General features: G+C 71.1%; 48 protein-coding genes and 1 pseudogene (2 of these 49 cut by a window edge). 26 read left to right on the plus strand and 23 right to left on the minus strand.

The window, feature by feature from the left end; translation table 11 throughout:
- Window positions 1-1,137, plus strand: the 3' portion of a protein-coding gene (gene ahcY, locus BLU27_RS14545) for an adenosylhomocysteinase (protein WP_092654150.1). 312 nt of this gene lie to the left of the window's left edge; only the last 1,137 of its 1,449 coding nucleotides appear in the window; its start codon lies beyond the left edge, outside the window; the stop codon is at window positions 1,135-1,137.
- A gap of 156 nt (window positions 1,138-1,293) precedes the next feature.
- On the opposite strand, the gene BLU27_RS14550 is transcribed toward ahcY, so the two are convergent.
- Window positions 1,294-2,154: an RDD family protein gene (locus BLU27_RS14550; protein ID WP_092654152.1), complete on the minus strand. Its 861-nt coding sequence runs from the start codon at window positions 2,152-2,154 to the stop codon at window positions 1,294-1,296.
- 38 nt (window positions 2,155-2,192) lie between these two features.
- Here BLU27_RS14550 and BLU27_RS14555 point away from each other — a divergent pair, with 38 nt between their 5' ends.
- Window positions 2,193-3,194, plus strand: coding sequence for a stage II sporulation protein M (locus BLU27_RS14555; RefSeq protein ID WP_092654154.1), 1,002 nt, complete (start codon window positions 2,193-2,195; stop codon window positions 3,192-3,194).
- Window positions 3,195-3,248: 54 nt separating this feature from the next.
- Here the strand turns inward: BLU27_RS14555 and BLU27_RS14560 are convergent, their stop codons facing one another.
- The 5 genes from BLU27_RS14560 to BLU27_RS29065 form a co-directional block, all read right to left on the minus strand.
- Window positions 3,249-4,589, minus strand: coding sequence for a DUF58 domain-containing protein (locus BLU27_RS14560; protein WP_092654156.1), 1,341 nt, complete (start codon window positions 4,587-4,589; stop codon window positions 3,249-3,251).
- 8 nt (window positions 4,590-4,597) lie between these two features.
- Window positions 4,598-5,638, minus strand: a complete 1,041-nt coding sequence (locus BLU27_RS14565) for an AAA family ATPase (protein ID WP_277869299.1) — start codon at window positions 5,636-5,638, stop codon at window positions 4,598-4,600.
- Window positions 5,635-7,008: a DUF4350 domain-containing protein gene (locus tag BLU27_RS14570; protein ID WP_092654158.1), complete on the minus strand. Its 1,374-nt coding sequence runs from the start codon at window positions 7,006-7,008 to the stop codon at window positions 5,635-5,637. The genes BLU27_RS14565 and BLU27_RS14570 overlap by 4 nt, the downstream gene beginning before the upstream one ends.
- Entirely contained in the window at window positions 7,005-7,724 is a 720-nt protein-coding gene (locus tag BLU27_RS14575) for a DUF4129 domain-containing protein (RefSeq protein WP_157728532.1), read from the minus strand. The genes BLU27_RS14570 and BLU27_RS14575 overlap by 4 nt, the downstream gene beginning before the upstream one ends.
- A gap of 64 nt (window positions 7,725-7,788) precedes the next feature.
- Window positions 7,789-9,018 (minus strand): hypothetical protein, encoded by a 1,230-nt coding sequence (locus tag BLU27_RS29065; protein WP_157728533.1) that lies wholly within the window; start codon window positions 9,016-9,018, stop codon window positions 7,789-7,791.
- A 76-nt stretch (window positions 9,019-9,094) separates the two neighbouring features.
- Here BLU27_RS29065 and mtrA point away from each other — a divergent pair, with 76 nt between their 5' ends.
- The 7 genes from mtrA to BLU27_RS14610 all read left to right on the plus strand — a co-directional run bounded on the left by mtrA (window position 9,095) and on the right by BLU27_RS14610 (window position 17,614).
- A complete protein-coding gene (gene mtrA / locus BLU27_RS14580; protein WP_092654163.1) occupies window positions 9,095-9,772 on the plus strand; it encodes an MtrAB system response regulator MtrA in 678 nt (225 codons plus the stop codon).
- Between the two features lie 212 nt (window positions 9,773-9,984).
- On the plus strand, window positions 9,985-11,778 hold the full coding sequence (gene mtrB / locus BLU27_RS14585) for an MtrAB system histidine kinase MtrB (protein WP_241827427.1): 1,794 nt from the start codon (window positions 9,985-9,987) through the stop codon (window positions 11,776-11,778).
- Complete coding sequence (locus BLU27_RS14590) at window positions 11,775-13,568, plus strand: LpqB family beta-propeller domain-containing protein (protein WP_092654165.1); 1,794 nt, start codon at window positions 11,775-11,777, stop codon at window positions 13,566-13,568. Before mtrB ends, BLU27_RS14590 begins: the two co-directional genes overlap by 4 nt.
- Window positions 13,565-14,314 (plus strand): ComF family protein, encoded by a 750-nt coding sequence (locus BLU27_RS14595; protein WP_092654167.1) that lies wholly within the window; start codon window positions 13,565-13,567, stop codon window positions 14,312-14,314. Before BLU27_RS14590 ends, BLU27_RS14595 begins: the two co-directional genes overlap by 4 nt.
- A gap of 589 nt (window positions 14,315-14,903) precedes the next feature.
- Window positions 14,904-15,638 carry a ribosome hibernation-promoting factor, HPF/YfiA family gene (hpf, locus tag BLU27_RS14600; RefSeq protein WP_338417605.1) on the plus strand — a complete coding sequence of 245 codons (735 nt, stop codon included), beginning with the start codon at window positions 14,904-14,906 and terminating at the stop codon, window positions 15,636-15,638.
- Window positions 15,639-15,839: 201 nt separating this feature from the next.
- Window positions 15,840-16,268 (plus strand): response regulator, encoded by a 429-nt coding sequence (locus BLU27_RS14605; protein ID WP_157728534.1) that lies wholly within the window; start codon window positions 15,840-15,842, stop codon window positions 16,266-16,268.
- Window positions 16,269-16,411: 143 nt separating this feature from the next.
- Window positions 16,412-17,614, plus strand: a complete 1,203-nt coding sequence (locus BLU27_RS14610; RefSeq protein ID WP_092654173.1) for a winged helix-turn-helix domain-containing protein — start codon at window positions 16,412-16,414, stop codon at window positions 17,612-17,614.
- 262 nt (window positions 17,615-17,876) lie between these two features.
- On the opposite strand, the gene BLU27_RS14615 is transcribed toward BLU27_RS14610, so the two are convergent.
- Window positions 17,877-18,998: a GNAT family N-acetyltransferase gene (locus BLU27_RS14615; protein ID WP_092654175.1), complete on the minus strand. Its 1,122-nt coding sequence runs from the start codon at window positions 18,996-18,998 to the stop codon at window positions 17,877-17,879.
- Between the two features lie 230 nt (window positions 18,999-19,228).
- Here BLU27_RS14615 and secA point away from each other — a divergent pair, with 230 nt between their 5' ends.
- Entirely contained in the window at window positions 19,229-22,057 is a 2,829-nt protein-coding gene (gene secA, locus BLU27_RS14620; protein ID WP_092654177.1) for a preprotein translocase subunit SecA, read from the plus strand.
- Between the two features lie 256 nt (window positions 22,058-22,313).
- On the opposite strand, the gene BLU27_RS14625 is transcribed toward secA, so the two are convergent.
- Both BLU27_RS14625 and BLU27_RS14630 read right to left on the minus strand, forming a co-directional pair.
- Window positions 22,314-22,922 carry an Rv3235 family protein gene (locus BLU27_RS14625; RefSeq protein ID WP_092654179.1) on the minus strand — a complete coding sequence of 203 codons (609 nt, stop codon included), beginning with the start codon at window positions 22,920-22,922 and terminating at the stop codon, window positions 22,314-22,316.
- A 48-nt stretch (window positions 22,923-22,970) separates the two neighbouring features.
- Window positions 22,971-23,786, minus strand: coding sequence for a LysM peptidoglycan-binding domain-containing protein (locus BLU27_RS14630; protein WP_092654181.1), 816 nt, complete (start codon window positions 23,784-23,786; stop codon window positions 22,971-22,973).
- Between the two features lie 388 nt (window positions 23,787-24,174).
- Here BLU27_RS14630 and BLU27_RS14635 point away from each other — a divergent pair, with 388 nt between their 5' ends.
- The gene (locus tag BLU27_RS14635) at window positions 24,175-24,729 is read left to right on the plus strand and encodes a hypothetical protein (RefSeq protein ID WP_092654183.1); all 555 of its coding nucleotides are present in this window, start codon (window positions 24,175-24,177) and stop codon (window positions 24,727-24,729) included.
- 77 nt (window positions 24,730-24,806) lie between these two features.
- Here BLU27_RS14635 and BLU27_RS14640 read toward each other — a convergent pair whose 3' ends face one another.
- Window positions 24,807-25,040: a helix-turn-helix domain-containing protein gene (locus tag BLU27_RS14640; RefSeq protein WP_241827428.1), complete on the minus strand. Its 234-nt coding sequence runs from the start codon at window positions 25,038-25,040 to the stop codon at window positions 24,807-24,809.
- Window positions 25,041-25,425: 385 nt separating this feature from the next.
- Here BLU27_RS14640 and BLU27_RS14645 point away from each other — a divergent pair, with 385 nt between their 5' ends.
- From BLU27_RS14645 to BLU27_RS14665, 5 genes are all read left to right on the plus strand, one after another.
- Window positions 25,426-26,097: a hypothetical protein gene (locus tag BLU27_RS14645; RefSeq protein WP_157728535.1), complete on the plus strand. Its 672-nt coding sequence runs from the start codon at window positions 25,426-25,428 to the stop codon at window positions 26,095-26,097.
- A 4-nt stretch (window positions 26,098-26,101) separates the two neighbouring features.
- Window positions 26,102-27,406, plus strand: a complete 1,305-nt coding sequence (locus tag BLU27_RS14650; protein WP_092654189.1) for a CpaE/TadZ family protein — start codon at window positions 26,102-26,104, stop codon at window positions 27,404-27,406.
- Window positions 27,407-27,570: 164 nt separating this feature from the next.
- Window positions 27,571-29,013 (plus strand): WS/DGAT/MGAT family O-acyltransferase, encoded by a 1,443-nt coding sequence (locus tag BLU27_RS14655; protein WP_092654191.1) that lies wholly within the window; start codon window positions 27,571-27,573, stop codon window positions 29,011-29,013.
- Window positions 29,014-29,055: 42 nt separating this feature from the next.
- On the plus strand, window positions 29,056-30,090 hold the full coding sequence (locus BLU27_RS14660; protein WP_157728536.1) for a patatin-like phospholipase family protein: 1,035 nt from the start codon (window positions 29,056-29,058) through the stop codon (window positions 30,088-30,090).
- Between the two features lie 90 nt (window positions 30,091-30,180).
- Window positions 30,181-30,675 (plus strand): DUF6912 family protein, encoded by a 495-nt coding sequence (locus tag BLU27_RS14665; RefSeq protein WP_092654195.1) that lies wholly within the window; start codon window positions 30,181-30,183, stop codon window positions 30,673-30,675.
- An 80-nt stretch (window positions 30,676-30,755) separates the two neighbouring features.
- On the opposite strand, the gene BLU27_RS14670 is transcribed toward BLU27_RS14665, so the two are convergent.
- The 7 genes and pseudogenes from BLU27_RS14670 to BLU27_RS31245 form a co-directional block, all read right to left on the minus strand.
- Window positions 30,756-31,460 carry a response regulator gene (locus BLU27_RS14670; protein ID WP_092654197.1) on the minus strand — a complete coding sequence of 235 codons (705 nt, stop codon included), beginning with the start codon at window positions 31,458-31,460 and terminating at the stop codon, window positions 30,756-30,758.
- 67 nt (window positions 31,461-31,527) lie between these two features.
- Complete coding sequence (locus tag BLU27_RS14675; protein WP_092654199.1) at window positions 31,528-33,441, minus strand: PAS domain S-box protein; 1,914 nt, start codon at window positions 33,439-33,441, stop codon at window positions 31,528-31,530.
- Entirely contained in the window at window positions 33,434-33,877 is a 444-nt protein-coding gene (locus BLU27_RS14680) for a hypothetical protein (protein ID WP_092654201.1), read from the minus strand. Before BLU27_RS14680 ends, BLU27_RS14675 begins: the two co-directional genes overlap by 8 nt.
- Before the next feature lie 68 nt (window positions 33,878-33,945).
- Entirely contained in the window at window positions 33,946-35,376 is a 1,431-nt protein-coding gene (locus BLU27_RS14685) for a hypothetical protein (protein WP_157728537.1), read from the minus strand.
- A 45-nt stretch (window positions 35,377-35,421) separates the two neighbouring features.
- Window positions 35,422-37,023, minus strand: coding sequence for an ArnT family glycosyltransferase (locus tag BLU27_RS14690; protein WP_241827429.1), 1,602 nt, complete (start codon window positions 37,021-37,023; stop codon window positions 35,422-35,424).
- Window positions 37,010-38,431: a glycosyltransferase gene (locus tag BLU27_RS14695; RefSeq protein ID WP_241827430.1), complete on the minus strand. Its 1,422-nt coding sequence runs from the start codon at window positions 38,429-38,431 to the stop codon at window positions 37,010-37,012. Before BLU27_RS14695 ends, BLU27_RS14690 begins: the two co-directional genes overlap by 14 nt.
- A gap of 13 nt (window positions 38,432-38,444) precedes the next feature.
- Window positions 38,445-38,945: pseudogene (locus BLU27_RS31245) on the minus strand (GtrA family protein); the annotation flags it as partial.
- A 267-nt stretch (window positions 38,946-39,212) separates the two neighbouring features.
- Between BLU27_RS31245 and BLU27_RS14705 the strand changes: the two are divergent.
- Window positions 39,213-39,860, plus strand: coding sequence for a response regulator (locus tag BLU27_RS14705; protein WP_092654211.1), 648 nt, complete (start codon window positions 39,213-39,215; stop codon window positions 39,858-39,860).
- 71 nt (window positions 39,861-39,931) lie between these two features.
- A complete protein-coding gene (locus BLU27_RS14710; protein ID WP_157728539.1) occupies window positions 39,932-41,584 on the plus strand; it encodes a GAF domain-containing sensor histidine kinase in 1,653 nt (550 codons plus the stop codon).
- A 132-nt stretch (window positions 41,585-41,716) separates the two neighbouring features.
- Here BLU27_RS14710 and BLU27_RS14715 read toward each other — a convergent pair whose 3' ends face one another.
- Together BLU27_RS14715 and BLU27_RS14720 are read right to left on the minus strand one after the other, a co-directional pair.
- Complete coding sequence (locus tag BLU27_RS14715; RefSeq protein ID WP_092654215.1) at window positions 41,717-42,883, minus strand: glycoside hydrolase family 5 protein; 1,167 nt, start codon at window positions 42,881-42,883, stop codon at window positions 41,717-41,719.
- Window positions 42,884-42,938: 55 nt separating this feature from the next.
- Window positions 42,939-43,328: a response regulator gene (locus tag BLU27_RS14720; protein WP_157728540.1), complete on the minus strand. Its 390-nt coding sequence runs from the start codon at window positions 43,326-43,328 to the stop codon at window positions 42,939-42,941.
- Window positions 43,329-43,820: 492 nt separating this feature from the next.
- Here BLU27_RS14720 and BLU27_RS29905 point away from each other — a divergent pair, with 492 nt between their 5' ends.
- The 6 genes from BLU27_RS29905 to ku all read left to right on the plus strand — a co-directional run bounded on the left by BLU27_RS29905 (window position 43,821) and on the right by ku (window position 50,676).
- A complete protein-coding gene (locus BLU27_RS29905) occupies window positions 43,821-44,135 on the plus strand; it encodes a hypothetical protein (RefSeq protein ID WP_092654219.1) in 315 nt (104 codons plus the stop codon).
- A 133-nt stretch (window positions 44,136-44,268) separates the two neighbouring features.
- Window positions 44,269-45,660, plus strand: coding sequence for an exo-beta-N-acetylmuramidase NamZ family protein (locus BLU27_RS14730; protein ID WP_092654221.1), 1,392 nt, complete (start codon window positions 44,269-44,271; stop codon window positions 45,658-45,660).
- Between the two features lie 251 nt (window positions 45,661-45,911).
- Window positions 45,912-47,459: a serine hydrolase domain-containing protein gene (locus BLU27_RS14735; RefSeq protein WP_241827431.1), complete on the plus strand. Its 1,548-nt coding sequence runs from the start codon at window positions 45,912-45,914 to the stop codon at window positions 47,457-47,459.
- Between the two features lie 233 nt (window positions 47,460-47,692).
- Window positions 47,693-48,616: a MurR/RpiR family transcriptional regulator gene (locus tag BLU27_RS14740; protein WP_092654223.1), complete on the plus strand. Its 924-nt coding sequence runs from the start codon at window positions 47,693-47,695 to the stop codon at window positions 48,614-48,616.
- Window positions 48,616-49,578: an N-acetylmuramic acid 6-phosphate etherase gene (gene murQ, locus BLU27_RS14745; RefSeq protein WP_092654225.1), complete on the plus strand. Its 963-nt coding sequence runs from the start codon at window positions 48,616-48,618 to the stop codon at window positions 49,576-49,578. The genes BLU27_RS14740 and murQ overlap by 1 nt, the downstream gene beginning before the upstream one ends.
- Before the next feature lie 93 nt (window positions 49,579-49,671).
- Complete coding sequence (gene ku / locus BLU27_RS14750; RefSeq protein ID WP_241827432.1) at window positions 49,672-50,676, plus strand: non-homologous end joining protein Ku; 1,005 nt, start codon at window positions 49,672-49,674, stop codon at window positions 50,674-50,676.
- Between the two features lie 52 nt (window positions 50,677-50,728).
- Here the strand turns inward: ku and BLU27_RS14755 are convergent, their stop codons facing one another.
- Complete coding sequence (locus BLU27_RS14755) at window positions 50,729-52,009, minus strand: APC family permease (RefSeq protein ID WP_092654229.1); 1,281 nt, start codon at window positions 52,007-52,009, stop codon at window positions 50,729-50,731.
- Window positions 52,010-52,201: 192 nt separating this feature from the next.
- Between BLU27_RS14755 and pruA the strand changes: the two genes are divergently transcribed.
- Complete coding sequence (pruA, locus tag BLU27_RS14760; RefSeq protein WP_092654231.1) at window positions 52,202-53,827, plus strand: L-glutamate gamma-semialdehyde dehydrogenase; 1,626 nt, start codon at window positions 52,202-52,204, stop codon at window positions 53,825-53,827.
- Between the two features lie 74 nt (window positions 53,828-53,901).
- Here pruA and BLU27_RS14765 read toward each other — a convergent pair whose 3' ends face one another.
- From BLU27_RS14765 to BLU27_RS14775, 3 genes are all read right to left on the minus strand, one after another.
- On the minus strand, window positions 53,902-54,114 hold the full coding sequence (locus tag BLU27_RS14765; RefSeq protein ID WP_092654233.1) for a hypothetical protein: 213 nt from the start codon (window positions 54,112-54,114) through the stop codon (window positions 53,902-53,904).
- A gap of 184 nt (window positions 54,115-54,298) precedes the next feature.
- Window positions 54,299-54,862: a DUF402 domain-containing protein gene (locus tag BLU27_RS14770; protein WP_092654235.1), complete on the minus strand. Its 564-nt coding sequence runs from the start codon at window positions 54,860-54,862 to the stop codon at window positions 54,299-54,301.
- Entirely contained in the window at window positions 54,859-55,362 is a 504-nt protein-coding gene (locus tag BLU27_RS14775; protein ID WP_157728541.1) for a DUF2505 domain-containing protein, read from the minus strand. Before BLU27_RS14775 ends, BLU27_RS14770 begins: the two co-directional genes overlap by 4 nt.
- Window positions 55,363-55,585: 223 nt before the next feature.
- Between BLU27_RS14775 and BLU27_RS14780 the strand changes: the two genes are divergently transcribed.
- A protein-coding gene (locus BLU27_RS14780; RefSeq protein ID WP_197681432.1) for an NAD-glutamate dehydrogenase crosses the window boundary here: on the plus strand, window positions 55,586-57,671 show its 5' portion. Its footprint extends 2,831 nt past the window's final position; only the first 2,086 of its 4,917 coding nucleotides appear in the window; the start codon lies at window positions 55,586-55,588; its stop codon lies beyond the right edge, outside the window.

Below are 57,671 nucleotides of genomic sequence, written 5' to 3' on the forward strand. Positions count from 1 at the left end.
CCGGTGTTCGCCTGGAAGGGCGAGACGCTGGAGGAGTACTGGTGGTGCACCGAGCAGGCGCTCACCTGGCCGGCCGGTTCGGACGGTGCAGCCGGGCCGAACATGATCCTCGACGACGGCGGCGACGCGACCCTGCTCGTGCACAAGGGCGCGGAGTACGAGACGAACGGCGCCGTGCCCGACCCCTCGACGGCCGACACCGAGGAGTTCGCGATCGTCCTCGGCCTGCTGAAGAGGTCGTTCGAGGCCGACCCGAAGAAGTGGTCCACCATCGCCGACCGCATCCAGGGCGTCAGCGAGGAGACCACCACCGGCGTCCACCGGCTGTACGAGATGCACCGCGCGGGCACCCTGCGCTTCCCGGCGATCAACGTCAACGACTCGGTCACCAAGTCGAAGTTCGACAACAAGTACGGCATCCGCCACTCCCTCGTGGACGGCATCAACCGCGGCACCGACGTCCTGATCGGCGGCAAGGTCGCAGTCGTCGCGGGCTACGGCGACGTCGGCAAGGGCGCGGCGGAGTCTCTGCGCGGCCAGGGCGCCCGGGTGATCGTCACCGAGATCGACCCGATCTGCGCACTGCAGGCGGCGATGGACGGCTACCAGGTCCTCACCCTCGAGGACGTGGTGGAGACCGCCGACATCTTCGTCACCACCACCGGCAACTTCAACATCATCACCGCCGACCACATGAGCCGGATGAAGCACCAGGCCATCGTCGGCAACATCGGCCACTTCGACAACGAGATCGACATGGCGGGCCTCGCGAAGGTGCCCGGCATCGAGAAGATCGAGATCAAGCCGCAGGTGCACGAGTGGCGCTTCCCCGACGGCCACACGATCATCGTGTTGTCGGAGGGCCGGCTGCTCAACCTCGGCAACGCCACCGGTCACCCGAGCTTCGTGATGTCGAACAGCTTCGCCAACCAGGTGATCGCGCAGATCGAGCTGTTCACCAAGAAGGACGAGTACCCGATCGGCGTGTACGTCCTGCCCAAGCACCTGGACGAGAAGGTCGCCCGGCTGCACCTCGACGCCCTCGGCGTCAAGCTCACCGAGCTGACCAAGGAGCAGGCGGCCTACATCGGTGTCGACGTGGCCGGGCCGTACAAGTCCGACCACTACCGCTACTGAGCCGATCCCGGGTCAGCACGCGTTCGCGCCGGGCTCCTCGCCCGGTCGGCCACGCCCGGCAGGCGGGCTCCATCGTGAGGCCGCCCGCCGGGCGTTTCGCGTCCCCGGTGAACGCCCGCCCGCGTGGCAGGACAGAGTGCGGCAGGTTTCGCGCGGTCAGCGGGGCGGTGTGAAGCCGCCGGTGGCGGGCGGCTCCTCGGCCGAAGGAGCGGCCGGCTGTGGGGCGTACGGCTGTGGGGCGTACGGCTGTTGGGCGTACGGCTGCTGCGGATGCGGCTGTTCCCCGAAGGCCCGGCGACGGCGTTCGGCGAGCACGGCCGCGAGGTAGGCCCACGGCGGCAGCCCGGCCGGCGGGGCGGGTGCGACGTACCGCGCTACCGACGCCGCCAGTTGCCCTCCCAGCTCCTCCCGGGCGGCGGGGGTGAGCTCGTGGTAGCGGCCGAGGAAGGACCGGGCCGACAGCGCCAGCTGGTCGGGCAGCGTGGACAGCTCGAGCCGCGCCGACCAGGCTTCCAGCCCGGGTGGCGGCTCCGGCACGGCCGAGGGTGCCGCCGGCGCCCGGTCGCGCAGGACGAGGGTGCCGGCCAGCATGTCGCCGACCCGTTTGCCGCCCGGTGAGAGCATCGCGGTGAGGAACCCCACGCAGCCGGACGTGACGAAGAAGTCGACGAACACCCCGCACAGGGCGCGCACGAACGCGTGCCGGAACCGCACCGGCCCGCCGTCGTCGCGCACCACCCGCAACCCCAGGGCGTACTTTCCGACGCTCTTGCCGCGGGTGAGCGTCTCGACCGTCGTGGTGTAGCCGACGAACGTGAGCACGGCGCAGGCGATGATCAGTCCGGCGACCAGCGACTCGCTCGCGTCGTCGCCGGTGACCAGCGCGACCGGGATCATCAGCAGGCCGAAGAGCAGGACCTCAAGGAGCAGGTCGATGCCCAGGGCCAGCGCCCTGGTCGCCGGCCGGGCCAGCCGCAGGTCGAGGACCACGGCCTCGCCGGTGACGGGTTCGCTCACGTGTGGTCCCTTCGAATCGGTGCCATTAGTGTGCCAGCGTGGACGTGGACGCGTACGCCGCCGCACATCAGGCGGAGTGGGACCGGCTGGAGGCCCTGGTCCGCCGCCGCGGCCGGCTCACCGGCGCGGAGGCCGACGAACTGGTCACGCTCTACCAGCGGGTGGCGAGCCACCTGTCCGTCGTCCGGTCGAGTGCTCCCGACGTCGTGCTCGTCGGCCGGCTGTCCGCGCTGGTCGGCCGGGCGCGGGCCGCGGTGACCGGCGCCCACACTCCGGCCTGGCGCGAGGTGGGGCGGTTCTTCACCGTGTCGTTCCCGGCGGCGCTCTACCGCTGCGCGCCCTGGTGGCTGGGCACGGCCGCGGCGTTCCTCGCCGTCTGCGCGGGCATCGGCTGGTGGGTCGCGACGCACCCGCTGGTACGCACGGCGCTGCTGCCTCCGGCCGCGGTCGACCAGCTCGTCGAGCACGACTTCGCCGACTACTACAGCTCCGCACCGGCCGCGGAGTTCGCGTTCGGGGTGTGGACCAACAACGCCTGGGTGGCGGCGGGCAGCCTGGCCCTGGGAGTCCTGCTCGGCGTCCCGGTGGTCTACATCCTGTGGCAGAACGCCGCGAACGTCGGCGTGGCCGCCGGGCTGATGGTGGCCGGCGACCGGGGTGACGTGTTCTTCGGCCTGATCCTGCCGCACGGGCTGCTGGAGATCACGGCCGTCCTCGTGGCCGGCGGAGCGGGCATCCGGCTCGGCTGGACCGTCGTCGCGCCCGGCGCGCGTACCCGGTTGCGCGCGCTGGCCGAGACCGGGCGGGAGACGGTCGGGATGGCTCTCGGGCTGGCCGCGGTGCTGCTGGTGTCCGGGGTGATCGAGGGGTTCGTCACGCCGTCCGGCCTGCCCACCTGGGCGCGCGTGGGCATCGGGGTGCTGGCCGAGGTGGCGTTCCTGACGTACGTCTTCTGGCTCGGCCGGCGGGCGGTGCGTGCCGGGGAGACCGGCGACGTCGCGGCGGACGAGCGCGGCGACCTGCTGCCCACCGCCGCCTGAGGTCCTCGTTGCGGACGCTCCGGATCCCTACTTCGTCAGTGCCTCGTCAGTGCCTCAGAGCCGGCCGGCCTTCTTGAGGGCGAGGTAGGTGTCGGCCAGCGCGGGGGCGATCTCGTCCGGAGGCCGGTCGACGACGGTGACGCCGAGGCGTTCCAAGGTGGAGGTGACCTGCCGGCGTTCGGCCCTGGCCTGCTCGGCGGCGGCCGCGGCGTACACCTCCCGCGCGTCTGCCCGGCCCCGCGCGAGCTCCTCCACCCGCGGGTCGGCCACGGCGGCGAGCAGGACCTCGTGCCGACGGGTCAGGGCGCCGAGCACCGGGAGCCAGCCCTCCTCGACGACGGCGGTGTCCAGCCCGGTGAGCAGCACCACCAGCGACCGCTGGGTGGCCCGCAGTGCGATCGCGGCGGCGAGGCCGCGGTGGTCGGCCTCGACGAGCTCGCTGGAAAGCGGCGCCATCGCGGCGGTGAACCGCTGCAGGACCTCGCGCGGCGCGGCCCGGCGTACGTCCGCGCGGACCGTCCGGTCGTACGCCAGCAGGTCGACCCGGTCACCGGCCCTGGTCGCCAGCGCGGCCAGCAGCAGGCCCGCGTCCATCGCGTGGTCCAGCCGGGGCGCGTCGCCGACCCGGCCGGCGGAGGTGCGGCCGGTGTCCAGGACGACGAGGACGTGCCGGTCGCGTTCGGGGCGCCAGGTGCGCACCACCACGCCGCCGCGCCGGGCGGTGGCCCGCCAGTCGACGGAGCGTACGTCGTCACCCACCACGTAGTCGCGCAGCGAGTCGAACTCCGTCCCCTGGCCGCGCACCAGCACGCTGGCCCGCCCGTCGAGCTCGCGCAGCCGGGCCAGCCGGGACGGAAGGTGCTTGCGGCTGTCGAACGCCGGCAACGCCCGCACCGTCCAGGGAACCTCGTGCGAACCCTGGCGGCCGGCCAGGCCGAGCGGCCCGAGCGAGCGCACGGTCACCCGGTGGGCGTGCTTGTCTCCCCGCCGGGTGGGGCGGAGGACCGTGGTGACGCGGCGGCGTTCGCCCGGCGAGAGCTCGAGCGGATGCCGCTGGCCGGCCGCTCCCGCCGAGGGCGGCCAGGCGTCGCGCAGGGTGCCGCGTACCGGCCGCCGGCCCGGGTTGGCGACGAGCAGGGACACCTGCGTCGTCTCGCCCAGCCGGACGCCGCTGACCGTACCGAACGCCCCGGCCCCCGCTCGCCCGGCGGTGTCGCCGGTGACCTCCCGCCGGAACGTCAGCGGCCGCACCGCTCCCGCCAGCGCGACGTCGACCAGGGCGAGCAGCACGACAGCGGCGGTGACCAGTGCGATGCCGGACCGGGAGGGTACGGCGAACGCCACGACGACCACCCCGGCGGCGGCCAGCAGTGCGGCGCGGTAGGTCAGGGTCATCGGCGGACCTACCGGGGGACGGGTACGGCGGCCAGAATCCCGTCCAGCACACCGTCCGCGGACACACCCTCCAGCTCCGCCTCCGGCCGCAGTTCCACCCGGTGGCGAAGCGTCGGCAGCGCCAGCGCCTTCACGTCGTCGGGCGTCACGTAGTCACGGCCGGAAAGCCACGCCCAGGCGCGGGCCGCCCGCATCAGGGCGGTGGCGCCTCGCGGGGAGACGCCGAGCCGCAGCGACGGCGACTCGCGCGTGGCCCGGCACACGTCGACGACGTACCCCAGCACCTCCTCACCGAGGGACACCTCGGCGACGGCCCTGCGCGCGGCGGCCAGGTCGTCCACCCCGGCCACCGCAGAGAGCCCGGCGCCGGCGAGGTCGCGCGGGTCGAACCCGTGCGCGTGCCGGCCGACCACCGCCACCTCCTCCTCCCGCGAGGGCAGGGTGAGGTGCAGCTTGAGCAGGAAGCGGTCCAACTGGGCCTCGGGCAGCGGATAGGTGCCTTCGTACTCGATCGGGTTCTGCGTCGCCGCCACCAGGAACGGCTCGGGCAGCGGCCGGGCGGCGCCCTCCACCGAGACCTGGTTCTCCTCCATCGCCTCCAGCAGGGCTGCCTGCGTCTTGGGTGGGGTGCGGTTGATCTCGTCGGCCAGCAGCAGGTGGGTGAAGACCGGTCCCTCCCGGAACTCGAACGCTGCCGTTCGCGCGTCGTAGACCAGGGAGCCCAGCACGTCGCCGGGCATCAGGTCGGGCGTGAACTGCACGCGCTTGCTGTCCAGCCGCAACGCGGCGGCGAGAGATCGCACCAGCAGCGTCTTGGCGACGCCCGGCACCCCTTCCAGCAGCACGTGCCCGCGGCACAGCAACGCGATCAGCAGTCCGGTGACGGCCGAGTCCTGGCCGACCACGGCCTTGGCCACCTCGGCGCGGACGGCGAGGAGCGCCGCCCGGGCGTCCCCGGCCGGTGATCCGGCGGGGCGGGCCGGTGCTCCGGCGTGGTTGCCGTCGGCGGTGTGGTCGGCGTCGTCGGTCACGGTCGCCTGGTCGGTCACGATCGGCGTACCTCCTGCTCCAGCGTGTCGAGTTCGGCGGCCAGCCGAACGAGGGCCGCGTCGTCCTCGGGGGTCTGCCCGCCCGCGGCGCACTCGGCGAGCAGCCGGCGCAGCTGCCCGGCGTCGCGCCCGGTGCGGCCGGCGACGGCCGCGACCAGTGTCTCCGGTCCCTGGCCGAGGACGCGACCCGTGTCCCGGCCGGAGCCCGGACTCCCCGGGTGAGGCAGGCCGAGCAGCGGCGCCAGCCGGGCGGCGGTGGCCGCGCGCAGCGCGTCGGCGGCCCGGGCTCGGGCCCGGGCGCGGTGGTAGAGCCGGGCTCGTCCCTCGACCGCCTCCGACGCGCGGACGACGACGGGAAGGGGCTCGGGTACGACCGGGCCGAGCCGCCGGGCGGCGGCCAGCATCAGCAGGGCTACGGCGACCGCGGCCTGGCCCGCGCCGAACCGTACGCCGTCGGGGAGCAGCGAGGTCAGGCTCCGCGGCTCGCGTCCACCGGGCGTGCCGGGCGGTGCGGCCGACGGATCGGACAGCGAAGGGACGTACCAGACCAGTTCGCGTTCGCTGCCGAGCAGGTTCAGTGCCAGCGCGGCGTTGCCGTGCTCGGCCAGCCGGGAGTTGGCGAACGACGTGGCCGGGCCCACCACGTCGACGGTCCGGCCGCCGCCGATCCTGGCCGTCGAGCCGGGATCGGCGCCGCCACCGGGATGCGCGGTCGGCTGGTGCGCGAGCCGGAGCAGGCCGAAGCTGCTCCCGTCGCCGTAGCAGCCGACGGCGTTCGCACCGGGCAGCGCGCGGTACATCGGTCCGTCGACGCGTACGGGTCCGGCTCGGCGGGCGGCCCGCAGGGCGCATCGAGGCGTCCGCGTGGCCGGGGTGAAGGTGTCCCCGGCGCGCACGGCGTCCGGTGCCAGCACCCGCAGGGCCTCGTCACCGGGCGCGAAGAGGACCAGATGGCCCGAGCCGGCCCGCACCAGCCGGTCCAGTTGTACGGGCACCAGCAGGTCGGGCTGGGCCACCACGAGGGTGCTGCCGCGGGTCGCCAGCCGGAGCGCTCCGTCGAGGTTGTCCACCCGGCGCACTCCGACACCGCGGTCGCCGAGCAGGACCGCCAGCGCGCGGCCACCGGACTGGCGTGCGGACGCCGGGTCGAGGGGGCTGCCCTCGGTGCGGCCGAGCAGCACCGCCGAGACCAGGCCGCCGAGGACGAGTACGGCGACGATCGCCAGGGTCCCCCGCGAGCGACGCCACCCCTGCCGGGCGTTCGGCTCGACGGACCGGCTGGCCGGGGTGCCGGGGTCCGGACTCGTCCCGGCGTCCGGACTCGTCCCGGCGTACGCCGAGGCGGCCGGGTATCTCGTGGGCGCGCTCACCGAGGTGCTCCGCCCAGCGGCACGGTGCCGGCGGCACTGCCCAGGGCACGCAGCCCGGGCTGGTCTGCCGGTCGGCGGATCCGGCGTACGGCATCGTCCGCGGCCCGGATCTCGTCGTACGCCCGGGCCGTCGCGGCCCGCCCGCCGTAGCAGACCTCGTCGAACTCCCGGGCGGCCGTCCGCAGCGGCGCAGCGGCCTCCGGTGCGACCACCGAACCCTCCCGGGCCACCTCGTCGGCGGTCCGGCCCGGCCGCTCGTCGAGGAAGGTGCGTTCCTCCAGCTCCCGTACCAACGCCCGGAAGCCGTCCCGGACCGCGGCCTCGTGGTCGCCACGAGCGGCGGCCGCCCGCGCCGCCTCGCGGTACTCGGCCGCCGACCGAACCGTCCCGCCGAAGACCACGCCGCCGGCCCGGGCGCGGGTCCTGGCCGGCGCACCCACCCTCCAGCGGACCACGACCACCGCGAGCACGACGACCGCGGCCAGGGCGACCAGTCCCGACCAGCCACCGGGGGACACCGCGGCGATCCGGGCGAACACGTCGGCCAGCCAGTCCCGAGCCCAGACGAGGAAGCGGGACACCAGGCCGGGTTCGTCGCGGTGGTAGATGCCCTTCGTCAGTTCGTCCCGCGCCGCGCGGGCAGCGTCTGCGCCCCCGATGTCGACCGGCGGCTCTCCCGGCAACCACCCGGCCAGGACGCTCCCCGAAACGATCACCGAAGCGATCACCGAACCGCCGCCCGCAGAACCGCTCGCCGGAGAACTCTCCGTGGTGGACCCGTCATCGGGCCCCCCACGGGGACGGCGGCTCGGCGCCCGGTATCGGCGGCAACGTGGTGCCGCCTGCGCCGACCGGGCCGCCGACCGGGCCGCCGACCGGGTCCGCGGCGGCGTACTGCGCGAGGGTGATGTCCAGCCCCTCGCCGCGCATCCTGGCGTCGACGTAGACCAGCGCGGTGACCGCGGCGAGGAAGGCGATCTGGAGCACCGACGCCGCGAGGCCGCCGATGCCCGCGACCACGAGAGTGAGGAACTCGCCTCCCCTGAAGGAGTCACCGAGTCCGAGCCCCAGGCCGGTGGCCAGCAGGGTGAACGCCGTCTGGATCACCGACGACACCACCGAGCCGACCACGTTGGCGACGGCCAGGATCCCGAACGTGCGGAAGGTCCGCCCGCGGACGAGGCCCCACGAACGCCGGATCGCCGACACCACGGAGATCGGCCGCTGGCCGGCGTACGGCTGCGTCGCGTCCACCGGCTCGATCTCCAGCACCAGTGCCGCCGAGGAGAGTGCGGTCCGGGTGCCGAACACGACCGCGGCGAAGATCAGCCCGAGGCCGAGGATGACGGCGGCGACGATCCCGAGTGCGGTGCTGGTGACGAACGCCAGCACCACGACCAGAACCACCACCGCGAGCGTGACGACGTAGGCCAGGGCGAGCAGGAAGGTCACCGCGAGCAGGCGGAGAACGTGCGGCCTGGTCACTCTCCACACCTCGCCGACGCTCGCCGGCTGGCCGAGGACGCCGCGGGCGACCGTGACCGTGATCATGCCGGTCAGCACCGACTGGGCGACCCAGTAGGCCAGCGCGAGAGCGGCTCCGCTGGCGGCCAGGCCGACCCATGTCGCGTCGCTGATCCGGGTGAGCTCGTCCGCCGTCGGCGCGACCATCCCTCCGAATCCCACGAAGAGGGTCAGGAAGTACGCGGTGGTGAGGACGGCCATCACCGCCGTGGACAGCCCGAGCATGATCTTCGGGTAGCGCTGCACGGTGGTGAAGGCGCCGTCCAGGACCTCCCCGAAACCCAACGGGCGCAGGGGAACGACACCCGGCTTGGGTGCCTGCGGACGCGCGGCGCCCCACGGTGCACCACCCCAGCGCGGCGGGGCGGCACCCCAGCCGGGAGCGGCCGGAGGCGGGCCCGGGTCACCCCAGCCGTCGCCCCATCCGGGGCGGCCGGCCGGCGTCTCGCCGGGGGGTCCACCAGGCGGCGTCCCGGTGTCGGTCATCTGGCGCACCTCACGTCTGGGGTATCCCGCGGGTCGTGTCGAGCCATCGTGCCACGCGCAGTGGGACCATGGACTCATGAAAGGTCGCATTCTGGTCGTCGACGACGACATGGCACTCGCCGAGATGCTCGGGATCGTGCTGCGCGCGGAGGGCCTCGAGGCGGTGTTCTGCGAGTCCGGCGAAGGGGCGATGGCGAAGGTGCGGGAGACCAAACCCGACGTCGTGCTGCTGGACCTGATGCTGCCCGGCAAGGATGGGATCGAGGTGTGCCGGGAGATCCGAGCAGAGTCCGACGTGCCCATCGTGATGCTCACCGCCAAGACCGACACGGTCGATGTGGTCCTCGGCCTGGAGTCCGGCGCCGACGACTATGTCGTCAAGCCCTTCAAGCCCAAGGAACTCGTGGCCCGGATCCGTGCCCGCCTTCGCCGGTCGGACCGGGCCGTGCCGGAGACGCTGCACATCGGCGACCTGGTGATCGACGTACCCGGCCACTCGGTCAAGCGGGGCAACGAGTCGCTCGCCCTGACCCCGTTGGAGTTCGACCTCCTGGTGTGCCTGGCCCGCAAACCCTGGCAGGTGTTCGGCCGGGAGGAACTCCTGGAGCAGGTGTGGGGCTACCGCCACGCCGCCGACACCCGGCTGGTCAACGTCCACGTGCAACGGCTGCGCAGCAAGATCGAGCAGGACCCGGAGCACCCGGAGATCGTGGTGACCGTCCGCGGCGTCGGCTACAAGGCGGGTCCCTCGTAGGCGCCTCCGCGGGGGAGGCCCTCGCCGAAGGCGCGTGCCGACGGGCCTGTCGGCGTTCGGACGTACGATCGGAGCGGTTCGCCGGCGGCCGACGACCCGGTGCCGGGTGGACCACCTGTCACCACAGCGCGCCCCTGTGTCACCGGTGACCCTCCCTCCGCCTGCCCGGCACCCGCACGGCGCAGCCCTCCGAGCCTCCCTGGACGCACCGCATGCAGACCCTGGCCAGCATCCTCCGACCGGCGGCACGCCTCGCCCGCCGGCCGGCTGGTGTGTGGCGCCGGTCCCTGCACCTGCGGGTGGTCACCGGCACGCTGGTCCTGTCTGCGCTGGTCACCGTGTTCGTCGGGTGGATCCTGCTGCGCCAGGTGACCGACGGCGTGGTGCACGCCAAGGTGGTCGCCTCGGTGGGTGAGGCCTCGGCGGGTTTCCGGTCCGCCCAGGCCGCGATCGACGCCGCCGAGCCGAGCGGGGACCCGAGCGAACTCACCACCCAGCTGGCCCAGGACATCGCGCTGCGCGGCGCGTCCGGCGGGTTGTACGACGTGGTGCTCGACGTCCTGCCCGCCGAGGGCGGCTCACAGACGGTGGCGCGTTCGACCCGGGCGACGGTCCTGCCCGCCAGCGTCCCGGCCGACCTGCGCGCCCAGGTCCAGCGCGACAAGGTGGCCTACCGTTACACCCTGATCCGGCGAGCGAACGAGCCGGACAGCCCCGGCATCGCGGTCGGTTCCCAGCTGGTGGAGCCGCGCAGCGGCGCCACTCTCGACATCTACTACCTCTTCGACCTCCAGCAGCAACAGGACACCCTGAACCTCCTGCGGCGGTCGCTGGTCGCGGTCGGCGTGCTCATCGTCGTCCTGCTGGGCTGTGTGGCGTGGTTCGTCACCCGCCAGGTGGTCACGCCGGTCCGGATGGCCCGCCAGGTCGCCGAACGCCTCGCCGCCGGCCTGCTCGACCAGCGGATGCGGGTGCGCGGCGAGGACGACCTCGCCCGCCTCGCCGGCTCGTTCAACCAGATGGCGACCAGCCTCCAGCGGCAGATCCGCCAACTGGAGGAGCTGTCCCGCGTGCAGCGCCGGTTCGTCTCCGACGTGTCCCACGAGTTGCGGACGCCGCTCACCACGGTGCGGATGGCCGCCGACGTGCTGTACGAAGCGAGGAAGGAGTTCGACCCCAGCGTGGCCCGGGCCAGCGAGCTGCTGCAGGCCGAGCTGGACCGGTTCGAGGCGCTGCTCGGCGACCTGCTGGAGATCAGCAGGTTCGACGCCGGAGCGGCCGCGCTTCTTCTGGAGGATGCCGACCTGCGCGAGATCGCCCGCCGGGTGGTCGAGGCAGCCCAGCCCATTGCCAACCGCAAGGGCAGTGGGCTCGACCTGCATCTGCCGCACACGCCGGTCGTGGCGGAGATGGACTCCCGCCGTATCGAGCGCGTGCTCCGCAACCTCGTCATCAACGCGATCGAGTACGGCGAGGGCCGCGACGTCGTCGTACGCGTCGCCGGTGACGGAGAGGCGGCCGCGGTGTCCGTGCGTGACCACGGCATCGGCCTCAAACCGGGGGAGTCGGCGATGGTCTTCGAACGCTTCTGGCGGGCCGACCCCGCCCGGGCGCGCACCACCGGGGGCACCGGCCTGGGTCTCGCCATCGCGCTGGAGGACGTCCTGTTGCACGGCGGCTGGCTGCAGGCCTGGGGGGAGCCGGGGCGCGGCGCCCACTTCCGCCTCACGCTTCCGCGCACGGTCGGGGACACCCTCGACCACTCACCGATCGCGCTGGTTCCCGGTGAGGGCGGTACGCCGCGGCTCGCGCGTGCCGACATCCCCAGGGCGCTGGGCCCGGGTACGTCCCCGCCGTCTCCCTCGATCTCGGCCACCTCTTCCACGTCGACCTCGAGCACGTCCACGATGTCACCGTCCTCGCCGTCCTCGACGCCACCGTCCTCGCCGTCCTCGTCCGCACCGTCCTCCACCCAGTCCGGCGGCGCCGCGGGAGGTGCCCGGTGACGGCCGAAGCGCGCCGGCCGAGCCGGCCGAGCCACGGTCTCTGCCTGGTCGGGGCGGTCGCGCTGGCGGTGTCGCTGGTCGCTCTGGTCGCAGGTTGCTCGACGGTTCCGAGCAGCGGCCCGGTGATGTTCGAGCCGATGGGCACCCAGGCAGCCACGGAGACCTCGCTGCCGGTTCTGGTCAACGGCCCCGAGCCGGGCGACAGCCCCCAGCAGGTCGCCCGCGGCTTCCTCGACGCGATGGCGAGTTACCAGGCCGGCCAGCCCGTCGCCCGCAAGTACCTCACGCCCGCGATGAGCGAACGCTGGCAGCCCAACCAGGTGTTCATCTACGACAGCACCCCAGTGCCCCTCGCCGAGCCGAAGTCCGGGAAGGTGTTCATCGACGTACGCAAGGTCGGCGGCCTCGGCGTCAACGGCGACTGGACGTCGGCGCGCCCCGGTGAGCGACTGCGGCTCGACCTCGGGATGACGAAGGTGGCCGGACAGTGGCGGGTCGGCCGCCCGCCGGCCGCCCTGGTGATGTCGATCTACAACTTCCAGCGGGAGTACGAGTCCTACAACCTGTACTTCTTCGACCCCAACTTCGAGATCCTCGTCCCCGACCCGATCTACCTGCCGATCCGCAGCCATGTGGAGACGCTGCTGGTCAACGCCTTGCTGCGCGGGCCTTCCGCCTGGTTGAAGCCGACGGTGCGGACGGCCTTCCCCGAGCGCACGACGCTCGCCGCCCCCTCGGTGACCGTCGAGGGGAACGTCGCCACCGTCGACCTGGACCCGCGAGTCGACAGTCTGTACGAGCCGCAGCGGCGGTATCTCCTCGCCCAGCTGAGCTGGACCCTCGACCAGATTCCCAAGGTCAAGAAGATCCAGGTGACGGCCGGCCGGGCGCCGTTCAGCGTCGGCGGCAACGGCGGCTCCAACACCACCAGCGCCGACCAGTGGGCAACCTACGACCCCCGGGTCGCCGGTGCGGCCACGGGCGCGTACGCCCTCAACGACCGCAAGGTCGTCCTCGTCGGCTCCGACCGGACGGTTCCGGTGAGCAGCCTGGCCGGCCGCCCGGTGGAGGCCCGCTCGATCGCGGTGGGGATCTTCGGCGAGCGCAGCTCTCCGGGACGCCTCGGGCCGGAGGATCCGCGCGGATCGGCCGACTGGCTGGCCGCGGTGTCAACCGACGGCAGGAAGGTCAACCTCTACGGCGCCAACCGCTCGTCTCCGCACATCGTCTGGCAGGGCCGGGACATCCTGGAGCCGTCCTGGGACCGCACCGGCAAGTTGTGGATGGTCGACCGCAACCGGGGCCGCGCGCGGATCGAGGTCCTCGACGAACGCGACCGTCTCGGCACGGTCGACGCGCCCGGGCTCAACGGCAAGGACGTCCGCGGGCTGAAGATCTCCCGGGAGGGCTCCCGGGCGGCCGTGCTCGTCCGGCAGGGCAACCGCACCGTCTTGATGGTCGGCCGGGTGGAGCGCGGCGAGGGGCTGGCCATCCGCGGCCTGCGCGAGCTTCCGCTCGACCTCACGAGGATGACCGACCTCGCGTGGTCCCAGCTCGACGAGGTGACCGTGATCGGGTCGGAGGGCCAGGCCGCCGCCTCGCGCGCGGTCAAAGTGAGCGTGGACGGCTACTCCATGACCCCGCTCACCGGCCCCGACTCCACGTCACTGGCGGCCGCGCCCGGCCAGCCGGTGCTGCTCGGCGGGAGCGACGGGGTGCTGCAACGCGAGGACAAGACGTACATGTGGAGCAACCAGGGGGCGGGCCGTTGCCCGGCCTACCCCGGATGACCGGTCACCCGCCGCCCGCCGCGCGCCTTCTGGCGTACGCCGACCGGTTGGTCCGCGACGATCTCGCCGATCTGGTGCTCGGTTGCCGGTGCGTGGGCTGCGGCCGGCCCGGCCGTGCCCTGTGCGGGCGGTGCGCGCCTGCTCTGCGTGCGCCCGCGTTCCGGACCGAGCCCGACCCCGTACCGCCCGGCCTTCCACCGGTCTGGGCCGTCGCGCCGTACGCCGGAGTGCCCAGGGCCGCGCTGCTCGCGCACAAGGAACGCGGCCGGACCAGTCTCGCGGGCCCGCTCGGAGCGGCCCTGGCGACCGCGGTGGCCGCCGCCACGTCACGACGGCCGGTGGTGCTGGTCCCGATCCCGTCCAGCACCGCCGTCACCCGTCGCCGCGGCCACGACCCGCTGTCGCGCATCGTGGTCCGCGCCGCCCGTGCGGCCCGGCGGGCGGGGCTACCGGTGACGGTGCGGTCCGCGCTGGCCGTCCGCCGCCGGGTGGCCGACCAGGCCGGACTGGACGCCCGCGCCCGCCGCGCCAACCTTGCCGGCGCGTTCGCCGTCCGGTCCCGGTCCCGTGAGCTGCTGGCCGGCCGGGCGGTCCTGCTGGTCGACGACGTACTCACCACCGGCGCGACCCTGGCGGAGGCGACCAGGGTGCTGCGGGCGGCCGGTGTGCACGTCCGCGCGGCGGCCGTGGTGGCCGCGACCAGACGCCGGCATCCGGCCACGGCGCCCGGACCAGGCCCGGGCTGACTGAGCGCGTGTACCGCGGCGTGTTTCGGGCGGGTTCCCGGGCGTGTCGGGTGCTGGGTCCCAGGGCCTGTCGTGGTCGCACTCCGCACCTCGTGACATATCCGTGATTTCCCGGGTTCCGGGAAGCGGCCCGGGGCGCTAGCGTTTCGACATGGCACCCGCCCGGGTCCGTGGTTGCGCCGGACGACAGGTCGACTCTTCGGCCGCGTTCCGGCAAGCCGATGCCAGCCGCAGGCGAAACGGCCCACGTAAGGCGACTTCTCGTCGACCGATCACGGTGCGGCTTAGAAGTAAGCCCTGCCCCGCCGGAGGGTCAGATGCCCTCCGACCCGGGAGAAGGGGAGTAGTGGCATCCAGCAACCTTGCCGCCGCGAAACCCTCCGCAGGCGGATGTGGGGACGAAGACCAGGTCGGCCGGGCGGGTGCCTTCCGCACAACCACCTTTATCCCATCCAGATCCCATCCATCGTCATATTCGCAACCTGGAGCGGGTATGACCTGAGCACGCCTTACCGGTCCTCCCACGGTAGGCCGGTGAGGTGCGAAACCCCGGAGTAGTACGACAGTTGGGGAGGTTCACGTGGACGTTGTGGTCGTTGGTCGGCACTGCGCGGTGACCGATCGATTCCGTCGTCACGTCGAGGAGAAGCTGACGCGCCTGGAGCGGTTCACCGCCCGGGCCAGTCGGATCGAGATCGAGGTCTGCAAGGAGCGCACCCGCTCGGCGGGGGACTCCGAACGCGTCGAGCTGACCGTCTACTCGCGAGGCCCTCTGGTGCGCGCCGAGGCGTCCGCCGCGGACCGGTTCGCCGCTCTCGATCTGGCCCTCGACAAGTTGCTCGCCAGACTACGAAAGGCGGCCGACCGACGACGTGTCCACCACGGTTCCCGTACCCCCATGTCGGTCGCGGAGGCGACCCTGGCGGAGACGGCGGCGGTACACGACCTCAACGGCCGGCGGTCGGGCCGCAACTCCGGCGCCGACGGCGCGGACGAATCCGACGACGACTTCACCCGCTATGCCGAGCCCAACGGCGTGGGGGAGGCCGACGGCCGCCCCGACACCGAGGTCGTCGCCGGGATCGAGGTGACCGGCGACGGACCGCTCGTCGTCCGGGTGAAGGAACACGCGGCCGCGCCGATGACCCTCGACCAGGCGCTGTACGAGATGGAGCTGGTCGGCCACGACTTCTACCTCTTCATCGACGCCGACAGCCAGCGCCCGAGCGTCGTCTACCGTCGCCGGGGTTACGACTACGGAGTGATCCGACTGGAGGAGGAGCAAGCCGCCGCGGCCGTCGCCGCGGCCGAACGCCGATCCTGAGGGCGCCGTAGTCGCCCACGCGGATCTTGGCCGGCCCCGGATCGCCCGGGGCCGGCCGGGCGCGAGACAAGTGCCGCCGACGCAGCACGCGCCGCGCTCTTGGCCCAGACCCAGCCGAGACACATGCGGAGTCCTGTGATGGACGCAACGTTCGTAGCAAAAGGTGCTGAAAGCGGCGAGATGCCATGTCATCATGCCTCGGTGGCCACCGCTGCAAGCTTGGGCGCCGGAGCGGGGGTCCCGACCCCACTTCGGGTGCTCCTCGTGGACGGTCAGGAGTTGCTCAGCAGGGGTCTACGACTACTGCTGGACCAGGAACACGACATCGAGGTCGTCGGTGAGGCCGGCGACGGCCGGACAGCGGAACGAGTCGTCGCCGAACGCCTGCCCGACGTCGTACTTCTGCGACGCGGGCACGCGTCGCGGGCGGTCGGCGAGGTGTGCCGCCGCCTGAAGTCCCTCCTTCCCACCACCCGCATCGTCCTGCTCACCGAGGGTGCGGAGTTGTCCGCGTCGGAGCTCGCCGAGGTCACGGGATCGGCCGGAGCCGACGGCCAGGTGCCCCGCGACAGCCCGGTCGACGACGTGGCCGCGGTGATCCGGGCGGTGGCCAACCGCGCCGCCGCCTGAGCCGGTCCGGTACGCCGCCCGAACCGGTCAGGCCCACGTGGCCGGTCTTCGGTCCGGTCGTTAGGGCTGGCCCTTCGGTCCGGTCGTTCGGGCTGGCCCTCGGTCTGGTCGGTTGTCGGTGGTGCGTGTCAGCATGTGCTGCCGTGGAACACCTCACCGTCGCCCAGGCCCGCCGGGTGGCTCTGGCCGCCCAGGGCTTCGCCGACCCCAGACCCCGCGGCGTTCCCGACGCCCGCTCCCTCGACCGCGTACTGGGCCGGGTCGGCCTGCTCCAGATCGACTCCGTCAACGTCGTGAGCAGGGCCCACTACCTCCCGCTGTGGAGCCGCCTCGGTGCCTACCCCACCAGCCTGCTCGACCGGGCGAGCGGCCGGGCGCCGCGCCGGCTGTTCGAGTACTGGGCGCACGTGGCGTCGCTGGTCCCGGTCTCCACCCAGCCCGCGCTGCGGTTCCGGATGGACCGCGCGAGCACCCAGGCCTGGGGATCGGTGCGGCGCATCGCCGACGAGCAGCCCGACTTCGTGCAGTGGGTCCACTCCGAGGTCCGCGACCGGGGCCCGCTCACCGCGCGGGAGATCGAGCACGACGTGCCCCGCCGCAAGGACCACTGGGGCTGGAACTGGAGCGCGGTCAAGACGGCGCTGGAGTGGTTGTTCTACTGCGGCGAGATCACCTCGGCGCGCCGCAACTCCGCGTTCGAGCGGGTGTACGACCTGCCAGAGCGGGTCCTTCCGGCGTCGGTGATCGCAACGCCGACGCCGTCGGTGGAGGAGGCACACCGGGAACTCGTCCGGATCGCCGCCCGTGCGTACGGCGTCGCCACCCTGCAGTGCCTGCGCGACTACTTCCGGCTGTCCGCGGCCGAGGCAGGGGTCGCGGTCGGTCAGCTCGTGGACGCCGGCGAACTGGTGCCGGCCCGCGTGGAGGGCTGGAACCGCCCCGCCTACCTCCACGCGGAGGCGCGGCTGCCCCGCCGGGTCCGTGCCCGCGCTCTCGTCGGCCCGTTCGACTCGCTGGTCTTCGAACGCACCCGCACCGAGCAGTTGTTCGGCTTCCGCTACCGCATCGAGATCTACGTCCCGGCACCGCAGCGCGTCTACGGCTACTACGTCCTGCCGTTCCTGCTCGGTGACCGGTTGGTGGCCCGGGTCGACCTCAAGGCAGACCGGGCGGCCGGCGTGCTGCGGGTGCGTTCCGCGCACGCCGAGGACCACGCGCCGCCGGACACCGCGCCGGAGCTGGCCGCCGAGCTGATCGCGATGGCTGCGTGGCTTGGGCTTTCGGACGTCGACGTACACGAGCAGGGCGACCTGGCCACACCGCTGCGCAAGGCGCTGCTTGCCTGACCGACCGTTGCAGGCCGCGAGGGGCGTTCGCCGCGGCGGCCGTTTTCAGTCGCGGAATCTTCCCCCCGACTTCCCCAACGCGTCGGTGTGGTGGCATGCTCGGACACGCACTCGGCGGGGCCACGTCGCGTGGCCGACCTCACGAGGGGGTGCCGGCGACGAAGGCCACCGGGATCACTTGGGGCGGCCGTCCGGCGTGGGTGACGGCCGCCCCTCGCATCTCCTCGGTCCGCCCGGGGCCTCGGGTCGCTCGGTGGTTGACTCAGGGAGTCACCTCGGCGGTGAGCCGGTCGTAGCCCACCAGGTCGTCGAAGCTGCCGTCGCCAAGTCGTTCGGCTGCCCGCCACACTCCTGCCCGGCGAAAGCCCGCGCGTTCGGCGACCCGTTGCGAGGCGGTGTTGCCGGTGGCGGCGCGCAACGTCACCAGCCGCAGTCCGAGTCCACCGTCCTCGGCAGGCACGGCCGCGTGGCGCACGATCAGCCGGGTCGCCTCGGTGGCCACTCCGCGTCCCCGCGCGTCGGGGTGGACCCAGTAGCCGATCTCGCCGCTGCCGGTGGTCTGGTCGATGTCCATCAGCCCGAACGAGCCCACGCACTCGTCGGTGTCCGGGTCGGCGGCCGCCCAGTAGATGCCGCGCCCGCCCGCGTGCTCCTCCTCCCGGCTCTGGATGTAGCCGAGGGCCGCCGCCACGGTGTAGGGGCGGGGGAGCGCGCCCAGCCAGTGCTGGGTCACCGGGTCCGAGCACGCCGTGAGGACGGCGGGCACGTCGGTGTCCCGGAAACGCCGCAGCACGCAGCGTTCGCCGCGCAGGGTGGGTACGGGATACCACGGAGTGCCCGGCTCCCGCGGGTCGCCCGAGCGAAGCGAGCCGATCCAGCCGTCGTACCTGCGTCCCCGGGCCACGCACAGCCCGCGGACCGTCCCCTCGACCCGGAAGCCGCACCGCCAGGCGACCTTGCGGGACGGCCAGTTGCCGACCTGGGCCCGCCAGTGAACGACGTCGAGGTCCAGTCCGGCGGACGCGAACGCCCACTCCAGTACTGCCCGTACGGCGGTCGTCATCACCCCTCGGCCGCGCACGGACCGGCGCAACCCGAAGCCCACCTCCGCACCGCCGGCCTCGTCCAGGCGCAGGTCGACGGTCCCCAGGAAGTCGTCGGAGCGCGCGTCGGCCACCGCGAGAGCGAGGTAGGACTCCTCCCGCCATCCGGCGGGCACCGCGTCGCGGACGTACTGCGCGGCGTGTGCCGCCGTGTAGGGGGAGGGCACGGTGGTCCACGCCTGGGTCTCGGGGTCGGTGCACTGGTCGAGGACGCCGGCGATGTCGTCGTCGCGGTGCGGACGGAGGACGACCGGGCCGGCGGGGAGACGCACGGGATCCATGGCTGACGATCCTGGTGTAAGAAGGCCTGGGCGGGCAAAGTGGGGTAAGTCGGGGAAATGCCGTGTGGCGCGATCGCGGGCGGGTGCGGCGCGGCGGTGGCCGTCGCCTACCGTGGCCGTGAGCGTCGCCTACGATGGCCGAAGGCGCGTCGCGGGTGTTGGATGCACACTTGTGACACAACCTCTGACGGAATGTAGTCGACACCGCAACGACGAGGAGTCAAGAGTCCGTGCCTGCCCTGCTCGACAAGATCCTGCGCGCCGGTGAGGGGAAGACCCTCCGGAAGCTGCAGTCGATCGCAAAACAGGTCAACTCCATCGAAGCGGACTTCCACTCGATGACGGACGCCGAGCTGCGCGGCATGACCGACGAGTTCCGCAGCCGGCTCGCGGACGGCGAAACGCTCGACGACATCCTGCCGGAGGCGTTCGCCGCCGTACGCGAGGCCGCGCAGCGCACCATCAAGCAACGTCACTTCGACGTGCAGATCATGGGTGGCGCGGCGCTGCACCTGGGCAACATCGCCGAGATGAAGACCGGCGAGGGCAAGACGCTGGTCTCCACGCTGGCCGCCTACCTCAACGCGCTGCCCGGCAAGGGCGTGCACATCATCACCGTCAACGACTACCTCGCCCAGTACCAGGGCGAGATGATGGGCCGTATCCACCACTTCCTCGGACTGTCCGTGGGCGTGATCCTGACGCACATGACCCCGGCCGAGCGCCGCGAGGCCTACGCCTGCGACATCACCTACGGCACCAACAACGAGTTCGGGTTCGACTACCTGCGCGACAACATGGCCTGGAGCCTGGACGAGTGCGTCCAGCGCGGCCACCACTTCGCGATCGTGGACGAGGTCGACTCCATCCTCATCGACGAGGCTCGCACGCCGCTGATCATCTCCGGCCCGGCCGAGCAGAGCTCGAAGTGGTACGAGGAGTTCGCCCGGCTGGTCAACCGGATGCGGGTCGACGTCGACTACGAGGTCGACATCAAGAAGCGCACGGTCGGCGTGCTGGAGCCCGGCATCGACAAGGTCGAGGACTACCTCGGCATCGACAACCTCTACGAGGCGGCCAACACCCCGCTGGTGCAGTTCCTCAACAACGCGATCCGTGCGAAGGAACTCTTCACCCGGGACAAGGACTACGTCGTCGTCGACGGCGAGGTGCTGATCGTCGACGAGCACACCGGCCGTATGCTGCACGGCCGCCGATACAACGAGGGCCTGCACCAGGCGATCGAGGCCAAGGAGGGCGCGCCGATCAAGGATGAGAACCAAACTCTCGCCACGATCACGCTGCAGAACTTCTTCCGCCTCTACGACAAGCTCTCCGGCATGACGGGTACCGCCATGACGGAGGCGTCGGAGTTCAACAAGATCTACAACCTGGGCGTCGTGCCCATCCCGACCAACAAGCCGATGATCCGGGCCGACCAGGGCGACCTCGTCTACCGCACACAGGAGGCGAAGTTCACCGCGGTCGTGGACGACATCACCGAACGCCACGCCAAGGGGCAGCCGGTCCTCGTCGGCACCACCAGCGTCGAGCAGTCGGAGCTGTTGTCGTCGCTGCTGAAGCGGCGGGGCGTCCCGCACGAGGTGCTGAACGCGAAGCACCACGCCCGGGAGGCGGCGATCGTGGCCCAGGCGGGGCGCAAGGGCGCGGTCACCGTCGCCACCAACATGGCCGGCCGCGGCACCGACATCATGCTCGGCGGCAACGCGGAGTTCCTGGCCGACGCCGAGTTGCGCGACCTCGACATCGACCCGGTGGAGCACGCCGAGCAGTACGAGAAGGCGTGGGGCCCGACCCTGGAGCGGCACCGCAAGCTGGTGCAGGCCGAGCACGACGAGGTGACCAAGGTCGGCGGACTGTACGTCCTCGGCACCGAGCGGCACGAGTCCCGCCGTATCGACAACCAGCTGCGCGGCCGGTCCGGCCGTCAGGGCGACCCGGGGGAGAGCCGCTTCTACCTCTCGCTCGAGGACGAGCTGATGCGGCGGTTCAAGTCGGACTGGGTCGACTGGGTTCTCACCAGCCTGAAGATCCCCGACGACATGCCGATCGAGAACAAGCGGGTCACCGGCGCGATCGCCTCCGCCCAGGCGCAGGTCGAGTCGATGAACTTCGAGATCCGCAAGGACGTCCTGAAGTACGACGACGTGCTCAACCGCCAGCGGCACGTGATCTATGACGAGCGCCGGCGGGTGCTCGAGGGCGAGGACGTCCACGACCAGGTGGGCCCGATGCTCGACGACACGGTCGAGTCCTACGTCACCGGCGCCACCGAGGGGTACGCCGAGGACTGGGACCTCGACCAGCTGTGGACCGACCTGAAGCAGATCTACCCGGTCGGGGTCAGCGTGGCCGACATCGAGGAGGACTGCGGCGGTCGCGGTGGAGTCACCCGCGAGTTCCTGATCGAGCGGCTGCGCGAGGACATCCACGAGGCCTACGCCCGCCGGGAGAGCGAGCTCGGCGCCGAGGTGCTGCGCGAGCTCGAACGCCGGGTCATCCTCTCGGTCCTGGACCGCAAGTGGCGTGAGCACCTCTACGAGATGGACTACCTCCGCGAGGGCATCGGGCTGCGGGCGATGGCCCAGCGCGACCCGCTGGTGGAGTACCAACGCGAGGGCTACGACCTTTTCATGGCCATGATGGACGCCATCAAGGAGGAGTCCGTCGGCTACCTGTTCAACCTCGAGGTGCAGGTCGCCGAGCCCACCGCCCCCACTGCCGAGGAAGCCGCCACGGAGGAGGCGGCGGCCGCGGAGGTCGAGGAGCACCCGCACGTGGTGGCCCGCGGCCTGTCCGCACCGCAGCGGCCGACCCGGCTCAACTACACCGCACCGACGGTGGACGGCGAGGGCGGCGTGGAGTTGCGCAGCGAGTCGGGCGGGAAGGTTGCCGGCAACGGCGCGGCCGGCAACGGCTCCGGCGCCGACCTCAACTACGCGGGTACGCCGCGCAACGCGATGTGCCCCTGCGGGTCCGGCCGAAAGTACAAGCGCTGCCACGGCGACCCGAAGGCCCGCGCCCGGATGAACGGCTGAGCTGAACGGCTGAGCTGAACGGCTGAGCTGATCTGCTGAGCTGACCCTGACCCGCAGGTCCGCGCGCTGACCGACGCCGCGTACCCACGCACTCCCGTCCGGAGTGCGGGTACGCGGCGTTTGGCGGTCGAGTGGCTGAGACGACCCGGTGCGCGGACCCGGCCCTGTGCGGACGTGGAACCGCCGGCCCCGATGCCTTTGGTTGGTTCCCCCGCGCATCGGAGCCGGCGGGCTCATGGGGTGGTGCTCCGGTGGGTCAGCCCAGCTGGAGTGCGGTGCACCGCCAGCGCCCGTCGAGCCCCTCCAGCCGAACGGCCACCGCACGCGACCGTCCGCCGTGGTTGACGTGCACCGCCACCTCGGCGACTCCGTCCCGGGGTTCGCAGACGTGCACCGAACGGACCATCGCCCGGCCGCGGTCGCCGCGTTGGGCCGAACCGGACGGCCCCAGCGCCCGCACGCGGTTGAGGACGTCGTTGTAGACCCGGTGGTCGGTCCACCGCAGCAGCTGGGCGGCCGGCCGGTCACCGGCCAGAACCTCCACCAGCGCCTGGACGAACCGTCCCGACCACGATCGGGGATCGGGCAGCGCCACCCGCGGGGTCTGCTGGGGAGCGAAGAACGGGTCGTCGCGGTCGCGGAGGGCGTTGCGGCCTCCGACGACACTGAGGTGACGCGTCGCGGCAGCCGCCCGGTCGGCGACGGCCAGGTCCAGCGCGAGGGCCCCACGGGTCAGCGTCCGGCCGCCCCGGTCGGCTGGGCGCTCGTCGTCGTAGGCGGGCTCGGTGGAGGGAGTCGGTATCCGGCGGGGCAACGGCCGGATGGTCTCCCTCGCGACCGGCAGCGGCTGCTGGGTTGCGATCATCGTGGGTCCCCCGATCGATGTGAGCGGTGTGGTGGTCGTCGGCCGCGGTCAGGACTGAGGTGGGGTGAGGATCTGACCGGGCTGGATCAGGTCGGGGTTGTCCCCGATGACCTGCCGGTTGGCGTCGTACCACCGGTGCCACTCGCGGTTGATCTCTGCGTTGCTGGCGTTTTCGGGCAGGTGCTGCTTGGCGATGTTCCAGAGGTTGTCCCCGCGCTTGACGACGATCTGCTGCTGGGAGTCGGCGCCGCGCACCGGTGCCCGGGTGATCGGGTCGGCGCTCGCCGGCCGGTCCGGATTGGGCAGGCCGGCCCGGTCGAAACCGATCCGGCCGGAGGTGGGCCGGTCGGGCATGGGGAGCTGGGAGTCGCGGATGTCCGTGCCGCCGGGGCGGTCGAGGTCGGGCAACTGGATGCCGCCGGGAAGCTGGCTGTCGATGGTGCCGGGGCGGTCGAGACCGGGCAGCATCTGCGCGGCCGCGGCGGCCTGGGTGGGCTGGTCGACCGTGGCGGCGTTGGCGGGCAGCGACCCGAGCACGGGCCCGGCGGCCACGGACAGGCCGAGCGCGACCCGGGCCGCCCGCCGGTAGAAGGCCGGAGTGACGCGTTCGGCCAGTGAGCCGCAGGCGGCGCCGATGGCTCCGGGCAGTGCGGACAGCGCCATCAGCACGGTGCCGAGTGCCAGCCAGGCGAAGCAGGCCCAGGCGAGCACCGCCACGACGAAGACCAGGAGCGCGTCGAAGGTCAGGGCACCGTCTCGCACCGCCGTCAGACTGCCGGCGGTGAGCCAGCGAAGGGCCCAGGCGCCGGCGAGGAAGGCGAGCAGCACGCCGATGGGCGAGACGACCCGGCGGACGATCCGCATGACTTGGCCTCCGAAGCATTCGTTTGCTTGCGTTTGCCTTCATACTCTGCCGTTCGCTGAGCTGTCAACACACTTGCCGGCGACGGAGTGGCCGCCGCGGAGCGGCCATGGACGCTCAAAAGAGCTCTGACCTGCGCTTTCGATCGCCGGCGCGGCTGGACGTTGGGTCAGGTCGGCCAGTGGACAGATCGGAAAATCTCCCGGACTGGTGTATCCGGACCTCCTTCTGCGGCCTGCACCTGCCTCGGCTCCACTGCACTGATACGTGTTTAGCATCGTTTGCTTGTGTTTGCTTGTGCTGACATCTGCTTGAACGTCGTAGGAGGGCGGGCGAGGCACCCCGTCGGGTCGTGATCACCACCCGTGGGTGAGGAAGTACGGTGGGCGCGTGCGCTGGGAAAGCCTCTTCGCCGACCTCGACTCCCAGATGGCGGAGCTGGAGGCGGCCGAACTCGCGTCGGAGGTTGCCGACCGGACCCGACGAGAGGTCGCGTTGTTCCGCCTGGTCGACCGGCTACGGCCCGCGTTCGGTCACCCCGTGACGGTCTTCACCCTCGGCGGCGGCAAGGTCACCGGGCACGTCTCCGGGGTGGGCGCGGACTGGCTGCTGGTCGCCGAGGACTTCCGCTTCGAGGTGCTGTTGCCGCTGGACTCCATCACGGGCATCACCGGACTCGGCAACCTCACCGCCGCACCGGGAAGTGAGGGGAAGGTCGCGGCGCGGCTGACGCTCGGCCACGCACTGCGCGGTGTGGCGCGCGACCGGTCGTCGGTGGCGGTGGCGTTACGCGATTCCACGACGGTCACCGGAACGATCGACCGGGTGGGTGCGGACTTCTTCGAGATGGCCGAGCACGGCCCGGCCGAGATCCGCCGTGCCCGCGACGTCAGAGGCGTGCGCACGGTGCCGTTCGGTGGGGTCGCGTTCGTTCGTCGTTCGTGAGGAGCTGAACGCCGACCGTCCGGTCAGGTTGACAGGCGGCCCGGAGAGTGGGGCACTGCCCGGAGAACTGGCCCGGCCTACAACTCGTCGGCCTTGCCGTAGGGGTGAGTGGTGATGAAGTCGCGGGTCTCGGAGTACATCCGCTCGATGTAGGTCTCCAGGGCGGACGCCTCGACCCGCCACTGGCCCCGGCCGCCGATCTTGATCGCCGGAAGCTCGCCGCTGCGCACCAACGCGTAGGCCTGCGCTGACGAGATGTTGAGCACTTCGGCAACATCGGCCAGCTGCAGGAACCTTGTCGTGCCAGGCAACGCGTTCTCCTTCCGGGCTTGGTGCCTTGTCAGTCTGCCACGTGTTTGCTTGCGGTTGCGTTCGGTTGTCCACAGGTCCATGGGAGCGTTCCCACGTCCCATACCCCACTCCGTGGCGTACTGATCACGCCTGCGCCGGGTTCCGCCGGTTTCCGCCGGTTTCCGCCGTGTTCTGCCCGGTTCAGGCCACCCCGCGGTTCTCCGGGCCCGACCGGGTTGTCCACAGGCGTGCCCGGTTTGGGAGCAGGTGTGCCCGTCCTTCCGTGACAATCGGTGTCGTACTGTTCTGTCGGCAATCCGATCGGCAGATCCGATCGTCGGCCGGCACCCGTTCCAGCGTCTGCGTCCACCTGACGTCGCGGCACCCATGAACCCGGAGGAACCCTTGTCGGATGCGCCGTCGCCCAAGGCCACTCGGCAGTCGCGGCCCAGGTGGCTCGACCCCAAGCTGTTTCTCGGCATCCTGCTGGTCCTCGCGTCCATGGCGCTCGGCGCACGGGTGATCTCGCAGTCGGACAAGACCGCCGAGATCTGGGCGGTGAAGGACGACGTGACGCTCGCGCCGACGGCCACGCTCACCCAGAGCCAGCTGGTGGCCCGGAAGGTGCGCTTCACCAGCCAGAAGGACGCCGACCGCTACGTCTCGGCGACCGCGCAGATCCCGGAGGGTGCCCGGATGGTCCGCGAGGTCGGGCCCGGTGAGTTCCTTCCCCGGGACGCCTGGACCGACCAGGCCGACGACCAGCTGCTCGACACACCGATCCCCGTGACCGCGGCCGGCCTGCCCAAGTCGATCCACAAGGGCGACCGCGTCGACATCTACGTCGTGCGGGCCAACGACGACAAGTTCCGACCGGACAGGGGCATCCTCGCCGCCAGCAACGTCATCGTCGTCGACCTGCCCACCGGCGGCGGCTTCGGCGGTGGCGGCGACACCAGTGCGACCGTGCGGGTGGCGCTCGACCAGATGAGCAAGGGGTTCTCCCTCGACCAGCTCGTCGGCGACGTCTCCGGCGGCAGGGCCGTCATCGTCAAGCACGTCGCACCGAAGAGGTGACACCGTGAGCCTTCCCGTCCTCACCGCCGTCACCGGCGCACAGTGGGAGTCCGATCTCGTCTCGGCGCTGGAACGCAGTTCCCTGGGGCTGGACGTCGTCCGGCGCTGCGTCGACCTGCCCGACGTGCTCGCCACCGCCCAGTCCGGGCAGGCCCGCGCCGTGCTGTTGTCGGCCGACCTGCGCCGACTCGACCGCGACGCGGTGGCCCGGCTGATGGCCGGAGGGGTCGCGGTGGTGGGCGTGGTGACCCCGGGCGACCTGGCGGGGGAGGACCGGTTGCGCCGGCTCGGCATCAGCCGGGTCGTTCCGGCGGACGCACCGGCCGACGTGCTCGCCGGAGCGGTGGCCGAGGCGGTGGAGGTCGCGCAGACCGCGGGGCCGGTGCCGGTGGCGGAGTTCGCGATGTCGGACCCGCACCGGTCGATGCCGACGCTGCCTCCGGCGGAGGAGGTGCCGGCGTACGAAACCGGTACGGGCACGGGCCAGCTGCTGGCGGTCTGGGGCCCCACCGGCGCGCCGGGCCGGACCTCCGTGGCGGTCACTCTCGCCACCGAGCTCTCGCTGTTCGGCGTACCCACCCTGCTCGCCGACGCCGACGTCTACGGCGGCGTGGTGGCCCAGACCCTCGGCCTGCTCGACGAGGCACCCGGCCTCGCTGCCGCGTGCCGGTCCGCCAACAACGGCACCCTCGACCTGCCCGCGCTCGCCCGGCACGCCCGGGAGGTGCTGCCCAGGCTGCGGGTGCTGACCGGCATCCAACGTGCCGACCGGTGGCCGGAGCTTCGGGCCAGCGCACTGGAGCAGGTCTGGGACCTGTCCCGCCAGCTCGCCGCGGCCATCGTGGTCGACTGCGGGTTCAGCCTCGAACAGGACGAGGAGATCTCCTTCGACACCGCGGCTCCCCGCCGAAACGGCGCGACTCTCACCACTCTGGAGCTCAGCGACACCGTGGTCGCCGTCGGCGCCGCCGACCCGATCGGACTGCAGCGACTGATCCGGGGGATCGAGGAGCTGCGGGAGGTCGTACCGGGCGCGGTGATCCGGGTGGTCGTCAACGGCGTACGCAAGGGGCCGGTGGGCGGTGACGCGGAGAGCCAGATCCGGGACGCGCTGCGGCGCTACGTCGGCGTCGACTCGGTGGTGTGCGTTCCGTACGACCGGGTCTCCTTCGACACCGCACTGGCCCAGGGCCGCACCCTGTCGGAGGTAGCCGCCAAGTCGCCCGCCCGCGCTCCGCTGCGCGCGCTGGCCGCGGACCTGATGGGAATCACGATGCCCAAGCAGCGCCGGCGGGCACGTAGGCGGTAGGGCTCGTCCTGGCCGGGCCCGGTGCGTGAGCCCCCGGGACAGAACCCCGGCAGCGTTGCGGGGCGGAGTTCCCGGTGTCGTCGCCGCGTGCCGCGGCGTCCGGCCCCCGATCGGGTCGGCCGGCGTGTCACGATGAGGGGCTTGACGAATCGGGAGGTACGCCGATGCCTGACCGGCTGAGCGCGCTCGACCTGTCGTTCCTCTACCTCGAGGAACCGACCACGCCGATGCACGTGGGCAGTGTCAGCGTGTTCGACACACCCGAGGACGGGTTCGGGTACGACACCCTGCTCTCGCTCGTCCGCGAACGCCTCGCCTACGTACCCCGTTACCGGCAGCGGATCCGTCGGGTTCCCGGCAACCTCGCCAACCCGGTGTGGGTGGACGACGAGGACTTCGACCTCACCTACCACGTCCGCCGGTCCGCCGTGCCCCGGCCGGGTACGCCGGACCGGCTGCACGAGCTGGTCGCCCGGCTGATGAGCCGGCCGCTGGACCGCGAGCGCCCGCTGTGGGAGATGTACCTCGTCGAGGGCCTGGAGCACGGCAGGTTCGCGCTGGTGTCCAAGACCCACCAGGCGGTCATCGACGGGATCAGTGCCGTCGACATCGGCCAGGTGGTCCTGGACCCGCATCCGCAGGCGCCGGAGGCGCCGGCCGACAACTGGGTCCCGAGCCCGGAGCCGACGTCCCTGGAACTCCTCGCCGGTGCGGTGGCCTCCGCGGTCTCCCGGCCGAGCGACCTGCTGGAGACCGCCCGGCACACCGTCGCCGAACTGCCGTTCACCGGCGGGCGGCTGGTGCGCGGGCTCGGCAGCGCCGCGGGCAGCCTGGTCACTGCCCTCAGCACCGCCGCGTGGCCGGCGCCGGGCAGCCCGCTCAACGTGCCGATCAGCTCCCAGCGGCGGTTCACCACCGTGGACACCTCGCTGGACGACTACCGCGCCGTACGCTCCCGGCTCGGCGGCGACGTCAACGACGTGGTCCTCGCCACCATCGCCGGTGCACTGCGGTCGTGGCTGTTCACCCGAGGGGTGCGGGTGCCGCCAGCCACGTCGGTGCGTGCCCTGGTGCCGATGAGCGTGCTCACCGGCGAGGGGCAGAGCAGGGTGGCCGAGTACATCGTGGACCTTCCGGTCGGCGAGGGCAGTCCGGCCATGCGGTTGCACCAGGTGTCGTACGCCATGAAGGCGCACCAGGAGACCGGACGGGCCGTGCGGGCCCGGGCGCTGGCAGGCATGGCGGGCTTTGCGCCGCCGACGCTGCACGCCATGGGCGCCCGGGTGGCGAGTTCGCTGTCCCGGCGTATTTTCAACCTGGTGGTCACGAACGTCCCCGGTCCACAGAGTCCGCTGTACGTCGCGGGGACGCCGATGACCGGGACGTATCCGGTCGTTCCGCTTGCCAAGGGGCAGGCGCTGGCCATCGGCCTGACCTCGTACAACGGCATTGTGTGCTTCGGCCTGAACGCCGACCGGGACGCGATGTCCGATCTCGACGTGCTCGCGCAGTGCATCCCCGATGCCCTGGCCGAGTTGGTTGAGACCGTTGACCCGGTTGAGCCCCGACCAAGTCGGCCCGAGCGTCGGCGGGGAAAGGCACACTGAAAGATAAAGATGAGGACGCAGAGCCAAGGTGAGGAGGTCGCCATGAGTGGCCCACGACGGGGCCTGGTTCTCGGGGCCGGCGGCGTCCTCGGCGCGGCCTGGACGATCGGCGCACTCTGTGCGCTGGAGGAAGAGACCGGGATCAGGGCGACGAAGGTCGACTTCCTGCTCGGCACGTCCGCCGGTTCCGTGGTCGCGGCCCTGCTGGCCGCCGGCGTGACCCCGGAGGAGCAGCGGGCGCACCAGCGCGGTGAGGTGCTCGACGGGAGCCTGCTGAACGACGTCGACTTCGACTACGCGTTCGGCGGCCGCCCGCCCACGCCCTGGCCCGGGGTCGGTTCGGCCAGGCTGCTCGCCTCGGTGGTCCGCGACCGCCGGCTGCTCAGCGCACCTGTGGTCCTGGCCGGCCTGGTACCGCGCGGCCGGGGCTCGGTGGAGGAACTCCTCCGGCTGGTCGGGGGAATCGTCCCCGAGTGGCCCCGGAAGCCCGAGCTGAAGGTGGTCGCCATGGACTACCACGCCGGCGCCCGGGTCGCCCTGGGCGTCGACTCCGAATTCGCCACCACCCCCTCGGAGGCGGTGGCCGCTTCCTGTGCGATCCCCGGGTGGTTCGCCCCCGTGGAGATCGGCGGCCGGGTGTACGTCGACGGCGGCACGTCCTCCATCGCCTCGGTCGACCTTGCCGCGGGACACCGGCTCGACGAGGTGTTCGTCCTCGCGCCGCTGGCCTGGATGGCGTCCCCCGAGTCGATGGGTCCGTCGATGTGGATGCTGCAGCACTGGCGGCGTTCGCTCACCCGGCAGCTCAACCGCGAGGTCGAGGCGCTCCGCGCCGACGGCACCAAGGTCACGGTGATCGCGCCGTCCGCGGAGGACCTCACCAAGCTGGGCACCAACCCGATGGACGAGCACCGCCGCCTGGACGTGCTCGAGACCTCGATGCGCACCAGCCGGGTCGCGGTGCAGGGCATGCGCCGCCGGCGGACCAGCCGAGCCAACGGCCGGCCCGTCCGCAAGCACCGGGATCTGCAGCGCCACGCCGACGCGTCGGAGGCCAAGCGCCGCGACCGGTCCTGAACCGCTACGTTCGTCCGGACAGCCCGGAGTGGCAGCCGGGAAAACCGGACAGGCGGCCCGGGCGGACGGCGCACAGGAAGGACGCAGCGCATGCGGGTGTATCTCGGAGTGACGCTCACCGAGTTGGCGGGCGCCGTCGCCCAGGGCGGTTTCGGCCCGCCGCCACTGGCCGCCGCGGCGGTCACCCCCGAGCTTCGGGAGTGGTACGCCGAAGGCGACCTGGAGGAGCTCGAGTACGCCGCGACGATGGAGGCCGCCCGGGAGTCGCTGCGCCGCCTGTACCGCGACCCGGACACGCCGCGTCGCCGGGTGGTGGTGGCCGCCGACGCGGCGGACGGGCTGGTGCTTCCCGACCGGGCCGCCGGCCGCGCGGCGGTCGTGGTGCAGGCACCGATTCCGATGGACAAGGTGGCCGCCGTGCACGTCGACGAGGTGGAGGCCGCGGAGGTCGTGGCCGCGGCGGCGGAGGCGGTCGCCAAGGCCGACGCCGGTGACGAGGACGCCGGGTTCGCGGTGGACGAGGCCGAGGGCCGCGAGCTGTTGTGGTACGCCCGGCAGGAGATCGCCGACCTGTTGCGGGAGTGACGTCAGGAAACCTCGGCGCCAGTTGACCCCGCCGTACGCCGGTACGTGCGCGCCGCGACGTCCGTACTGCACCGGGTACGTCAGCCGGCGGGCGACTCGTCCTCGACGTGCGAGCCCTCGGGCTCCTCGGCCGCGGCGGCCTTCACCACCGCCTCCAGCTTCGACCGGGCGCCGAGCTTCTCCAGGACCTTCCGCACGTGGCTGCGCACCGTGGGGTAGGCGATGTTGAGCCGGGCGGAGATCTCGCGGTTGTCCAGGCCCTTGGACATCATGGCGAGGATCTCGCGTTCGCGGGTGGTGAGGCTGGCCAGCGCCTGCGCCCGGTCACTGCGTTCGCGGGTGGCCTCCCGGCTGCGGGTGAGGAGCTCGTGCAGCCTCGACGCGGGAATGAGCATCTCCCCGGCCGCCGCACGCAGGATCGCGTCCACGATCTCCTCACCGCTCGCGGTCTTGATGAGGTAGCCGGACGCCCCGGCCTCGATCGCGGCGATCATCGCCTGGTCGCTGTCGTCGGCGCTGACGAAGACCACGGCTGCCTCGGGGCGGTGCCGACGGATCCCTGCGGCGGCGTCCACGCCGCTGCCGTCGGGTAGCCAGAAGTCGAGGACGGCGACGTCGACGCGCTCCTGCTCGGCCGAGCGGGTGGCGTCGGCGACCGTCGGTGCCCAGCCCTGTACGTGCAGGCCGGGGTGGTCGTCGAGCAACGCGCAAAGGCCCTCCGCCACGACCTGGTGGTCTTCGACGATGAGGACCTGAACGGGCCCGGAGTTCGGCTCGGTGGTCACCGGCCGTCCCCGGGCTGTTCACGCTCGTGGGTGCCCTCCTGGGCACGCCTTGTCGCGGGCTTCGCGGTCACTGGTCGCCTCCGGTCATTCCCGCTTCCCGCGGGACCCAGAACTCCACGGTAGTCCCGGCCCCGGGCGCGCTCTCCACCCGGCACCACCCACCGGCGATCTCGGCGCGGTCGCGCATCAGCGTCAGTCCCAGATGCCCCGGTTTGGCCTCGGTTTCGAGTGGGTTGTAGCCCACGCCGTTGTCGATGATCTCCACGAGCACTCCGTCCTCGACGTCGGACAGCCGGACCCGCAGCTCGGTCGCCTCGGCGTGCACGCGGACGTTCATCAACGCCTCCTGGGCGATCCGGTAGATCAGCACCCGGGTCTCCTGCGGCGGCTCCACCTCCATCCGGCTCTCCAGTACGCACCGCAGGCTGGTCTCGGCATGCAACTGCTCGAGGTAGACGTTCATGGCCGCCATCAGGCCCTCCTGTTCGAGGGCGGGCGGGCGGAAGTCGAAGATCATGCGGCGGAGCCGGTCCGCGGCCAGCCGGATGGTCTCCTCCAGCTTGGCCAGCACCCGCAGGTCCTCCGGGTCGCGCAGCCGGCGCCGAAGCTGCTGCAGGCGCAGGGCCGCCGCGGTGATCACCTGCAGGCTGTCGTCGTGGATGCCGGCGGCGATCCGCAGCCGTTCGCGTTCCTGCGCGCCCACCAGGTCGACCAGGACGTGCCGGTGTTCCTGCCCGGCCGCGCGGAGGGCCTCCACGCTGCGTTCGAGGACCGCGCGCGAGCCGGCCGACTCGGTCATGTCCCGTACGGAGAGGATCACCCGAGGGCCGTCCTCGGTACGGATCCAGGCGAAGCTGACGTCGGCAGGGAAGTCGGTGCCGTCCCGCCGGCGGCCGGTCAGCTCCATGCCCTCCGGCGCCGTCGGCTCACCGGCCCGGTGCGGGGTCTCGTCGGTCTCCCGCCGGTAGATCGTCACCGGGTGGTCGGGGAGGAGCACGTCCACCGACTGGTTCACCAGGTCCTCGCGGGCGAAGCCGAACATCTGCTCCGCCGCCGCGCTCACCAGCCGGATCACTCCGGAGCTGTCCACGATCAGGGTGGCGTCCGGTGAGGACTCGAACAGCTGCTGGTACTGCGCCTCGGCCAGGCTGAGGTCGGTGATGTCGCGCAGGAACACCGCGACGCCGCGATGTCCGTGCGCCATCGGGCTGGCCGACACCTCCACCCGGAAGGTGTTGCCGTCCTTGCGGCGCCCGGACGCGGTGAAGTGCACCTCCGCCTGCTCCTCGCCCCCGCCGCGGCCGAGCAACCGGTGGATCACCTCGTCGGCCGGCTCGCCGTACCCCGACGCCGGGACGAGCTTGGTGATCGGCTCGCCGATCACCTCCATCCGGCGGTAGCCGAAGAGTTCCTGGACGCGTGCGTTGACCGTTTCGATGGTGCCGTCCGGGCCGACCAGGACCGCTGCCGCACCCACCCTGTCCAGGAGCTGGCGGAGAGTGTTGGCGTTCTGCAGGGTCGCCGCGCCGGTACGGCGTTCGTTCTCCAGGTTGCGGCGCAGCACCTGGATGCACTCGCGTGCCAGTGGGACGGAGATGCTCAGCTGGCCGCGGGCGGACCGGGTGATGGCCTCCAGGATCTCCTCGTCGGGGATGCCCTTGACGAGGTAGCCGCTGGCGCCGGCGGCCAGCACGTCCACCGCGCTGCCGGGATCCTCGTACGCCGACAGCACCAGCACCGCCGTGGTCGGGCTTCCGTCCAGGATCGAGCGCACGCTGGCCTGTGCGGTGCCGCCGGGCATCCGGACGTCGAGCACCACGACCCGCGGCCGGTCCCGCAGGGCGAGGCGTACGGCGTCGGGATGGCTGACCGCCTGCCCCACCAACTCCAGGTTGGGCTGCATCGCGATCAGATCGGCCAGCGCGTCGCGCAGTGCGCGGTCGTCGTCGGCGATGACGACCCGGACGGACTGTTCAGGCATCGCGGCCCCCGAGGGAGGCGATCGTGGCCTGCAGGCCGTCCCGGCTCAGCCGGGTGGGTGTCCGGTCGCGCAGCCACGGCAGCGTGGCGGCCAGGGGTTCGACCAGGACGCGGAAGTTCTCCTCCTCCATCCGGTCACCCGCCGCGACCGCGGCGGCGGCGTCCCACGCGGCGGCCCAGAACGCCCACTCGGTGCGCTGATGGCGCTGGGCCGCCGCCATCGCGTCCCGGCGGGCCTGGACCGCGGCGTCCAGGATCGCCCGGCGTTCTGCCGGGGTCGTCCCGTGCCCGAGCGAGGCCCATGCCAGCGCCCGCTCGGACCGGGACTGCCGCCGCCAGGCGGCCACCACCTCGTCGATCTGCGCACCGGTGACGCGGTTGAGGTGCGAGATCAGATGGAGTACCCCGCGTGTGTTGGGCCCGAAGACGTCGGTCATGCCGACGCACCTCCCTCATGCCCGGTTCCTGCTCGGATCCAGGTACCTGCCCGGCAACTGCGTCCGGGTCAGTACCTCAGGTCGGCAGGAAGCCGGTACTTCTTCTGCGGAGGCAACTGCACCTTGCCCTCGGACTTGTCGACGGTGACGGTCGCGGTGCCCACGCCCTGGCTTCGCGCCCCGACGAGCTTGAAGACCACCTTGTTCTGGGCGTCCGCCGGGATCGTGTACGTGCCGGCGGCGAGCGCGGAACCCTTCTCGTTGACGCGGAACGCCGCGACGAGCTCGCCCTGCACGAAGACGTGGACCGCCTCGTTCGGTGCGAAACCCTTCGCGTAGAAGTTCAGCATCGTCCCCGGCAGCCCGCCCCAGGTGCTGGTGCGAACGCTCGGCATGTACTTCTGGGCAAGGAACCCGGCCTTGGTGGAGGCGCGGGACTGCTCACCCACGAAGACCAGCGACTGCCGGCCGAACAGTCCGTACGGCACCTTGAACCCGATACCGCCGATGGTGCCATTGCCGGCAGCCCGCATCGTCATCACCGGTGTGCCCTGCGGGCTGTTGAAGTAGCCGAGCACCCGCTCGTTCGGCGCGAAACCCTTGCCGGTCAGGTTGATCGTCTGGTTGGCTCTGGCCGCGAACGGCTTGGTGAGCACCATGGGGTACTGCCGCAGCAGCTGGAACGGCGCCAGCGCGGTGGTCTTGCTCCTCGCGCCCATCAGGATGACGGTGTTCGGGCCGACCGCGCCTACGCCGACCCGCAGCGAAGCGTGCGACAGCCGGCCCGCCGGGTCGGCACGCAGCATGGAGCTGGGAACGCCGCTGATCCGGCCCCAGTAGACCTTGATGGGCTCGTTGGGTGCGAAGCCCTCGGCGTCAACCTCGAGTTGCGTTCCCGGCGTTCCCACCTCGTCGCTGAGCGACATCAGCCCGACGCCGGACTGCGCGCTGAGCTGTGCCTTGGCCACCTTGGTCGTGCTGCCGACCTGCGCCAGGGTGACGGTCTGCATGCCGCCTTGGTTGGCGACGCCGACCGGGTAGGTGAAGTTGGCGTTGACCACTCCGTCACGGTTGGCCCGCGCCGAGGCCACCACCCTGCCCTTGTCCGCGGCAGGGGCCTTGACCTTGGCCTTGCCCTTGCCGGTGGCCTTGGCCTTGCTCGGACCGGTGGACAGCATCACGTCGACGCGGGCGCCCTTGTCGAAACCCGAGCCGTTGACGCCCACCTGTCCGCCCGGCTTAGCCAGCGCCGGGTTGAGGACCGCGACCGGCCCGGCGCCGACGGGCACCTTGTGACCGTTGAAACGCACGATCTTCGTCGGCTGGCGTACCTCGGGCACCTTCACCTCGGTGGTCCTGCCCGAGCCGTGGCCGGTGAGGTCGACGGCGTCTCCCTTGCCGCCGGACGAAGGGAGGATCGACCGCGCGATCGAGATGACGGCCAACGCGACGACCGTCACGATCAGGATCTGTTTCCAGGTCCATTTCGACATGTTCATCGTTCACTCCCGTTTCACCCCAGCGCCCCCCAGCAGGGCGAGTGGTCACTTGATGATCCGGTAGACGGAGAGGTGGATGTTGCCCTTGTTCAGGTCCCAGACGCGTTCGCCGTGCTGGTCGATCGCGTCGAGCATCCACTGCTCCTGGCCACCGGTGTTGTTGCGTTCCATGGCCTGTCGCATCTTGTTGGACATCACGACGTAGTCGATGTTCGCCCAGTTCTTGCGGAACAACTTGTCGCGGACGGCCGGGTCCGAGGCCGCCTTGAAGTGTGAGTGCGCGCGCGGGAAGTACGGCGGCGCGTCATGCAGTTGCGTCCAGGTGTCGTCGTCGATGATGATCCGGGCGTTCGACGGGATGTTGGCCCGCACCCAGGCCACCTGCTGGCTCTGCAGCGGCGTGACCTTCAGGTGGTACAGGTCGTGCACCTGGACCTGTCCCTGGGTGTTGTGGGACAGGAAGTACCCGCCCGGGATGACCAGCGCCGCGCCCACGATCGCGGTGGTGGTGGCCACCTGTAGCGGACGTGGTACGGCCTTCATGAAGGTGCCGAACACCAGGCCGGCGTTCATCGCCAGCACCGGGATCATGGGCACGATGTAGAAGTCCAGCAGCACGCTCCCGCGCGCCATGTAGACGCCGTAGCCGAGCGCCATCAGTGCCGCGACCAGATAGCCGGTCCGGGACTTGTCCTGCGACCACAGGAGGAGCACGACCGCGACGGAGATCAGCCCGCCGATGAGGATGATCGAGTCCCGCGACATCCAGGAGTTCTCCAGCAGCCGCACGAACAACTCCCGGCCGGAGATGCCGGTCCGGTTGGACTGCCACCAGATCGTGTAGAGCAGGGACACGTGCTTGGCCTGCGGCGCGTTCAGGTCGAAGTTCATCCCGCTCGGCAGCAGTTCGTTGCGCAGCGCGGAGAACAGCAGGTAGAACCCGACCGGGATGCCGGCACCGAACCACCAGAAGCTGGTCTGGAACCTCCGGCTCCGGCTGTCCTTGGAGTACTTGTGTGCCATGTAGGCCAGTGCCGGGAGGAAGAAGACCGCGTTCTCCTTGGTGACCATCGCCAGGCCGAACGCCAGTCCCGCCGAGATCGCGGTGACCACTCTGTCGCCGTTGCGGGCGATGAGGTAGACCGCCAGCAGCAGCCAGACCACCATCAGGTTGTCCAGCAGGACCTGACGCTGGTAGTAGACCGCGAGCGGGGAGAAGTTGAAGATGAAGCAGGCGAGGAACGCCCCGGCCGAGCTGTTGCAGAACCTCCGGACGATCCCGAACAGCAGGCCGGTGCTGATCACGTGCGCGATCACCATCAGCACCCGCATCGTGTTGATCGGGTTGCCGAACGCCTCGAACTGGTTGGGCAGTACGTTGGCCCAGGCCGCCATCACCAGCCAGCCGAAGGGTGCGTGGTCGTAGAAGTAGGTGTACGGCGACAGGGCGTGCTCGCGCAGGACCGCCCACGCCTGCTGGGTGTAGATGCCCTCGTCGGTGATGTACAGCGGATAGAGGAACGTGTGGTACGCATGCGTGATCGCCCCACTCACCAGGGAGATCAGCAGCAACAGGTTGGGCCGCTGCCGCATCCGTTCCCCGAGCGCGGGTTTGGGGGTCGCCGTAGCGACGTCAGCTGCTGCCACTGCGCATCGCCTTCCTCGGGGTCTCGACGGCCGGCAGGTCGGCGGTCCTGGCGGTGCCCGGGTCACGCGAGCGCCGGACCGCGCCGGGGTTGCCGAACGCGTCCGCGGTCCCGGCGGGCCGGGACCGTTCCGGAGCGGCGCCGCGGTGGGCGCCGACGTGCTGGGTCTTCTCCCAGTCCCCGCGGCCGGCGAGCTGCCGGCGCAGGGCTCGCACCGAGGCGTAGGCCATCACGAACTGGTACGGAATCCAGGTGAGCGCCATCTTCACCGTCAGCGCCGGGCTCGGCTTCAGGCCGTGTGCCTCGGTGAACTCGTGCAGACCGATCACGGCCGTGAGGAAGTGCGCGGCCAGCAACAACACCGGCAGGAAGGACAGCAGCGCAACCCCGACCGGTGCGTGCAGGAAGAGCATCATCCCGACCGCGAGCGGGGTGTAGACGCCGAGCATGGCCTGGGCGTACGGGAAGGCCAGGGTGTAGCAGGCAAGGAAGCGTTGACGCCGGGTCGGCAGCTTCTTCCAGGTGCCCTTGCGCAGCGTCTGCATGAACCCCTGGTTCCAGCGGGTGCGCTGGCGTACGAAGCTGCCGAGCGTGGGGGGAGTCTCCTCCTTGGTGACGTACCGGTCGTCGTAGATCACCCGGATCGGCTCACCCATCGCGCAGACCCGCAGGCCGACGTCGGCGTCCTCGGTGAGGTTGGTCTCGTCCCACCCGCCGAGGTACACCATCAGCTTCCGGTTGAAGAAGCAGGTGTTGCCGCCGAGCGGGATCGAGCCGTGCTTCGCGTGGTGGTGCAGGCGGCTCTTGAACCAGAAGAAGTACTCCAGCACGTTGAACGTCGAGTACCAGTTCGTGCTGTAGTTCATCAACTGCACACCGGACTGCACGACGTTGACCCGCTCGCGCACCATCACGGTGTTGACCACCCGCAGGATGTCCGGGTGCATCTCGTCCTCGGCGTCGAAGATCGTCACCACGTCCCCACGTGCCTGCCGCAGCGCGCAGTTGAGACCGTGCGGCTTGTTGATCGGCTGGTCGTCGAAGACCACGAGTGCGGCGTTGTCGATGCCCTCGTAGCGCAGTTCCTCGATCTTGGCGCGGACCGCCGCGATGGTCCCGGTGTCATCGGCCGAGCACACGACCAGCACCTGCAGCAGGTGCATGGGGTAGTTACTGTGCACGATCCGGTCGACGGTGGTCGCGATGACCTCTTCTTCGTGCCGGGCCGGAAGAATCGCGGTGAACGACAGGGCCGGCGCGGCGAAATGCTCGGGGGCCGCGTTGCTCTCGTTCGGCGGCTGGTCCCAGGTGTAGATCATCAGGTACAAGGTGTGCGCCGCCTGGATGCTCAGCAGGAGAGAGATCCCCACCAGGCCCGCGAAGATGAACGACTCCATCCTTCTTGCCACCCCATATCCATGTCGCACTGACGGCGAGGTTGATGCCCATCGCGGCCGCGATGCCGAAAGCGTTTCCGACCAGGTAGAAAATGCCGAGTCTGTCCAGTGCCCACACGACCGTGACGTTCACCGAGAGGGCGACCAGAGCGGTGGCGTTGAACTTCGTGAAGCGGAGGAGAGACGCCTGCCTGGAGCCGAACGTCCAGACCTCGTTGAGTACGTAGTTGTTGGCGATGGCAAGTTCGGTCGCCATCACCGACGCCAGGACGAGCGGCAGGCGGAGGACGCCGTGGATCAGCTGAAGGGCCAGCGTGTTGACGCCCGCACCCACCAGCCCGACGACGGAGAACCGCCATACCCTCGGGTCGAGGATCAGCCTGGCGGCGCGTCGCCAGCATCGCTGGTACGCACGCGTAAGAGAAAGCCCGTGGGCGCACATGTGGCGCCGCCCCCCATGACGGTCCGCTTCGTTCGTCCATCGCAATCCTCCGTTGACGCAGCGGCACACGCCTCCCCCGGCCATCCGCGATCGCCACCCCCCTTCGGGGGAGTCCACGCCTCCCTCCTCCCGGTGACGGGTGCCGCGAACGCCAACCAGGTCAGGAGAAGTCCGGACAAGAACGCCCTCGGGGCAACGTCGGCACAGAGGGCGCCCGGCCGCGAGGCGCCGGGCGTACGCTGTCGATCCGGCAACCGGGCGGACGGGGGACTACGGCGGCAGGGTTCGCTTCACCCCGGACGGCCGTACCGTGGAGGTAGGAGCGGCATCGCCTGGGGGTGGGAGGGGCCGATGACTGTCCGACTGCTGATCGCGGAGGACCACGCCGTCGTGCGGCAGGGACTGATGATGTTCCTGAAGCTGGACGACGGCATCGAAGTGGTGGGGGAGGCGCGAAACGGACGTGAGGCCGTCGAGCTGGCACACAAGGTCACACCGGACGTCGTGCTGATGGACCTGCTCATGCCGGTGATGGACGGCATCAGCGCCACCGCGGCGATCCGGCGTGAACTACCCGACGTCGAGGTGGTCGCGCTGACCAGTTTCCTCGAGGACCACCTCGTTGTGGATGCCCTGCGCTCCGGCGCGATCGGTTACCTGCTCAAGGACACCGACGCCGACGGACTGCGGCGCGCCGTGCGCGCTGCGGCCGCCGGGCAGGTTCACCTGTCGCCGGCCGCGGCGGCCCGGCTGGTGCGCGACATGCGGGTGACCAACGCGCCCGGCCCGCTGACCCGGCGCGAGGTGGAGGTGCTGATCCTGCTGGCCCGCGGCAGGTCCAACAAGGAGGTCGCACGCGAGCTGTCCATCGGCCAGCAGACGGTCAAGACGTACGTCAGCAGCATTCTTCGCAAGCTGGACGTGCAGAGCAGGACACAGGCCGCGTTGTACGCGGTGCAGACCGGCCTGGTGTCCACGCACGAGCTGGCGCAGGCGTGACCGGTCCCACGGCGGTCGGCGGAGTCACCGGTGCCACGCCGGGGGCGCCGCGGACGGATCCGGCCCACGGGGTGCCGGATAGAACGGCGGCCGACGTCGCCGATGTCAACGACGCCTTGCTGCAAGGGCTGGACCGCGACTCGGTCCTGCGGTTGGTGGCGCGCGGTGTGCACCGCGGCCTGGACGCCATGGCCTGCGCGGTCTCGACCCTGGAACGTGACGGCACCCTGGTGGTCCGCGCGGCGGACGGCCGGGTGCGCCCGGATCTTGTCGGCACTCGCGTGCCGGTGGCGAACTCGCCGGCGGGTGAGGCGCTGCGCCGGCGGGAGCCTGTCGTCACCGACTCGGGCCAGGCGGGCGTCTGGTCGGGTTCGGTACTCGGTCCGGTGCTGGTGGTGCCGATACCGGGGCTGGAACGCCCGGGCGGTGTGATCGAGGTTGCCGACGTCGCGAGTGCCGACAGCTCCGAGAGCCGCCGGTTCGGGGCCGGTGACGTGTGCACGGCCGGTCTGTTCGCCGCCGCGGCGGGAATGGCCGTCGAGCACGATCGGGTCAACACCGACCTGGAATTGTCGGCGGCGGTGCTCGGCGCGCCGGGCGGTGAACCGTTGCCCGAGACGCTGCGCCGGCTGAGCGCGGCCGCCCTCACCGGTACCGGCGGGCCGGCAGCGGCGATCTACCTGCTCGACGACAACCTCACGTTGCGCCGGGCCGCCGGTACCGGGCCGACGGAGTTGCTGGAGGACGGCGCCGCGGGTGCGGCGCCGAACGTCGCCCAGGCCGCCGTCGCCTCCAGGGCACCGATCGTGCACCAGCACGTCCATCCCGAAGGTGGTCGCTCCGGCACCACATCGCCGGGCGCGGCTCAGTCCTCGGACGGTCCCGGGCACGGCACCGAGAACGGAGCCGGGCCGGGCGCGGACCGCCGGACGACGGCGCTGGTGTGTGTGCCCCTGATGTCGCGCGGTGTCGTACTCGGTGTGCTGTGCTGCCTGTGCCCGGCCGGGTCCTATCCGGGTCGCCGGGAGCTCGCGTACCTGTCCATGGTGGCGGGCAAGGCCGCGATGACGGTGGACAGTTCGCACCTGGTCGCGTCGGCGCAGGAGAAGGCCGCGCAGGAGGAGCGGCAACGGTTGGCACGGGAGCTTCACGACTCGGTCTCGCAGGCCTTGTACGGCATCGCACTCGGTGCCCGCACCGCACGGGAGTCGATCGGCCAGGCACCCGATCGGATCGACCAGCCGCTCGCCTATGTCCTGCAGCTGGCCGAGGCGGCCCTGGCCGACATGCGGGCACTGATCTTCGAGTTGCGCCCACAGGCACTCGCCGAGGAGGGTCTGGTGGCCGCACTCGGCAAGCAGCTCGCGGCGTTCCGGGTACGCCACGGTGTGCGGACGCGAGCCGTACTGGGCAACGAGCCGGCCGGGGCGTTCAAGGTGAAACAGACGTTGTACCGCATCGCGCAGGAGGCGTTGCAGAACGCCGCGAAACACGCGCAGGCGCACAACGTGCTGGTACGCCTGGACGCCAGCCCCACCGCGCTCACCCTCGAGGTGGCCGACGACGGCGTGGGGTTCGACCCGGGCGCCTCGTATCCGGGACACCTCGGTCTGCGGTCGATGCGGGAGCGGGTCGGCGAGCTGGGCGGCACGCTGGAGATCCACAGTGCGCCGGGGAAGGGCACCCGGATCGTGGCCCGGGCGCCGACCGGCCTGTGGCCGTGAGCCGCACGCACAGAATCGGCGGTCCCGGACGTGGTGTACGTCCGGGACCGCCGTCCTGTTTCCTACTTCGCGTACCTACTGAGCCTGGCTGGCCCTACCGTTGACCGGTTCGGCCGTTCGGTACCGCGGAGGTCACCGCTTGTCGGCGGTGGGCACCTCCGCGAGCGGCGCCTGGTACTGCCGCAGCATCTGGAGCTTGGCCTTGTCCACGGTCTTCCAGTCGTCCTTCAGAACACCGCCGGTGTCACCGGAGTTGGCGTTCCACGACCAGTAGGTGTAGTTCAGGCCGTGCTTCTTGGCGAAGGCGACCGTGGCGTGCTGCCACTTGCCCTCGGCGGTCTTCGGGCTGACCGACTTGCCGCCGAACTCACCCAGCAGCAGCGGGGTCTTGTCCTTCAGGTACGCCCAGTGCTTCTCCCAGACACCCGGAAGGTTGTTCGGGTAGTTGGGCGCCTGGAACCACTTCTGCTGGTAGACACCGGGGCCGTAGTCGTGCGGCGCGTAGACCAGCTTGTCGTTCTTCACCAGCCGGACGGGGTACTGCTCGGCACCCATCAGGTTGCCGCCCCACCAGTAGTAGTTGTTCTTGTAGGACTCGATGCCCTCGACGGCGATCAGCCAGTTGGGGTTGGCCTTGAGGACCGCGTTACCGGCCCGCTCGGCCGCGAGACGCCAGTCGGTGCTCTTCTCCCCGGTGCCCCAGGTGGCCTGGCCACGCGGCTCGTTGTGGAGGTCGGCACCGATGACCAGCGGGTCGCTCTTGTAGTGCTTGGCGAGCATGGTCCAGTCGTCGATCCAGCGCTTCTCGCTGACGTCGGAGGTGTACCACAGCTCGCTCTGCGCCTGCGCCGTCGGACGGTGCCGGTCGAGCAGGACCATGAGGCCGCGGTCGGTCGCGCCCTTCACGATCTTGTCCATCAGCGGAAGGCCCTTCAGCCCCTTGAGGTCCGGGTTCAGCTTGTAGTTGATCCCGGTGGGCTTGCTTTCCTTGTCGAACATCTGGTTGGTGTACGGCAACCGGATGGTGTTGAAGCCGGTGGACCGGATCTGGTCGAGCATGCTCTCCCAGTTGCGGGCCCACAGACCGTGCGGCGCGAACGTCTCCGTCTCGAAGCCGAACCAGTTGACGCCGGTCAGGTTGACCTTCTTGCCACTGGCGTCGACGATGTTCGGTCCGTCCGTGTGCAACGGAGTCTGGATCTTGGCGTTACCGCCGGCGGTAGCCTTGTCATCGCCCGGAGCAGTTCCGGGCTTGGGCGCGAACGCCGCGACCACACCCACGATCAACGCCACGACCACGGGGACCAACAATACGGCGACCCGACCACGCTTGGTGGTCTTTCGGTAACGAGAACTAACCCAGGTTAGCATGCTCCTCCTTCAAAATTGCTGCCAGATCCTGCTCGACGAACCGCTTACTCACGTGTCGGTGGAATCCGGCTTCGAGGGTCTGTCCAACGGCGGCGATGTCGTCGTAGTTCGACAGCGCAACTAATCGGGTATTCGGTAGACGGCGGCTTAGGTCGTTGACGACCGGAGCGTCTTTGCTGCCGGTCGACTCGATGCTCGACTGGATGTACGAATCGATGTCGAACAGAAGTACGTCGGGCGCGCGTGGTGCCTGCACCAGTGCGAGAACCTCCTCGCTCTTGCCGGCAACCCCGAGCAGTTCGAGGTCTGGCTCGTCTGTCAGCAGGTCGACAAGTGCATCGACCAGTTCCGGATGATTGCCGACGACGACCACACGAGTTCTTCGAATGACTCCTCCCGGCAATGGCGATCCGAACGCCGAAAAACCTAGTGAGCCGAAGCGGGTGAGTCGTCGTACGCGCGGTCGAACTTCAGGTCGCTCAAATGCGGCCGGCGTCTAGTCCAGATGAATGTCGGCCAATTGCACGCGGCACCTGATTCGTTTGGCCGAGGCGGGAGTAGTTCGTTTGGATGACGCTGGCGCTCGGGTCGCGGACACCGGCCGATTCGCCGCCGTGCCCGCTCGTCGGCCCGCCCGGAGCCCGGCGTTCCACAACCGGCCCGGTGGAAACCCGCCGTGACCCGTTGACCTCACCGGGCTACGTAGGTAGCTTCCGCACATGGCCCCCGCCGACGTAGGAAGTTTTCGTCCCTCGTCCCGCCCCGCCCGCCGGTCCGTCCTGCTGGGCACCGCCGGCGCCGTCGCCGCGTTCGGCTCGCTCGGTGGCAGGCCCGCCCCCGCGCACAGGCGTGGATCCGCCGGGTCGTGGCCCGGATGTCGGTGGAGGAGAAGGTCGGCCAGCTACTCGTCACGCATGTATATGGAGCGGCCGCGGACAGTGCCGGCGCCCGCAACACCGCGGAGTACGGCGTGGCCACCCCTGCGGAGGTGGTGGCGAAATACCACCATGGCGGCGTCTGCTACTCCACCTGGTCGGGCAACGTCGGGGCCGCTGCCGGGGGTGCACTCGCCCGGATCCTGTGCGGCGAGGTCGGCCCGCACGGCCGGCTGCCGGTGGAGATCCCCACCGCCGACGGCGCGGGTGTGCTGTATCCGTACGGCCACGGCCTCACCTGGTGACCCGCTCGCCGTCGCACGACCCGAAACGCGCGAACACCGAGCCGGCGAACACCGAGCCCGCGAACCAGCGAACCCCGAAAGCCTCGACACCAAACGCCCGAACACCAGATCCGCGAAACGAACGGAGTACGCGATGACCCGCACAGGTTCGCCGTCCCGGCGCACCCTCCTCGGTTCCGCACTGGCCTCCGGCGCCGTGGTGACAACGGGGCTGCAGCTGTCCGGCTCGGCCTCCGCCGCCACCGAGCGCCCGGGCGACCAGCAGGCCGCCGCCGATGGTGACGACCAGCCGGCCACCGACCAGCCGGCCACCGCCTCGGCGCAGCCGCGAAGCGGTAGCCGGGTGCTCACCGGCGCCGAGGTCGCGGCGGCGAACGACTGGGCGGTGCTGCGAGGCACCAGGCTGGGCATCTTCAGCAACCCGACCGGCATCCTGCCCGACGCCCGCCACATCGTGGACGACCTCGCCGAGCACGACGACCTGACGATCGTCGGTGCGTTCGGACCCGAGCACGGCTTCCGCGGCAGCGCACAGGCGGGCGGCTCGGAGGGCGACAGCCGTGACCCGCGGACCGGCATACCGGTCTACGACGCGTACGGCGCCAACCAGACGAAGCTCGGTCAGTTGTTCACCAAGGCCGGCGTGGAGACGCTGGTCTTCGACATCCAGGACGTCGGCGCGCGCTTCTACACCTACATCTGGACGATGTACAACTCGATGGCCGCTGCCGCCCGGCTCGGCATCAGGTACGTCGTACTGGACCGGCCGAACCCGATCGGCGGCCGGGTGGACGGCGCGATGATGACGCCGGACTACACCTCCGGCGTCGGCGCCAAGGAGATCGTGCAGCAGCACGGGCTGACGGTGGGAGAGCTCGCGCGCTTCTTCAACGGCGAGTTGCTGCCTGCGGAGGCGGGCCGCCCGGTCGACCTCGAGGTCGTGGAGGTCCGGGGCTGGCGGCCGGACTCGCGCGCACAGGAGTACGACCCGGTGTGGCCGCCGCCCTCGCCGAACGTCCCCACTCCGGACACCGCCCTCGCCTACGTCGGCACCTGTTTCTTCGAGGGCACCAACCTCTCCGAGGGCCGCGGCACGACCCGGCCGTTCGAGCTCGTCGGCGCGCCCTACCTCGACTACCACTGGGGCGACCGGCTGAACTCCCACGGGCTTGCGGGTGTGGAGTTCCGCGAGGCGTACTTCGTACCTACGTTCAACAAGTACGTCGGGGAGACCTGCGCGGGTGTGCAGGTGCACGTCACCGACGTACGCGCGTTCCAGCCGATCCCGGCCGCGGTGGCGATGCTGGTGGAGGCCCGCAGGTACGCGGACTTCCAGTGGCGCTACGACACCTACGACGCGAACCGGCCGTACTGGATCGACAAGCTGTCCGGTTCACCACGGCTGCGCACGATGATCGACGCGGGCGCGACGGTGACCGAGGTGGTGGGTGCGTGGAGTGAGGAGGTGAAGGAGTTCGACGCGCGCCGTCGGCAGTACCTCCTGTATCCGGGACGACGGGCCTAGGACACGACGTGCCCAGGGCAGGTCTGTCGATGGACGGGTGGAGAAGGCGGGCTAGCGTACGGGTGGTCGCCGCGATCGCGTTGGTCGGCACGGTTCTCGTCGCCGCACTGGCATCGATACCACCGCCCGCCCGCGCCGATGCGCGCAGTCGTGGTTTCGACCATCCGTATGAAGGCTTCGCTCCGCCCGGCACCCGACTTCGTGCCGGCACACCGTAGGAGGCAGGTCTGGACGCCGCCGAACTCACCACGATGGTGGAGGACCTGCGTGGATACCTCCGGCCGCAGGGCGACGGGCACCCGCTCTACCCGGGTGCGGTCGTCCTGGTCGCCCGCGACGGCAAGGTCGTCGTGCACGAGGCGATGGGCCAGGCGGTGAAGTACGCCGACGCGTCCGGCGCCGAGCTGCCCGCGGACCAGCAGGTGCCCATGAGGCCGGACACGATTTTCGACCTGGCCAGCATCTCCAAGCTGTTCACGTCGATCGTCGTGATGCAGCAGGTCGAGGCCGGGCAGGTAAACCTGGACGCGCCGGTCGCCAACTACCTTCCGGAGTTCGGAAGCTTCGGCAAGGAACCAATCACCGTACGCCAGTTGCTCACGCACACCTCCGGCCTGCCGTCATGGATGCGCCTGTGGCGGCCCTACCCGGACCGGGCGAGCCGGATCGCGGCGGTGCTCGCGGTCAGGCCGAGCGCGCCACCAGGAACGACGTACGTCTACTCCGACCTCAACCTCATCACTCTCGGCGTCCTGGTCGAACGCGTCACCGGCCGCGGCCTCGACGAACTCGTGCGCACAGGCATCACCGAGCCGCTCGGCATGGTCGACACCGGCTACAACCCGCCGGCGGACAAGCTGTACCGAGTGGCGGCCACGGAGTTCCAGACCGACCCCGACCGGGGCATGGTGCGAGGTAGCGTGCATGACGAGAACGCCTGGTCGCTTGGCGGTGTCGCCGGGCACGCGGGGGTGTTCTCCACCGCGTCCGACCTCGCGATCCTCGCGCAGGCGATGATGAACGGCGGCAGCCACGCAGGTCACCGTGTCCTTGAGGAGACGTCGGTCACGGCGATGCTCACCGACCTCAACGAGGGCTTCCCCGGTCACGCGCACGGGCTCGGGTTCGAGCTCGACCAGAGGTTCTACATGGGCGCGTTGGCTTCGCCGCGCACGGCAGGGCACACCGGTTTCACGGGGACGTCGGTGGTCATCGACCTGTTGTCGCGTTCCATCGCCGTCCTGACGACCAACCGTGTCCACCCACGCAGGGAGTGGAGCAGCGTCAACGTCGCACGCCGCACGGTCGCCGACCACGTGGCGCGTGCACTCGACGTCGCACCGCGACGCGGTCGCACCGCGTGGTACGCCGGTCACGCGGACGGCACCACTGCGACGCTGACGTTGCCGGTGACGTTGCGGGAGAAACACACCAGACTTGGCTTCGACCTGTTCGTGGACACCGAAACCGCAGACGTCCTGACACTGGAGTTGTCTCGCGACGGTGGCGCTACGTGGTCGCCACTGCCGTATGTCGTGTCGAGTCGTGGACGGATCGCTCACCACGACGGCTCTATCTGCGGATTCACCGGACGACATTGGCAGCAGGCGTACGCTGAGGTCGACGAATCGCCAGGTCAGGTCCAGATTCGCTGGCGATACGTCACCGATCCGCTCTACCAGGGTCGCGGTGTCTACGTCGATGAGGTCCGGTTGGGTGACGCGCAGGGCACGCTCGTCAACGGGGAGCGGGAAGCCGATCGCTTCCTCGCGGACGGCTGGTCACAGGCAACGCGCTAACCGTTGCGTCACCGACGGTGCACGGTATGGGCACGGCAACGGCACCGTAGCGGCACGGCAGGGAACACGGACACGTGTCCGGCTACCGGTTCGCCGGGTGGCCGACGGCGTTGGTGGAGTGGTCGGTGGGCGAACACCGGTGCGGTAGGCCGGAACGGTGTTCGGCGAGGTGGCCGTCCGCGAGCGTGGCTGGACACGCGCTCCCAGGTTGCGAGGGTAAGTTACTTTCCACTATGGGCAAGAATTCGAAGATTCCTGAGGCCGACCCGGTGGCCGAAGGTGTCGTGATCCGGATCCGGGCCCTCGCTCCTTCGTTGTCACCGGCCGAGCGCCGCGTGGCCAGCCTCGTCCTCGAGGATCCCGAGGGGGCGTCCGCCCGCACCATCACCGAGTTGGCCCGCGCGGCCGGCACGTCGGAGACGACGGTCATCAGGTTCTGCAAGGTTCTCGGACTGCCCGGCTACCCGGAGCTACGGCTTCGGCTGGCGGCGGAGTCGGCGCGGGAGTCCGCCCGCGACGGCGACCGCGGCCGGGTCGTCGGCAGCGACATCGGTCCCGACGACTCGATGGCGCAGATCGTGGAGAAGGTCGCGTTCGCCGACGCACGTGCGGTGGAGGAGACCGCCCGCCAGCTCGACGTCGCGGTGGTGGAGACGGTGTCGGAGGTGCTCGCCGGCGCGCGGCGCACCGAACTCTTCGGCGTGGGCGCCAGTGCGTTCGTGGCCCTGGACTTCCAGCAGAAGCTGCACCGCATCGGCCGGTTGGCGTTCGCGTGGGTCGACACGCACGCCGCGCTGGCCAGCTCCGCCCTGCTCGGGCCGGGCGACGTCGCGGTCGGCATCTCCCACACCGGCATGACGGGCGACACCATCGAGGTGCTCGCCCAGGCACGCGACCGGGGCGCGACCACGGTGGCGCTGACCAACTTCCCGCGGTCCCCGATCGCGGAGGTCGCCGACTACGTGCTCACCACGGCGGCGCGGGAGACGACGTTCCGTTCGGGTGCCACCGCCAGCCGGATCGCCCAGCTCACCGTGGTGGACTGCCTGTTCGTGGCGGTGGCCAGGCGCCACTACGACAAGACGATGGGCGCGCTCGAGGTGACCTTCGACGCGATCAGCGGACGTCGGGTGGCGGCTTCGCGCGGACGACGTTGATGGGTGAGTCGCGGAGTGAGCCGCGCCAGGAGAAGGGAACCCGGCCGGTGATCGAGGACTACGTACGCGTGGAATCACCCACCGAGGCACGCAATCCGCGCACCACGCAGATCGACCGGGTGCCCACCCTCGCGGTGCTCGAACTCATCAACGACGAGGACCAGCAGGTGGCGGGCGCGGTCCGCGCAGTGCTGCCCCGCCTCGCGGTCGCGGTCGACCTCGCGGTGCGGGCACTGCGCGAGGGACACCGCGTGCACTACGTCGGAGCCGGTACCTCCGGACGGCTCGGGGTACTGGACGCCGCGGAACTCCCGCCGACGTTCGCCGTACCGGACGGGTGGTTCGTCACCCACGCCGCCGGCGGGCCGACCGCCCTGCTGCGTGCGATCGAGGGAGCCGAGGACGACGAGGAGGCCGGGGCGGCGGAGATCGCGGAGTCGGTGGTGGCCGGCGACGTCGTGGTCGGACTCGCCGCCAGCGGCCGGACGCCGTACGTCGTCGGTGCACTGCGGGCCGCTCGCCGGCTCGGCGCGGCCACCGTCCTGGTGACCGCCAACCCGTCGGCGGTCGTGGGCGGGGAGGTCGACGTGTTCGTCGCCGTCGACACCGGCCCGGAGGTGGTCGCCGGCTCGACGCGGATGAAGGCGGGCACCGCACAGAAGCTGATCCTGAACGCCTTCTCCACCGCGGTGATGGTGCGGATGGGGCGGACGTACTCCAATCTGATGGTCGACCTGATGGCCACGAACGCCAAGCTGCGCGGGCGGATGCTGGAGATCCTCGGCGAGGCGACGGGGGAGGACCAGCAGACCTGCGCCCGGGCACTCACCGACGCCGGCGGAGAACTGAAGACCGCGCTGGTCTCGGTGCTCGGCGGGGTCGTGCCGGAGGTGGCGCGGGCGGCGCTGGAGCGGGCCGACGGGCACGTGCACGCCGCGCTCGCCGACGTGCGCCGGGTGTGAACACCTGTCCGGTTGTGGTCTTGCACCAGGGGTAGAGGACCACGCAGTGTGGAGGTTCCAGGTGCGTCTCTTCCCTCGTCGACGCGCCCAGACGTGCCGGAGGTCCCTGTGCAGGCGATATGGAAGGGTTCGGTCTCCTTCGGCCTGGTGACGATCCCCGTCAAGGTATACGCGGCCACCCAGGAGAAGGATGTCGCGTTCCGTCAGGTTCACGCCGCAGACGGTGGCCGCATCCGGTACCGCCGCTTCTGCGAGGTCGACGGCGAGGAGGTGGCGTACTCCGACATCGCCAAGGGGTACGAGCTTCCCGACGGTGAGATGGCGGTCCTGACCGCGGAGGACATGGCCGACCTTCCGTTGCCGACCCGGCACGTGGTGGAGGTGCTGGAGTTCGTTCCCGCGGAGGAGATCGACCCGATCTACGTCTCCCGCAGTTACTACCTGCAGGCCGACGGTCCGGCCGCGAAACCCTATGTCCTGTTGCGCGACGCGCTGCGGCGCACGGGCCAGACCGCCCTTGTCAAGGTGGCCTTGCGCAACCGCGAGGCGCTGGCGATGCTGCGGCCCAAGGGGGACGTGCTGGTCCTGCAGACGATGTTGTGGCCGGACGAGGTACGCGACGCGTCGTTCGCCGCACCGGCGTCGGAGGTGGAGGTCCGCCCGCAGGAGGTGGCGATGGCGGAGTCCTACATCCAGACGTTGGAGACCAGCTTCGATCCCGACCGCTACCACGACGAGTACCGCGCCGCCCTCGAGGTCGTCCTCGAGGCGAAGGCGACCGGGCACGAGGTGGAGGCCCCGGCGACCGCCGCACCCGCCAAGGGTGAGGTGGTCGACCTGATGGCGGCGTTGCAGGCCAGCGTGGACGAGGCGCGCCGGCAACGCGGTGAGTCGGCCGGTGGCGGCGCCGGACGCACGGCCGGTTCGGCCGCGAAGGCAGCGAAGCCGGCGAAGTCGACGAAGAAGGCGCCGGCCAAGAAGACGGCGGCGAAGAAGACGGCCACCAAGAAAGCCACCGCGAAGAAGACCACCACCAAGAAGGCAGCCAAGAAGCCGGCCGCGAAGACCGCGAAGACGCCGGCCCGCAAGTCGGCGTAGCCGCCCGGCCGACTGCCTGTCCGGCCCGGTCCGCCCTGCCGGGCTTGAGGATTCAGGCCCGGCGGTGCAGCACGACGGCCCGGCCGGCGAGGCCGAGCCCGAACATCACCACTCCCGCGACGACCGACGTCCACGGCAGCGCCGCCACCAGAACCACACAACCGGTGACGCCGAGCACGTTCAGCGCGCGTGGCCAGCGTCGCTGGCCGGCCGGCTGGGTGAACGCCGACGCGTTGGCGATCGCGTAGTAGACCAGTACGCCGAACGACGAGAAGCCGATCACGCCGCGCACGTCCGTGGTGAGGACCAGCACGCAGACCACGGCCGCCACCGCGATTTCGGCGTGGTGGGGGATCCGGTAGCGGGGGTGGACCGCGGCCAACCACCCGGGCAGGTCGCGGTTGCGTGCCATCGCCAGCGTCGTCCGACCCACGCCGGCGATCAGCGCGAGCAGCGCGCCGAGGCTTGCCAGCGCGCCGCCGACCCGGACCAGCGGCGCGAGCTCGCCCACCCCGGCCGCCTGCACCGTCGCCGCGAGCGGTGCGGCCGACCGGGCCAGCAGCTCCGGACCGGCGGCGAACAGCGCGGACAGGCCGACCACGAGGTAGACCACGACGGTGATCGCCAGCGCGAGGGGGATCGCCCGCGGGATCGTGCGCGCGGGGTCGCGAACCTCCTCGCCCAGGGTGGCCACCCGGGCGTAACCGGCGAACGCGAAGAAGAGCAGTCCGGCGGCCTGCAGGATGCCGTAGGCCCCGCCGGTCGTCAGCGCGTCCCAGCCGCCCACCCGGTCCGGTGAGGCGTGCCCACCCAGCCAGATGCCGGCGACCAGCACCGCGAGGGTGGTGAGCGTGCACGCGACCAGGATCCGGGTGGCCTGGGCGGTCCGGGTGACGCCGCGGTAGTTCAGGGCGGCGAGCCCGACTACGCCGAGCACCGCGACGATCCGCTGCACCCACCACGGACCCGGCACGGCGTACGCCGCGAAGGTCAGCGCCATCGCCGCACAGGACGCGGTCTTGCCGACGACGAACCCCCACCCGGCGACGAAGCCCCACCGGTGACCGAGGCGTTCCCGTCCGTACACATAGGTGCCGCCGGAGGTCGGGTAGGCGGCGGCGAGCTGGGCGGACGCGGTGGCGTTGCAGTAGGCGATCACCGCCGCGATCACCAGGCCGATGATCAGTCCCGCCCCGGCGGCGGCCGCGGCCGGGCCGAACGCCGCGAACACGCCCGCGCCGATCATCGATCCCAGCCCGATCACGACGGCGTCACCGACACCGAGCCGGCGCACCAACCGGTCGGGCCCGGCGGCGTTGCCCGAACCGCTCATCGGCGGAGTCCTCCGGAGGGCTGACTGGGCTGTGGGCTGATCGATTCGGGGGAACGATACCGGTCGGAGCGGATTCTTCGTCCCGGCGCCGGGCCGCGGACGCCGTCGGGGTGGGACGATGGCGCTGGGAGCTCCCCGACCGGGAGACCCACCCCAACCTGGTCCACGCCCACAAAGACGCGGGAGCCATCGATGGATGCCGTCACGCAGGTACCCCCGCCGGCCAACGAGCCGGTCAAGTCCTACGCACCCGGGAGCGCCGAGCGCGCGAGCCTGTCCCGCAGGCTGGCAGAGCTGGCCGGCGACCAGGTCGAGCTCACCGCCACCATCGGCGGGGTGACCCGCGCCGGCGGCGGCGACCCCGTCGCCGTGGTGATGCCGCACGACCACGCCCACGTGCTCGGCACGCTGCGCAACTCCACCGAGCAGGACGCCGAGGACGCGATCAAGGCCACCCAGGACGCCGCGCACGAGTGGCGGGCGATGTCCTTCGACGAGCGGGCCGCGATCTTCCTCAAGGCCGCCGACCTCGCCGCAGGCCCCTGGCGGGACACGCTGAACGCCGCGACGATGCTGGGCCAGAGCAAGTCGGTCCAGCAGGCCGAGATCGACGCGGCCTGTGAGCTGATCGACTTCCTGCGGTTCAACGTGCACTTCGCGCGGCAGATCCACGCCGAGCAGCCGATCTCCTCACCCGGGACGTGGAACCGCCTCGACTACCGGCCGCTGGAGGGCTTCGTCTACGCGGTCACGCCGTTCAACTTCACCGCGATCGCCGCCAACCTGCCGACCGCGCCCGCTCTGATGGGCAACGTCGTGTTGTGGAAGCCGTCGCCCACCCAGACGTTCGCGGCGTACTTCACGATGCGGATGCTGGAGGAGGCGGGCCTGCCGCCGGGTGTGATCAACCTGCTGCCCGGTGACGGGCTCGCCGTCTCGCGGGTCGCGCTGGCCCACCCGAGCCTGGCCGGCATCCACTTCACCGGGTCGACGGCGACCTTCCGGACGCTGTGGCGCGGCGTCGGCGAGCACCTCGACCGCTACCACAACTACCCGCGGATCGTCGGCGAGACCGGCGGCAAGGACTTCATCCTTGCCCACGCCTCCGCCGACCCCGACGTGCTGCGCACCGCGCTCATCCGCGGGGCCTTCGAGTACCAGGGACAGAAGTGCTCGGCGGCCTCCAGGGCCTACCTGCCGCGCAGCGTGTGGGACCGGATCGCCGACGAGCTCGCCGCCGAGACCGAGGCGCTGACCATGGGCGACGTCGCGGACCTGTCGAACTTCATGGGTGCGGTCATCGACGACCGGGCGTTCGCCAAGCACGCCGCCGCGCTGGAACGCGCCAAGGCGACCGACTCCATCGGCGTCGTCGCCGGCGGGACACTCGACGACAGCGTGGGCTACTTCGTCCGGCCGACGATCCTGACCTGCGACGACCCCACCGACGAGATCTTCACCACGGAGTACTTCGGGCCGATCCTCGGCGTGCATGTGTACGAGGACAGCCAGTACGAGCAGGTCATCGGGGCACTCGACGCCGCGGCGCCCTACGGCCTCACCGGCGCGGTGATCGCCCAGGACCGCCGGGCGGTCGCCACCGCGGGGGAGCGGCTGCGCTACACCGCCGGAAACTTCTACGTGAACGACAAGCCGACCGGTGCGGTGGTGGGCCAGCAGCCGTTCGGCGGGGCTCGCGCCAGCGGGACGAACGACAAGGCGGGGTCGGTCTGGAACCTCGTGCGCTGGGTGAGCCCGCGAACGATCAAGGAGACCTTCGCGCCGCCCACCGACCACCGTTACCCGCACATGGGCTAGGGCTGTCTCGCAGGGGGCGTTCGACGCGTGGCTCCTCGCAGCGCAAGCCAGGCTGCGACGCGGGGAGCCACGCGTCAGGCGACGCGCGGAGCCTTGCGTACCTTCTCGACCTGGACCTGCTCGCCCGCGGCGAACGACGTGTCCACGAACAGGGCGGTGCCGCAGATCACGCACGCCCAGTCGGGGCACTGCTCGCCGTGGCCCTCCTCGCACTGTGGCTGGACGAACAGCTCCAGCCGTCGGCAGGTCGGGCACTGGTAGGTCGTCTCGCGTGTCGCGTCGGTCATGGCCGGGCCTCCCCACGTCGGTGGAATCCGGGCCGCCAGGATCTGGTGACCTCCGGGCGGTACCGAACTCACGTTCGCAGCAAGGACCGGCAACGCCGAGACGACACGCCGTACTGATCGCGAACCGACTCCGAGTGACGGACACCCGGACACCGGGCCGCCGGTCGGCACGCAGGCGCCCGGGTCACCCCGCTTCCGGCGGCGGCACCCAGGTGAGTTCGATGCCGAGGCCACGCAGCCAGGCGTCCACGTCGTGGCCGTGTCCCACGATCCCGGCGTACGCGGTGAAGCTCGCCTCCAAGGCGCGTTCGGCGCCGGCCGGGTCGAGCAGGCCGGCACGCACCGCGGCCACGAACTCGTCGGAGTCGACCACCCGGGCGTGCGCTCCGGTGCGGACCAGGATGTCGAGGTACTGGTCGACGGTGCGCCACACCGGGCCGTCGACGGTCGTGGCCATGACGTCGACGTAGTGATCCTCGGACCGGACCGCCCCCGGGTGCCTGCGGAAGTCGCTGACCCGCACACCCAGGCCGGGCAGGATCCAGGACTGCACCCACCTGATGGTGGGGTGGGCGATCACCGGCCTGGCGAAGTACAGCCCGAAGTCGGTGACGCGCCAGGCATCGAGGCGGCCCGGGATGCCCGAGCGGTCGACGTTGACTCCCGCCACCACGTCGTACGTCTCGACGTGCGGCGGGTGGATCGGCGTCTCCACCAGATCCGCGCCGCCCGCCGTCTCCGGCGTCACCGCTGGTTGGCCAGCCAGTCGCGGCCGAGGTCCTCCATGCCGTCCAGACCTGCCATCACCGCGGGCGCGGCGGCCTGCTCGATCTTCTTCCCGATGATCGGGACGGAAGCCTTCAGGTCGGCGTCCACGATCTGCTTGGTGGACGAGCCGCCTCCGTCGGGCACCAGCCGGATCTTGCCGCGCATCGAGACCGGCGCGTTGGCGATCTCGACCTTGAGGTCTCCGGTGCGGGACCCGTCCGGGCCGGGGGGACCCCAGTCGATCACCTCGTCGAGCTCGATCCGCTCGCCGACGAACTTGCGGACGAAGTCGGGCACATTCGCGGGCAACTCCTGGTGGGTGGTCGTACGGGCGCCGCCGCCGTCGCCGTCGCGTACGTCGATCTCGTAGCTCAGCGCGTGCGCCTTCTCCACCCGGTGCCGGATGAAGCTCTTGTTGGTCAGCATGGCGAACACGATGTCCGGCGGAGCCGCGTAGCTGCATTCCCGATGAAGGTCCATGGTGAGATCCAACACGAAGATCGGCGCGAATGCCGATATCGAGGGCACAACAGCGCATGGAGGGCGCCCGCCGCACCCTTTGTCCGGCCTGTACGCCCGCGATGCGCGGTCGGCCGGATTCATCCCACCCATGGACCCTCGGCCGGACCGGTCAGGGATTAGGGTCGGAGAGGCCCGTACGACGGCGTACGGCCCCGGCGCCCGCCGTGGCTCCGGTGGACAGATGGGGCAGGGCGAGGTCATGACCGTCACCGGCAGCAAGTGGGACGACGCCAAGGACGCGATCCTGGCCGATGCCGCCAAGGTCGCCGAGCACAGTCGTTCGGCCGGAGCGCTGCCCCGCGACCTGGTGGAGCGGCTGCTGGCCATCTACTACCGCCACGTCTCCGCCGAGGACCTGCTCCACAGCGACCCGGTGGACGTCTACGGCGCCGCGCGCAGCCACTACCGCCTGGCGCAGGAGCGCCTGCAGGGCACCGCCGCGGTCAACGTCTTCACCCCCACGGTCGAGGAGCACGGCTGGTCGTGCAGCCACACCGTGGTGGAGGTCGTCACCGACGACATGCCGTTCCTCGTCGACTCGGTGACGATGGAGCTGTCCCGGCGCAACCACGGCATCCACCTCGTGGTCCACCCCCAGGTCACCGTGCACCGGGAGATCACCGGCCGGCTCCTCGGGGTCGAGGGCGGCTACAACGGCACGCCGGTGACGGCGCCGGGCCGCCGCGAGCCCGACCTGGTGGCGGAGTCGTGGATCCACGTCGAGATCGACCGGGTGAGCGACCCCGACGACCTGGTGCAGATCGAGGCCGACCTGCGCCGCGTCCTCAACGACGTACGCGAGTCGGTGGAGGACTGGGAGAAGCTGCAGGCCCGGGCCCTGGAGGTGGTGGAGGACCTCGCCACCAACCCGCCGCCGCTGCCCGAGCAGGAGATCGCCGACGCCCGGGAGCTGCTGACCTGGCTGGCCGACAACCACTTCACCTTCCTCGGCTACCGCGAGTACACCCTGCACGAGACCCCGGACGGCGACTGCGTCATGCGCGCCATCCCCGGCAAGGGGCTCGGCATCATGCGTTCGGACCCGCGTTCGGTCCGGTCGTTCCGGCAGATGCCGCCGGAGGTTCGCACCAAGGCGAAGGAGAAGCGGCTCCTCATCATCACCAAGGCCAACTCCCGCTCCACGGTGCACCGGCCGGCCTACCTCGACTACATCGGCATCAAGACCTTCGACGAGTCCGGTGAGGTGGTGGGCGAACGCCGCTTCCTCGGGCTGTTCACCTCCGCGGTCTACACCCAGAGCGTGCGCCGCATCCCCGTCCTGCGGGCACGCACGGCCGAGGTGCTGGAGCGTTCGGGCTTCTCCATCGACTCCCACTCCGGCAAGGTCCTGCTGGACATCCTGGAGACCTACCCGCGCGACGAACTGTTCCAGGTCTCGGCGGAGGAACTCCTCCCGACCGTGATGGCCGTCCTCTACCTCCAGGAACGCCGCCGGCTGCGGTTGTTCGTACGCCGCGACGACTACGGCCGCTACGTCTCCTGCCTGGTCTACCTCCCGCGCGACCGGTTCTCCACCGACGTACGCCTGGAGCTGCAGCGGCTGCTCCTCGACGCCTACGGCGGGGAGACCATCGACTTCGCGTTGCGGCTGTCGGAGTCGGTGCTGGCCCGCCTGCACTTCGTGATCCGGATGCGGCGCGGCGCCACGATCCCCGACCTCGACGTGGCCGAGGTGGAGGAGCAGCTGTCCCAGGCCACCCGCACCTGGTCCGACGACTTCGCCGACGCGCTCAACGACCAGGTGGGCGAGGCCGAGGCCGCGCGCCTGCTGCACCGCTACGACGAGGCGTTCCCGGTCGCCTACCGCGACGACTTCCCCGCCCGCACCGGCGTGGCCGACCTGCTCCGGCTGGAGGAGCTGCCGGCCGAGGGCGGCCTGGGCCTGTCGTTGTACGAGCCGGTCGACGCGGCGTCGAACGAACGCCGGTTCAAGATCTACCGCACGGGGCAGAGCCTGTCGCTGTCCGACGTACTGCCCCGGCTCACCCGGATGGGTGTGGAGGTGATCGACGAACGCCCGTACGAGATCGAGACCGCCGACCACCGGCGGGCCTGGATCTACGACTTCGGGCTCGTCTACGACGCCGCGGCGGTCGGGGCGCCGGCCGCCGCGATCCGGGAGCTGTTCCAGGACGCGTTCGCCGCGGTGTGGTCCGGCCGCGCCGAGAGCGACGGGTTCAACGCGCTCGTGCTGCGGGCCGGGCTGGACTGGAGGCAGGCGAGCATCCTGCGCGCGTACGCGAAGT

The organism is Actinopolymorpha singaporensis (genome assembly GCF_900104745.1).
Classification (GTDB): Bacteria; Actinomycetota; Actinomycetes; order Propionibacteriales; family Actinopolymorphaceae; genus Actinopolymorpha; species Actinopolymorpha singaporensis.

Coding starts and splice junctions, on each gene's coding strand:
- BLU27_RS14730 (WP_092654221.1), top strand. CDS start 44,269: ATGACCCGCACAGGTTCGCCGTCCCGGCGCACCCTCCTCGGTTCCGCA.
- BLU27_RS14595 (WP_092654167.1), top strand. CDS start 13,565: ATGACCGGTCACCCGCCGCCCGCCGCGCGCCTTCTGGCGTACGCCGAC.
- BLU27_RS14755 (WP_092654229.1), bottom strand. CDS start 52,009: ATGAGCGGTTCGGGCAACGCCGCCGGGCCCGACCGGTTGGTGCGCCGG.
- BLU27_RS14630 (WP_092654181.1), bottom strand. CDS start 23,786: ATGCGGATCGTCCGCCGGGTCGTCTCGCCCATCGGCGTGCTGCTCGCC.
- BLU27_RS14675 (WP_092654199.1), bottom strand. CDS start 33,441: ATGCCTGAACAGTCCGTCCGGGTCGTCATCGCCGACGACGACCGCGCA.
- BLU27_RS14740 (WP_092654223.1), top strand. CDS start 47,693: ATGGGCAAGAATTCGAAGATTCCTGAGGCCGACCCGGTGGCCGAAGGT.
- pruA (WP_092654231.1), top strand. CDS start 52,202: ATGGATGCCGTCACGCAGGTACCCCCGCCGGCCAACGAGCCGGTCAAG.
- BLU27_RS14765 (WP_092654233.1), bottom strand. CDS start 54,114: ATGACCGACGCGACACGCGAGACGACCTACCAGTGCCCGACCTGCCGA.
- BLU27_RS14615 (WP_092654175.1), bottom strand. CDS start 18,998: ATGGATCCCGTGCGTCTCCCCGCCGGCCCGGTCGTCCTCCGTCCGCAC.
- BLU27_RS14655 (WP_092654191.1), top strand. CDS start 27,571: ATGCCTGACCGGCTGAGCGCGCTCGACCTGTCGTTCCTCTACCTCGAG.
- BLU27_RS14680 (WP_092654201.1), bottom strand. CDS start 33,877: ATGACCGACGTCTTCGGGCCCAACACACGCGGGGTACTCCATCTGATC.
- BLU27_RS14560 (WP_092654156.1), bottom strand. CDS start 4,589: ATGACCCTGACCTACCGCGCCGCACTGCTGGCCGCCGCCGGGGTGGTC.
- BLU27_RS14685 (WP_157728537.1), bottom strand. CDS start 35,376: ATGAACATGTCGAAATGGACCTGGAAACAGATCCTGATCGTGACGGTC.
- mtrB (WP_241827427.1), top strand. CDS start 9,985: ATGCAGACCCTGGCCAGCATCCTCCGACCGGCGGCACGCCTCGCCCGC.
- BLU27_RS14665 (WP_092654195.1), top strand. CDS start 30,181: ATGCGGGTGTATCTCGGAGTGACGCTCACCGAGTTGGCGGGCGCCGTC.
- BLU27_RS29065 (WP_157728533.1), bottom strand. CDS start 9,018: ATGACCGACACCGGGACGCCGCCTGGTGGACCCCCCGGCGAGACGCCG.
- mtrA (WP_092654163.1), top strand. CDS start 9,095: ATGAAAGGTCGCATTCTGGTCGTCGACGACGACATGGCACTCGCCGAG.
- BLU27_RS14625 (WP_092654179.1), bottom strand. CDS start 22,922: ATGATCGCAACCCAGCAGCCGCTGCCGGTCGCGAGGGAGACCATCCGG.
- BLU27_RS14705 (WP_092654211.1), top strand. CDS start 39,213: ATGACTGTCCGACTGCTGATCGCGGAGGACCACGCCGTCGTGCGGCAG.
- murQ (WP_092654225.1), top strand. CDS start 48,616: ATGGGTGAGTCGCGGAGTGAGCCGCGCCAGGAGAAGGGAACCCGGCCG.
- BLU27_RS14735 (WP_241827431.1), top strand. CDS start 45,912: ATGGTGGAGGACCTGCGTGGATACCTCCGGCCGCAGGGCGACGGGCAC.
- BLU27_RS14660 (WP_157728536.1), top strand. CDS start 29,056: ATGAGTGGCCCACGACGGGGCCTGGTTCTCGGGGCCGGCGGCGTCCTC.
- BLU27_RS14775 (WP_157728541.1), bottom strand. CDS start 55,362: ATGGACCTTCATCGGGAATGCAGCTACGCGGCTCCGCCGGACATCGTG.